Source organism: Salibacterium halotolerans, assembly GCF_900115625.1.
Classification (GTDB): domain Bacteria; phylum Bacillota; class Bacilli; order Bacillales; family Marinococcaceae; genus Salibacterium; species Salibacterium halotolerans.
The window spans coordinates 1-45,765 of the sequence record NZ_FOXD01000026.1; the positions used below are offsets into that span (position 1 = coordinate 1).

Consider the following 45,765-nt stretch of genomic DNA (forward strand, 5'->3'; position numbering starts at 1 on the left):
AAGTCTATCCCTCTACAATAGGAGATTTTTTTAGGCTTGTAAATGAAAAATAACCCATAAATGATACTATAAGGAAGTTGTTTGCAAGACTAGTGTGTGCTTCCCCCTCTTTCCGTCCGTATGACGAAAAGTGCAAAACCGCCGCTGGACAGACCTGAATCACGAAAATATCGACATGTTATAAAAAATGCCTATGCCTGTCACACATTCCTTCTCTATTTTGTCTTTATAGGTGAACGCCTATCATTTTGAAGGAGGAATTGTTAATGAAAGCACGAGTGAATTATGCCAAAACAAACCCGGGGATACTGAAGGCGATGAAGCAGATGGAGGATTACAAAGACACAACCGGATTTGATCAAACGTTGATTGAATTGATCAAAATACGAACCTCGCAGATCAATGGCTGCGCCTTCTGTCTCGACATGCACACCAAAGATGCCCGGGCTGCCGGGGAAACGGAACAGAGAATCTACTGCCTGAACGCCTGGAGGGAATCCCCTTTTTACAGTGAAGCAGAAAGAGCCGTGTTAGCACTCACCGAAGCCGTAACACTCATTTCTGAAGACGGGGTACCGGATGCAGTGTATGAAGAAGTACTACAACATTACAGCGAAACAGCATATATAGACCTGGTCTTTCTCATCATCACTATCAACAGCTGGAACCGCCTGGCGATCTCAAATAACAATGTTCCCGGAGCGTATAAACCAAAAGCTGCAGAATAAATGACACAAGCTTCTGTCATTGCCGAAAATACTCCACACTTTCCGCCTGCTGAAAGAACTCGAATGGCGCAGCCTCCCTCCGTCCATCCGCATTGCCTTAAAAAGGGCATTATGAACAAATCATAATGCCCTTTCTGCTTATTTGAAGTCTATTGTATATTCGTCTGCGGCCGATTGGAATGATGGAGTCGGCCTGGGTACTTCTTTTCTGCTGTCAAAACTCCTGAATAGTATCATTTTCTGCTCCTAGTTACGTTTAGCCAGTTCGCATGTACGATAAACGTCGTTATGAAGTGTTGTAAGTTGCGTTTGACTGAGGACGCAGCCGGCCAAACTGTCCTATGAACCATTCATACTTACGTTTACAGTGTTTTTGCTCCTTAATTTGGCCGCATGGGACGAAGAGCGCGCAAAGCAGCCTCCTTTTGCGCGTTCTACCTAAAGGATATATTGTTTTGTAAGGCAAAATCCAAAAAAGACGCCTGCATTAGTAACGAAGCAGACGTCTTTTTACACTTTCGTTGTGCTTGCATTTCATCTTCCTCGAACAGTACAACGACTCCACGAAACAGATCGTACTTTGGACCTATGCCCGCTGATATGCACCTGTTCGTTTCAAAACTTTTTCAGTGGTCTGATTCAATGCCTCTTTGCTTGGCTTTAAAATTTCCATAGGATTATATAATTCTCTTTCTTCCATGAGTTTATGACGCAATGCGTTGGACCATGCAATATTCAACTCGGTATTATAATTAATTTTGGCGTGTCCGTAAGAAATTGTTTGCTCCAGTTCATCATTCGAAATACCAGATGCACCGTGAAGCACAAAAGGAATATCAATTGCTTTTCTTAACTCTTCCATTTGGAGAAATCCCAAATTCGGTTCACCCTGATACTTACCATGTACAGATCCGAGGGCTGGAGCCAAACTGTCGACACCTGTTTCATCTGCAAGCCGAATACATTCATTCGGATCTGCGTAAAGAAGTTCACTCGATATTCCATCTTCACTACCGCCGACACTTCCTACTTCCGCCTCGACGGTTACATCATTTGCATGAGCGTATTCTACTACTTTCTGTGTATACGCTATATTGTCTTCGATTGGCATCTTTGAACCATCAAACATGACAGAGTCATAACCTGCATCGATTGCTGCATAACACCGCTCTACTGCCTGACCATGGTCCAGATGCAAAACAGCAGGTACTGTTATTCCGAGCTCCTCTTTCATAACATGAAAAGTGTGAGCAAGCAGACGAAAGCCTCCCAGCTGGTCGACAATTTTATCGGTGGTGCCTACAATAACCGGGGCACGGCATTTTTCTGCAGTTTTCAGTATTGCTTCCATCCATATTAAACCATTCATATTGAATTGTGGGACGGCGTATCTTTTTTCAAACGCTTCATCAAGTATATTATACATTTTATCACCCAATTTCCCGATTAACTTTTACCGGTCTTTGTGTATCCAAAGATTCCTGGCAGGCTTGCGCGATGCGTTGCGCCATGATGCCATCCTTAAATGAAACACTTGCTTCTCTGCCTCCCAGAATACAATCAATGAACTGATTGGTTTCAACAATAAAAGAGTCATTGTATCGTTCCAGAAAGAAATGCAGAGGCAGATCCGCTTCTACGGTTTGATTATGGTAGTATTTCAAGTTTGTCGAAGTTTCATTATCAGCTACCAGAGCTCCGCTGTTACCGAATACCTCTATACGCTGGTCATAACCGTACACAGCTTCTCTGCTGTTATCGATGACTCCCAATGCTCCATTTTCAAACGTCAGTGTTATTACTGCTGTATCGATGTCACCCTTCTCTCCAATAGCTGGATCGACCAAATTCGCACCGCGGGCAGATACTTCCACTATTTCAGAACCGGATAGATACCTGGACATATCAAAATCGTGTATGGACATATCCATAAATAATCCGCCGGAAGACTGTATATAGTCTGGATGGGGGGGATTGGGATCTCTTGAAGTAATTTTCAGAATATGCATATCCCCGATTTTCTGGTCCGACACTCTACTTCTCATTTCAGAAAAGTTTTTATCAAAACGCCGGTTGAAACCTATCTGAAAAATAACGCCCGCCTGCTTCACTCTTTCATAGGCCTCAAGTGTTTCGTCCTCACTGAAACTAATTGGCTTTTCACAAAAAATATGCTTTTTCTTATCGGCGGCTTTTTTTATCAAATCTGCATGTGTGCTCGTTGGCGAGCATATAAATATCGTATTGATCTCCTCATCTTCCAAAATGTCTTCATAATTGGTTGTGATTTCTTCCACTCCGCTCGTTTGAAACCATTCGTGAAGATGATCAGCGTACAGATCCGAAACCATTTTCAATCTCACATCAGGATTCCTTTTCAGATTGTTCATATGGAGTTTACCAATGCGGCCGGCCCCAATAACCCCTACTACTGCTTTATCCATCTTTCATTTCTCCTTTATTTTGCTAATACAAGTGGTGAGAATACCGTATACATAACAACAACAGTTAGTAAAATCAAAGCACCAATCCATTTAGAATGCTTCCATGGCGTTAAATCGGTTTTGCTGGTATATTTATCAAATTCGAAATCCAGTTTTTCAGGCCTGGCCACACTAAAGATGTAGATAATAGCCAAGTCAACAAAAAACAGCACACTCCAAACGTACAGATAATGTATTTCCGGGATAAGTACTTTCGATAACGAATACGTGATAACATGAAACACAAACGCTGCTTTTGCTCCAAAAGCTGAGGTTTTCTTAGAGTAAAACCCTATCAGAATAATCGCAAGAAGCGGCATGCTGTACAAGCCGTTAAATTCCTGAATAACAGCAAACAGTCCTTGCGGGAACAATGAAATAAAAGGAGCAATCGCAGTTACCATAACACCGATTACTATGGTTAAAGTACGTCCCATCCTCGCTGTTTCACGGTTGTCAGCCCGTTTATTTATGATAGGTTTATAGAAATCAAGACTGAACAATGTAACGGTAGCGTTCAGCGATCCTATAAAAGAGCTCATAATCGCTCCAAATACAACAGCTCCAAAAATTCCGTAGGACCAGGTGGGAAGCACTTCATTCACCAATGCCGGATAGGCCAGGTCCATTTCCATACCGCTGCCGAACAAGTTATAAGCAATAATCCCGGGCAGCACTAAGAAAAAGGCTCCACATACTTTAAAAAATCCAACCAACATTGTTCCTTTCTGCGCTTCCTTTAAATCCTTCGCAGCAAGGGCTTTTTGCACAATCATTTGGTTTGTGCACCAGAAGTACAAGTTATTGAAAAGCATCCCAAAGAAAAGCGTCGGCCATGGAACAATATCTGAAGTTATATCTCCCCATGCATTCAATTTATTGGAGGATTCTGTAACAAATCGGTCAACACCATTAAGAAAGTTATTATCTCCGATGGTGATAAACCCTAACACCGTAATAGCCAGTCCTCCTACGATAAGCCCTACTCCATAAATAGCATCGCTGTGAGCAATCAACGATAGACCGCCGGCAAACAGGTATATAACACCAATCAAACCGATGCAGGAAGAAATTATAACAGTGGAAGTCATAGAACTTACACCAAGATATTCTTCTATATTAAAAATATTATTAAAGATCAGTGATCCTGAATAAAGTACTACCGGCATGAAACTTACCACATAAGTAAACATAAACAGTATGGACACAATGCGTTTTGTCGTTGTATCGTAACGAACTTCAATAAAATCAGATATGGTGTTCACACCATATTTAAAATACTTAGGAAGAAAAACCCAGGCACATAAAACAATAGCTATTGCTGCCGTTACTTCCCACGCCATAACCTCCATACCAGCGACATAACTTTGTCCATTCTGCCCAACAAGTTGTTCCGTTGAAAGATTGGTCATGATAATGGACATACCAACTGTCGTCCCTACAAGAGATCTTCCACCGAGAAAATATCCTTCTGTATCTTTTTTGTCCACGTTTTTACTTTTAGTGTAAGAATAAAAGTAAATAGCCAGTAAAATGAGGACAAAGCTTAAGATCGAAAACCAATTCAATTATAGTCCTCCCTTCACTTCCAAATTATCAATATAGTTCTTAGCTTTTAGTGCATATTCATACGCATTATACTTCGCTGGATCCTGCTCAGCTTCCACTATCACCCATCCGTAATAATCATGTTCACGCAAGTAATCCATAATCGGATGAAAATCAATATATCCGTCACCAGGAACCGTGAAGACTCCTTTTTTAACAGCGGAGAGAAAGCAGTCATTTTTTTTAATGATTTCATTTGCTACATCACGTCTGACATCTTTGAAGTGAACGTGCTTAATCCGTTTAAAATATCGTTTCAATATATATAGCGGATCTTCTCCAGAAAGCGCCAGATGCCCGGTATCATAAAGTAGACTTACTTTAGATGGATCTGTTTCCTCCATAAGTTGAATGATTTCCTCTGTTGTTTGGATACCAGTCCCCATATGGTGGTGATAAACAATGGACATATTTTTTTCTCCAGCTAATTCTCCTAAATGCTGCAGCCCATCTATTAAGCGCTTCCATTCTTCTATAGAAAAAACTGGTTTATATTCAAACAACGGAAGGTCCTCCTTTTGGATACTTTGTCCCTGCTCAGAAACAACAATTACTTTAGCTCCCAGCGCATGGAGGAAATTCCTATGTTTAATAAATTCTGTTTTGACTTCCTCAAACGGCTTTGTAGTTAGAAACGAGCTGAACCATGCACTTGCTGTCCGAAGATTTCTTAAATCCAGATACTCCTTCAACATATCTGCATTTTCAGGATATTTGTTTCCTATTTCTGTCCCTTCATATCCTGCCAGTGCCATTTCACTGATGCATTGTTCAAACGTGTTTTCTTTTCCCAGTTCAGGTATATCATCATTAGTCCATGCTATTGGTGCACATCCCAGCTGAATGGATCCCATCTCAGCATCACCTTTCATATTGGATTTCAACAAGTCTCTCTTCTTCCAATGACGTTTGGCAGGCTGCTGCAACCTCTGTACTCCGCAGTCCGTCCCAGGCATTGACTTCCGGTTTATCGTTGTTCCGGATACATCGAACAAATTCTTCTATCTCTTTCACATACGATTCTCTAAATCGTTCGGCAAAGTTTTGTGAAGTCGGGCGGATCACACCATTATTATCAAAAACTGTTACCTTGTTTTTATCCGGCGTAGCAGCAATACGCAGCATTCCCTCTGTCCCTATCACTTCCGTTTCGACATGATATCCATGATTAGCCGTACGACCCGCGGCTACAAAAGCTATAGCTCCATTTTCAAGCTTCATTGTGGCGGTTCCAATATCTACTTCGTTAAGTTCTGATAATGACGGTGCCGCCTTATTGTTCCCCATCGCCCACACTTGTTTTATTTCAGAACCAGTGTACCAGCGGATAATATCTATATCATGAATGCTCATATCTGAAAAAATACCCCCGCTGGTATTTTTTGCAGCGTACTTTACAAAGGAATCCAGCCCTTCTATGGGATCAAGCCCATATGATCGGATAATAGATATTTCACCGATGTCTCCTCTATCAATCATATCCTTGGCGTACATATAATCAGCATCATATCTTCTCATAAACCCTAAGTGAAATACCTTATTACTTTGCTCTATGACCGGTATCATATTTCTTACTTCATTGATATCCAACCCAATAGGTTTTTCACAGAAAACATGGAGATTTTTCCTTAATGCTTTATAGATATGATCAGGATGAAAACCCGAAGGAGTGACGATGCATACCGCATCCAGTTCCTCGTTTTGAATCATATCCTCATACGCTGTATAAGTATAAGAAATATCATATTTTTCCTTAGTCTGTTGATTTACGGTATTATCCAAATTTGAAACAGCCGTTAATTCGACACCCTTCATACCGGCAATGTTGTGAGCATGGATCAGGCCGAGCCGGCCTAACCCCGCTACACCTATTTTGATTGTGTCCACACGTGATCCCTCTTTAAGTTATTAGTATTGTCTGGCACGGCTTCTCATCTCTTTTACTTCTTCAAGTTTTTGCATTACATTTGGATTGTTTGAATGTTCTGCAATACCTACATTCCAAAAATCTTCATACCCATCGGTCATTGTTTTAGGAAGTACCTTGATTTGGATGAGCGTGGATTTTTCACTGCTTTCCGCCTGTTTCAACGCCTGCTCAAGCTCTGCATTGTTTTTGGCTGTGAATGTATTCATTCCGTATCCTGCCGCGACTGCAGCGTAGTCAATATTCAGTACTGCTCCGTCTTCCCCGGTGAATTCCGTGCAGAAGCTGTCACTGCCATGCCCCATTTGAAGGTTGTTGATGCAGCCATACCCAGCATTATCAAATAAGACAATATTTAGTTTTACATTATATTGAAGAGCAGTAACAAGTTCAGAGTGAAGCATTAAAAAGCTTCCATCCCCGACCATGCTGTATACTTCTTTATCGGGGTGTGCTAATTTCACTCCCAGACCTCCGGCAATTTCATATCCCATAGCAGAGTATCCATACTCAACGTGGTACGTGTTCTTAACAGTTGGGTTCCAAATGCGGTGCATATCACCCGGAAGTGAACCAGCAGATGTTACGACGTAGCTTGACGGATCGACAGTTTTGTTTACTTTGATTAACGCGGTTGACTGAGCGTAAGAGGTCTCCAACGTTTCTGCATATTTTTTTAACTGCTCACGACTCAATGAATCAGAGACTTCAGGTTGATAATGATCATCATCCAGATTCACTTGAATGCCGGCTAACCGCTTTCTTTCCGTATCCCATTCGTTTTTGTATTCCATCAATTCATCACTGAAAGCACTCTCATAGTCACCCAGCATATTGTGCAGCTTTTGAATCGATACTTTCGCATCACCAACAATTTGTACGGCATCCATCTTATATGTTTGCATCCGGCTCACATTAATATTAATAAACGACGCTTCCTCAAAGTTAAATGCCGTCTTGGAGGATGTAACAAAGTCTGTATAGCGCGTCCCAATTCCTATAATGACATCTGCCTGCTGTGCCGCTTTATTCGCTGCCAGGGTTCCGGTTACTCCAACCCCGCCCAGATTATATGGATGACTGCTGGACACCGTGGATTTTCCAGCCTGTGTTTCGACAATTCCTATACCACGCTCATGTGAAAAGGCAGCAATCTCCTCACCTGCCAATGAGTATTTCGCCCCTCCCCCAATAACTATTAAAGGTTTTTCAGCCTTTTTCAAAGTCGAAGCAGCGCGAAGTACGGCATCGTCAGAGGGGACAACACGATCTATATAGTGCACACGTTTGTTGAAAAACGTAGCATCAAACTCAAATGCTTCTCCCTCCACATCCTGCGCGATAGACAATGTCACAGGTCCTGCCGTTTCAGGGTTTGTCAGTACTTCAAATGCTCTAAGAAGAGCGCTCATTAACTGTTCAGGACGCTCAATTCTATCCCAGTAACGGGATACAGGTTTTAAGGCATCATTCGTTGTAATTTTCTGACTGTGGTGCTGTTCAATCTGCTGAAGCACGGGGTCAGGTTGACGGTTGGCAAATGTATCTGCAGGCAGAAACAGTACAGGTAAATTGTTCGCTAGTGCCGTTGCACCTGCTGTTACTAAGTTTGCAGATCCCGGGCCTATGGATGTAGTAACCGCAAAAATCTTTCTACGGAAATTTTCTTTTGCAAATGCTGCCGCTGCCTGCGCCATTCCCTGTTCATTTTTTCCCTGAATGACTTTAAGATCTCCGGCTTCTTCCTGCATGGCCTGACCTATCCCGAGTACATTTCCGTGTCCAAAAATATTGAATATTCCTTCGACAAATGGCATTTCTTCACCGTCAAAATTAATATATTGGTTCCTTAAAAATTTGACGAGTGCCTGGGAAGTGGTTAACTTTATGGTTTTTGACATACCGCCTCACTCCTCATGCTTTTGAATCAATGTTTCAATATCTTCAACCGTTGGCATTGCATCAGACGAACTATGTCTGGATACTACAATAGAGGCAGCAGCGCTTCCATATTTAAGCGCTTCCTGAATACTTTTATTTTTCTTCAAGGCGTAAATGAAGCCTGATGCAAAGGAATCTCCTGCACCAAAAGTTTTTAACACCTTAGTTTTATAAACATCGCCTTCTATAACTTCTCCTTCTTTTGTGAACGCCTTGGACCCTTTCACTCCATGTTTTACGACAATCAGCTTAGGATCATATTGGAACAAATTTTTAACCGATTCTTCATCAGACTGATTATCTTTATTCTCCAAAACATCAAATTCATCTCTCGTGCCAATCACTACATCTGCCCGTCTGGCTGCCATGGTCATGTAAATAGACGTTTCTACATCGCTTTTCCATGTATAGGGGCGGTAGTCCAGTTCAACTATTACTTCTACATTATTCTGTTTGGCGGTTTCTATAGCGTGTAAAGCTGCTTCCCGGGAAGGGGACCGGCTTAACGATGTTCCGGAAACAAGCAGAGTTTCCGCTGATTGAATATATTCATCATCAAAATCATTCACATCCAAGTAAAGATCTGCCACATTGTCACGGTACATCAAGATGCTGCTTTCCTGCGGACTTTTAATCTCTGTGAATGTTAAGCCGATTTTCCGGCCCTCCGTATCCCTTGTGATATATTGTGTGTCCACACCAGCTTTGACCATATAATCTAATACAAAATTTCCATGTTGATCATCCGAAACTTTTGCAATCATACCTACATTTAAACCTAACTTGGCAGTACCAATAGCGACATTGGCCGGGGAACCACCTACATACTTTGAAAATGTCATGGTTTCTTCCATCGTTTGGTTATATTCTGTTGCATTAAGGTCTACAGCTGCTCTGCCAAATGTAATCAAATTTTTTTTCATCATTTCTAGTCCCTTTCCAAGATCCATTCATGATCTTTATCATTATGAAACTTCCACTTTCTCTTCGGGCCTGCCATTACATTAAGATAGTAAAGATCATATCCATCCGGTACTCCCACTGGATGATACCCTTTTGGAACTGCTACGCTGTTTTGGTGCTCGACTGCCATCGTTTCATCCAATGATCGGTCGTCCGTGTATACGCGTTGGAAAACAAAGCCCTGCTGTGGGTTAATCTCATGATAATACGTTTCTTCCAGCAGCGACTCTTCAGGTAGATTATCCTGGTCGTGCTTATGCGGTGGATAACTTGAAAAATTACCGCTGTCTGTATATACTTCCACTACCAGCAGCTTCTCTGGTATGTCCACATTATCCGGAAGGATGTTGTGTACATGACGCTTATTTGAATATTTTCCTCTGTGCTCTTTTTCAATCGTATCCGCACTGATGACGGCAGGTTCACCTCCAGCGTTGGAAACAGCATAGCACAGTGCTACTCTAACGTTTTTACCAGCCCGGATTTGATATTCTTTAGAAGATGGTATATAAATACTGTCTGTTGGTTTTTTCTCAAATACAGATTGTCTTGTTCCGAGATTGCTGTAGGTTTGTCCGTCTATAACAACATCTACGTTTCCTGTAAGAATAACTGCGCATAATTCCGTGTTACTCAAGCTCTCCTGAAAGCTCGACCCTTCTTCCATTTCAATAAGCTTAAATTGTACATACTCCAAGTCGGAGTTAGATGGATTGAGATCCTGAACCAACGTTACACCATCAGCGATGATACTATTTTGCTTTTTATACAATAACTCTGCCATGTTTATTCCTCCTCGGAAAAAGTAGGTTCAAGGTGTCTGGCTGTAACAACTTTTTTGCGGGTGTAAAACTCCACACCATCTTTTCCATTCGTATGCAGCGACCCAAAGAAAGAAGATTTCCAACCGGAAAACGGGAAAATCGCCATTGGGGCTGGTACACCAAGGTTAATACCCAGCATGCCGGCGTCAATATTTTCACGAAAATAACGAACACTCGATGCGCTGTCCGTAAACAAGCATGCACCGTTTGCAAATTCCGACTCATTTGCTGTCTTTATTCCTTCTTTTAAGTCTTTTACTCTTACAATAGATAAAAGAGGTGCAAAGATTTCATCTTTCCAAATCGTCATATTTGTTTTCACATCTTCAAAAATAGTAGGGCCGATGAAGTAACCGTCGTCTGACTGATTTTCTCTGCCATCCAACAACAAGCTGGCTCCTTCTTCTTCACCTTTTTCAATATAGTGGATTGTTTTCTCTTTATTCTGCTCTCTGATCACCGGACCTAGAAAAACACCTTCATCCAGTCCATGTCCCATTTTAATATTTTCAGATTCCGTTTTAAGTTTTTGTACAAACTCATCATAAATTCCGTCTTCTACTGCTACAACCGCCGCTGCCATGCATCTTTCCCCGGCAGATCCAAACGCAGCTCCTATTACTTCTTTGACAGCTTGATTTACATCCGCATCATTTAGGATGATGGTATGGTTTTTCGCGCCGGTCAGTGCCTGTACTCTCTTTAAGTTATCTGTGCCTTTCTTATAAACATGCTCACCAACCGGTTTCGAGCCCACAAATGAAACAGCTTTGATATTTTCATTCTCCAGAATACCGTCCACCACATCATGCGCTCCGTTCACAACGTTAAACACTCCGTTTGGAAGACCGGAAGCCTCAAGCAGTTCCACCAACTTTTCCATTAATAATGGCGTTTTTTCAGAAGGCTTCATTACAAACGTATTTCCTGTCGCCAGTGCCATCGGAAACATCCAGCAGGGAACCATCATCGGAAAGTTGAAAGGCGTGATTCCACCAACCACTCCTACCGGGTAACGATAATTGGTTCCCTCAATGTTCGAAGCAATGGATGAAAGAGAGTCCCCCATCATTAACGTCGGCGCACCGGCAGCGAATTCAACATTTTCTATCCCCCGCTGCACTTCACCCAGCGATTCATTTACACTTTTCCCATTCTCTTTTGTAATAATTTCTGCTAACTCCTGCTTATGTTCCATCAGAAGTTGTTGAAATTTAAACAAAATTCGTGCACGCTTAGGTACAGCTGTGTTTTTCCAATCTTCAAAGGCATTCTGTGCTGCCTCAGCTGCTTGATTTAATTCATCTTTCGAAGAAAGCGGGACCTCAGCCATTACTTCTTTCGTGGCTGGATCATAAACATTTTCTGTTTCCTTACTGCTGCTTTCCACCCACTCTCCGTTCACATAATTTCTCAATACTTTTATTTTTTCCATTAAACAGCCTCCTTTTAAGCAATCGCTTACAATTTTATGATTAATTTGTGAGTATATATTATAAAAAATATAATAAAAAGTCAACTGTTTATTATATTTTGGGTAACTTTTGATTAACTTTTTAGATTAATTATGTATAAGCTATCATTCTATGGTAGAATACTATATATATGAACATTAATAACGCGTTAGATAAGGGGGATGTTTGTATCAAAGTAAGACGTCTAAATCAAATTGAAGATTATTTGGAAGAAAATCATCAGGCCTCTTTAGAAGAACTAAAAAATCATTTTAATGTTTCGATTAATACGATAAGACGTGACATTAATGAACTGGCAAAATTGGATATTGTAAAAAAAGTTTATGGTGGAGTCGTTTATAATAATAACACCTCTGTCACAACTTCATATGAAAAAAGAAATATCAGCCATTACGCGGAGAAAAAGAAAATCGGTCAATATTGTACAGACTTTATCGAAGAATATGATATTATCTACATCGACTCAGGCACCACAACCCATTCCATTCTGGACTCGCTGCCACAGGAGATTGAATTTACGTTAATCACTAACAGCCTGGAGGTTATTAATAAAGCCATTGCATATCCTAATATCCACTTGATGGTCATAGGAGAAACGTACAAAAGATCGACAAAGTCTTTTACAGGCATAACTGATGATGAAACCATTACGAAATTCAATATCAATAAAGCATTTATGTCCGCCACTGCCTTTTCTGCCCACAATGGCGCCTCCAACTCAGACTTTATGGAAAATCGTATCAAAAAAATCGTTTGTGAACGGGCAAATGAGGTGTATTTATTGATCGATTCGTCTAAATTCGGAAAAAACTCTTTGTTCACTTATTGTTATTTGGAACACATTTCAGCTATTATTACAGATGCTGATATTGAACAGGGATTTGCCGATTATATTGTGAATGCAGACAAAACACTAATCACAGTCTGAAGCATGGTTAAATTGATTTTGTAAGGAGCGAGGTGTAAATATAATGCCATTGTTAAAATTTCACTTGTATGAAGGAAGATCGCCTGAAGATATAAGAAATATTTTAGACGTGACCCACAGTGTCATGATCGATGCTTTCCAGGTACCCGAACGGGACCGCTACCAAATTGTACATGAACACAAAACAAGTCATATGATTATGCAGGATACAGGTTTGGACCTGGATAGAACGGAAGATTTCGTACTTATTCACGTTTTCACCAGAAAACGCACTGAACATGAAATCACTTCCTTTTACCGCCATTTAGTTTCAGCTCTTGAGAACCACTGTGCTATTCTGCCAAACGATGTGATGGTCTCTATCACAACCAATGAAGATGAACATTGGAGCTTCGGAGAGGGAAAAGCCCACTTTTTAACGGGGGATTTACATTAGATATTCAAAAAAATAAATCCATGCACTGTGCAGCAGAGCATGGATTTATTTTTTCAAATGAATATCTGCCAGTTCCTGAATCAAATCATAGATCATTTGTGCATTAGATACATGATCCATAGCGTGAACAAGATACACATCAACTTCTGTTGCTGTTTCGCGCGCATTTAAACTCAAAATATCTGTCTGATTCTTATGTGCATTAATCAGATGCTGCTGAGCATTTTTCAAATGTTCATGGTATCCGGATTCATCGTCATTTTTGGCATATGTCAACGCTTGGAATGCACAGCTTTTGGATTGGGCAGATTCTGTTATTAAGGGCATAAATAAAGCTGTATCCATGATAATTACGATAAAGCTTTCGTCAATTGATTGAAGATACTGTAAACGTCCATATTATTATAATCCTGGACTGATATTGTGAGAACTTGAGCATTCGTCGCATTTCTGTATTCATCTATTTTGTGATGAACCTGCGGACCGAGCAGTACAGCATCTACCTGTTCACCTTTAACATAATTCTGACTTTCTTCTGTGCTTTTTGAGCGGATGCTGAAATCTTTTTGATTTTCTTCCACCAGCTCATTTAATTTTTTAACCATTAAACTTGTTGTGATGCCTGCCTCACATACAACAATAATATCCTTCAATCTAATTCCTCCTTGAGCTAGTTTATCACCTTCAAATGTATAGTTTGTTTTGTATCATGTCAATTAAAGCGGCAAAATCAATTAGAAATGCAGTTATACGCTATTTTTTGCCGGAAGACAGACGAAATCTAAAATGGAACGGCTGTGTGTATAACTGATATTTTTCAAGTACATCTGGTCCACAACTAGCGGATCCTAATCCATGCTTTCTATGGTCTATATTAACGATAAAGTGGTCCTGTTTTATCAACTCGTACTGATGCTTAGCCTGCTCTATATTTTTCTGGGTATACTCCTGTATGGTGAAGTCAAAGTTTTCCTCCAGTGCCTGAACAGTTAAAGAGTACAAATCAAATTGCATTACCATTTGTCTTACTTGATGACGATTTCCGTTCTCCTGTGGATAAACGTAAGGTGTTGACAGGTCAGAAGGAATCGCAGTCCACGCACCTCTTCGAACAGACTCACGGCTGTCTGGGTAAGCTTCCCCTGGTCCCAGACCAAGCCAGGTTATCTGTTGGAGTGCTTTAGGTACAATGAATTCAACACCGACCCTCGGGATTGTTTTAGGATAATTCCCCCGTGGTTCAATCGTAATGTCTACATCAATAATTCCTATCGCATTTATGTAATATTTCCATAATACGTCCATAGCCCAATCCAATCCCGGGGCAGCGACAGTTTCTTTTACTGTCATTTGTACTGCTGCATCAATCCTGGTCAGCTCTACGCTTTTACAGCGGGTATGCAAATAATTTAACCCTTGTGTCCCCCAGTTATTCTGCGCCAAGTAATCATTATCTGTCAGCGCCCTCCATAAGTTTAGTTTAAGACCCCGCTCCATTAATATCTCGTCATTTTGTTTCCAGTGAATCATCATTCCTGTCTGTTTACAAAATTTAAAATGTACAACGTGATTACTTATCTCCCATTCTGAGGATGTTTCAGTCACTTCAAGCTTCTCATTCCCTGCAGGTGTTACCCCTGTTTCTTCAGGTATAGATGCTTCCTGCAGCACATGTTCACTCCACGCCACAATATGACCTTCTTCAGCCCATGATGTACCTTCTTTCAGCATACATTCCACTATCATCACTACCTCTTGTGCTGCAGCTGCTTCTTTCGTTTTGAAAGGTATGCTGATCAACTGCGATGAATGAGGAGGAACGTACACATTTTTTATGTCACCGGATTCGACAATCATTCCATTAATGTTAACCTGCCATCGAAATATTAAATGACCCGTACCAAGAAAATCATACTCGTTCACAAACCAAAACTGTTCATCTTTATCCTTCTCAACCCGTACCGGCTCAATATTTTTTTTATATTCCCGAAGGGCTGGTGAAGGCGTACGGTCCGGGAATATCAGGCCATCAATAATAAAGTTTCCGTCATGTGGATACTCCCCGAAATCACCGCCGTAAGCAAAATAATCACTACCGTCACCGGCATCGCTTAAAATCCCCTGATCTATCCATTCCCACACGAATCCTCCCTGCAGTCTATCGTATCTTTGAATCGTATCCCAGTATTCTCTAAGTCCCCCTGGTCCATTACCCATTGCATGAGCATATTCACATAAAATATGAGGTTTGTTGTAATCCTTTTGTGAACCGATTAATGCCAAATCTTCAACATTTGTATACATGGTGGTGAACACATCAGAAACAGTTGGTTCAATGGTTGCTTTTTCCTCAGCAGATGCTTCATCCATCAATTTTCTGATCTCACCTTCGTAGTGAAGGAGACGGTCCGGATCGCGCTTTTTGGCCCATTCTGCCATAGCCTTATGATTCGAACCAAAACCGGACTCATTTCCAAGTGACCACATGATAATAGATGGGTGGTTCTTATCACGTTCAATCATGCGTTCTATCCGATCAATAAAAGCAGGTTCCCATTGGTGCTCCTGACTCAGCTTACCCCAATTACTAATTATATTAAATCCGTGGCATTCTAAATCCGCTTCGTCTATCACGTACAGCCCATAGCGATTACATAAATCGTAAAATGCCGGAGAGTTTGGATAATGCGCAGTACGCACGGCATTAATATTATACTGTTTCATCAAACGTACATCTTCTTCCATGCGCGCTTCACTTACTGCGCGCCCAGTTTCAGGGTCGTGATCATGACGATTCACCCCTTTTAAAGTGATTGCAGCACCATTAACGAGAAAAAGTCCATCTTTTAATTCTACAGAACGGAAACCAACATACTGCACAACCCTGTCCACTTCTGTATTATTCCTATTCTTAATGACTATAACCAATTGATATAGATAAGGAATTTCAGCTGACCATTTCCGGGGATTTTTCACTTCAATTTCTGCATCTTCTCCTGTTTGACTGACTGGAAGTTTTGTAAAACCTATTTCGCTGTGACCATCATATAAATAGAGTTCAACGTCATGCTCTTGATCTTTGTCATTGGTTTGTACATTTATTTTACAAACAGCATCTTTATATTCATCATCAAGAAAAGTGCGTACAAAGAAATCGTTTATATAAATTGAAGGCTTTACTTGAATATAAACATCACGAAAAATACCACTGAGCCACCACATATCCTGGTCTTCAATATAACTTCCGTCTGACCACTGATAAACCTGTACTGCTAAGCAATTTTCACCTTCCTTCACGAAAGATGTAATATCAAATTCACTTGGCATTCTACTGCCCTGGCTGTACCCGACTTCTTCTCCATTCATCCAGATGTGAAAAGCACTGTCCACGCCCTCAAACGTTAAAAATACATGGTGGTCTCCAGGAACACGTTCCATAGTAAACGTTAGCCGATAACACCCAGTTGGATTATTGGACGGGATGTGCGGGGGATCAATTGGAAACGGATAAACAATATTTGTGTAATGTGGTGTACCGTAACCATGGAGCTGCCAATGTGAAGGTACCATAAGTGTATCCCAGTCTATATCGGTGAAGTCAGGTTGAAAAAAATGTTCCGGTGCCTGCTCCGGTGATAACGCATAATAAAATTTCCACTCTCCATTCAACGACTTGATATTCTTTCTATCACCGGCATTATCTTTGGACACAAATGAAGCACGCGACGGTCGACGGTTTCGCTGCAACGTTGTCATGCTTTCCCAATCTCTCAGCATAGTCAATCTCCTTCACTTAACAATATGTTATGCTGCTTGGTTGAGACTAATCTTTTAAACCTGAGGTCGCTTGACTATCCATAATGTAACGTTGAAACACAAAGAATAAAATAACCATTGGCAGGATGGAAATAACAGATGCAGATAACAGCAGTGGCCAATCAATACTGTTGGCACCGACTATATTTCTCAATGCTATCTGCAGTGTATATTTCTCAGGACTGCTTATCACTATAAGTGGCCATATATAATCATTCCAACGCCACTGGAAGGAGAAAATTGCTAATGTGATGATTATAGGTTTTGAGATGGGGAGCATTAATCGGAAAAATGTTTTACCTTCACTTGCTCCGTCTATCCTGGCAGATTCAAGTAAATCATCCGGCACGGTCAAGAAGAATTGGCGAAACATAAATATTCCAGTTGCTGTACTAATCGATGGAACAATTAATCCAGCTAGGCTGTCATACAACCCCAAAGTTTGAATAACAGTAAAGGTCGGATTCATAATCACTTCTGTTGGAAGCATAGTTGTAGCCAATATGCATATAAAAAACACACTCAACCATTTGTACTTATATTTTGCAAGTGCAAATCCACATGACGCACTCGCTAAAATAGTGAGTACTGTCGTCACGACAGTCACAATAGCGGTATTCACAAAGTAACGGACAAAATTCATAGTTGTCCAGGCATATTCATAGTTCTCAACAGTAGGATTTTCCGGCAGAAAACTTAAAGGATAATCAAATAATTCCCCGCCGGGTTTAAAGGAACTTAACAAAAGCCATAGTATCGGAAATATAAAAAGAAAAACCATGACATACATCAAAACGGTGAGAAAAATGGAAGATTGATTTTCTTTAAATTTCAACATTAGTTTTGCCACCTTTTTTCACTTCGAAGTTGCAGTAGAGAAAACACCAATAATAGTACAAATAAAATCATAGAAGCCGCACTGGCGTATCCTATATCCAATTTGTTGAAACCCGTTTCATAAATATATTGAACCAACAGTGTTGTATCGGAGCCTGGTCCGCCGTTAGTAAGGGATTGAACCAGGGGAAACTCCTTCATTAAATTAAAGACAGAGAGCAAAATCACCATAAATGAAGTAGGTCTTAAAGCCGGCAGTGTAATATGCCAAAACTTTTGTATAGTATTTGCACCATCGATTTTCGCAGCATCATAATATGTGCCAGGAATATTAACCAACGCACTCATAAACAAAAGCATATTAAAAGCTGTACCAATCCAAACCGATGCAAAAAACAAAACGGCAAAAGCCATAATTCCATTCGAAAACCATGACACTGTGCTCAAACCCAAATTTTCTAAAATGAAATTCACGAAGCCAAAGCTTTCACCAAATAACCAACGCCATATTACACCTGCAATAATAGGAGAAATCAGCCATGGAAAGAAAAAAGCAATTTTGGCCAATCCTTTTCCCCTTGTTTTATAACTTGTCAGCAACAAAGAAACTCCTAGTGATACACAGTAAATCAGTGGAACACCTATACCGGCATAAACTATAGTTCTGAACAATGCACCATAGAAGCTTCCATCCTGGAATAATTGAATATAATTATTCAGTCCGATAAATGATGCGCTGATACCTGAATAATCAGTGAAAGAATAATATAACCCTAAAAGGGCAGGACCTAAAAAGAAAATGATAAATAAAATTAAGTTAGTGCCTATAAAGGCTAAGGCCCATAGAGCTTTTTGATTTTTAATCAACTTTTTCACCCCCTTCACTGTCTATGTTTAACTTTTTGTATTCAACATCTTGATTTGAAGAATACTTTTTTAATAGTCTATTGATATAAAGCTCATTTTCTTCACTTAACTTCAGATCACCATACTGGAAGTCTTCGATGGAGAATTCGTTTGAATTGTGTTTGATTCTGCTGTTTGAAAGTTTCTCCATAAAATCTTTGAAAGCCCCTGCTTCTTTATGTGACGAGCATTTAATTACATAATGCTGCTCTGAACCATAAGATCGTACTTCACGACAACTAGTGGCTTTTTCCTTTACAGGCACAAATCCTGTCTCTGAATACATGCCGACATAAGCATCTCCTTTACGCACAAATAACCAATTTTCAGATAAATTCGCTTCGTCCATATCCCATGCAGGTAAATATACGTGGGTGAATTTATAATCATCATCTTGAAATTTGTACTTCATTATCATTATATTTTTATGTTGTCTAATGATTGGGCAACGCCCGTTACCAGCCCAGAAACTTGGGCGATTCTTCCCACTGAATGCTGTTTCTCCAGGATTATTAATCCACATCGTAGTGTTTTCATTTTCAAGGGAGACGTTCATTACATGCTGCTGATGACCTTTCTCATTCGGCGAAATATTCATGGCTCCAGCTAATGAATATTCTTTAGTTTTGTATACATATGAATATATCTGCTTTATACCCTGTGTATATTCGGCAAGCATTGCTTGATTGTCTTCCATTCGGACAATGTCCTGATATTCCGGCGGGGTATACTCTGACAGGCAGAACCAAACCGGCGCGCGCAAAGAGTGATTGAAATAACCTTCTCCCCAAAGGATGCAGGAAATGTTAGAAATTTCACTATTTTCCATTGCTTTTAAGTCATGCTCATAGACTCTCCCATAAGTAGACGCCATCGTTTTTCCGTGCATATTAATAGCTATCACTTTGAACGTTTTATCCAAAGCTTTTTTTGCTAATTCCTGAATATCCTTATCAGGGGCAGATTCGTAAAGGCTGTAAAAACCAATTAAATCAATTGGAAGATACGTAGTTGAATTCCACTCTGCGAAACCGTATTCAAAAAAGTTATCGAACCAATGCAGCAAGCGTGTTCTTCCAAGCACGCGCTGTTCCCATCCCATTCTCTTACTTACTTGAAACACATCTTCAGCAAATAAGTGTCCAGCTAAATATTGAGAAACGTGAAATAAAAATGCGTGATTTTCGCTGAAATACCACATGACATCATTACCGGGCTCATCTATCCAATATCTGAAATTTAAAGATAAACGCTTGATATCCTCTTGTAACTGCTTAGGAAAAAGAGAGTTTTTCATTTGAAAAACAGCTAGTAACGGAGCTAATCTAAAATCTGCACAATCTTCTTTCTGCTCAACTTCTTCAAAACAGCTTCGTAAAGCTTGTTCTGTACTGTTATCCAAATAGTTAAAATACATTAATTTTGCTATTCCAACATTTAAATCCTTTTGGTCTAAATTTGCAAAGTATTTAAGAGCTTTTCTTTTCCTTGTGTCCAACTTCCAATGTGGTTCCATCACCATTTCTCTTTCCATAAACAACGATACAGCGAGAGTTCTATACACATATAAATTATCTGAAACTCGAATTCCGAAAGTGAATTCATTCAAACCTGACAAATTATAATCTTGACTTTTCCCCATATTTATTACTTTGTTATCGTCCAACTTAATGCCGAATTTAGGAGAAGATTGGTTTGTTGTGAACACTGGATTAATCAGTTTGTTTTTATTTATTTCCACTACCATATTGGAATCCAGAGATGCATCCGGAGAAGAGGGAGATATTAATGTTAATTCTTCGTTTATATATATGTCCTTTTCAAAATGCAGCTGGTCCAAATACTCTTCTGCCATTCTTATTTTAATTGGATCTTCATTCACCAATAAGTAATTTTCTAATTCTCTATGATCCTTATATATTAGTTCAAAGTAATAATTTACATCGCGCTCTGCTAAATCTTCCAGCAATACAACGATTTCGTTTTCTCCTGCTTGAAGGGATAAGTTTATATTTTCGGTTGAAGGAATATTTCTTGTGAAGGGAGAGAATTTCACTTGATGCTTCTTATTCACCCATATATCGACACTCCCACAGGTAATTACTCTAAATGAAAGGGTTTGTTCTTCATTCGTTTTAATAAATGTTTTAGCGTAAGTTTTTAAAACATGAGGAGTTGTAATAAAAGAGGAAAAATCAAACCTCGAACTCTCAAATGGAAAATAAACATTTTCAAATCCCTCCGTTTCAGGATATTCTTTTTCCTTTCTCTGTTGAAGATACTGACTTCGCAATGGATATTCGACTTGTCTATATTCTTCCGTTAGATTTACTGGTTCATAAAAAACGGCAGGATCAGAATCAAAAGGAATATTGTATGGACCCGAGTACATCCACCTGTTTAACTTGTCCCCGTTATTAATATTAAAATGGTAATAATTCAACATAATAATTCCTCCAAATAAATCCACGAACCAACTTCAAACATCTATTATTATGTTACAGTTGGTTCGTGGAGACTTAGGTCAGTTCAATCCAAATTAATTGTTACCATATGCTTCTGTATAGGCATCAGTCGTATTATTAAGAGCTTCTTCTATTGATTTATCGTTATTTAAGACACCAATCACTTCTTCACGTAATACGTTATTAGTACTTTCTTCAGCTATTAATTGCTTTGCAACAATTTCTGTCTGCATATATGAGGATACTTCCGCCGATGCATCAATTTCATTTTGATATATTTCAAAACTCTCCTGTGCAAACTGATAATTCACTTCAGCATTCTCAACAACAGGTAAGTACCCACCAATTCGAGACATTTGTTCATGATTTTCTTTCTTGTAAAGCCAGCTGATGAAATTATTGGTTGCTTTTTCGTTCCCTGTACCATCAAAAGCTACAATATAGTTTCCACCTAAATTAGTCGCTCTGGTGTCTTCTTTGGGCATATAAACAGAAGCCCATTCAAAATTGGTTATATTTTCAGAAAAATCTTGAAGTTGCCAATTGCCTGACATATATGCTGCTACTCTTCCGCTTTTGAACAATGAAGCTGCATTAGCTCCTGAAGTCCATACGTTTTTAGGCATTACACCTTCGTTATTAAGCTGCGTGAAAAATTCTATTCCTTCGTTGGTTTCTTGATTCACTTGATATTCACCATTACCATTAGGTCTTATGCCTTCGCTTCCGAATTGATACAACATGGTTAATAAACGGTGCTCTGATTGGTCCATTACAAAGCCATATTCCGCGTTGGTGTTTTCTGTTACTTTTTTAACGGAAGAAGTGAATTTTTCCCAGGTCCATATATCATCTTCACTTGTTGGATATTCAACTCCAGCTTCTTCAAACAAGTCTTTATTCACAAACATTCCAACGGCTGTAAGATCTAATGGTAACGCTTTCACTTCATTTTCTACTTTTATAAAAAGACTTTCATCTACGTTTCTCTCTTTTCCTATTTCCCCTAAATTCAACAATTGATCCTGCCATAGCGGTGAAAATTTTGTAGTTCTGATTAATTCAGGCGGGTTCCCGTCTCTGACCATATTTGTAACCCTGGTTGCCATGTCTTCATAAGGCACATCAACGACTTTGACATTAGCATCATTTTCTTCATTGTATTTCTTCGCCATTGTTGATATCGCATTTCCTTCCACGCTGTCTCCAGAAACTAAAAATTCAATGGAATTATCTGAGCTACTTCCAGAATTGCCACATGCCGTAAGAAAAACAATCAATAGTAATGCCGCAAGCCCTATACCTTTCTTCATTAAACGCTCCTCCTTTTTAGTAAAAGCTTACTGTCACCTCATAATAAACCGCTTTCATATTATTGTCAACTGTTGATGTTATAGTGAAATTAAAAATCATAATTAATCAAAACTTAATCAATTAATATGCAAATAAATGCATCACTTATTATTTCTCGTTCACTCCGTATTTCACCCGTTTACTTCAAAGATAAATGGCCCGTCTTTAAATATTCGACACTATTTCCCGGGAAATAGTTTTTTGATGCCGGCTGCTGAAAGAACTCGAATGATGCAGTTTCTCCTCCATCCAGCGGTATAACATAACCTTAAAAAGGGCATTATGATCAAATCATAATGCCCTTTCTGTTTACTTGATAGGTATTGTATATTCTCCTGCGCTTGTGCTTTGCTTCTCGCCGTTCAGTGTGATCTCCCCACTTATATAACCCGGGAAATACAGTGTGACGTCACGGTACGACAGGTTGTAGGAGCCATTTGAGTGCAGCTTCACTTCGACGTCCGCACCACTCGTCTGTACATTCACCTCATTGATGGTATACACATCTTCTTTATAGTCATTCGACGCGCCATCGTCTTCATAATGCCGTAGCTGCACAGCACCGCTTTCCTGAAGCGGAAAGCAGAGGTAGCCGCGCTGCTCGCCCTCCTGCATTTTATCTTCTTTCGAATCGACCGGGATAATGGAACCGGCCTGGGCGAACAACGGAACACGATCCATCGGAGCGTCTACGGTTATCGTCTGTCCACCGTTGTAATACGCTCCTGTATGCCAGTCGTACCAGCCTTTCCCGTTGACGGGCAGGTACACACCAATCGTCTCCATTCCTTTTTCAACAACAGGTGCCACGAGCACGTCTTTTCCCAGCATAAACTGATACGATTCCTCGAATGTCTTTTCATCGTGACTGAATGAATAAAACATCGGACGGATCATCGGCTTATAGTGATCGTGCGCCTCTTTCATAAGCTGATACAAATAAGGAATGAGGGTTTCGCGGAAGTCCATCAAACGTTTGATTGGTTCAATGTACTCCGGATACATCCATGGGACGTTGACCGAGCCGTCGTCATTCCAGGAGTGAATGGTAAATCTCGGATGAACGATGCCGTTTTGAATCCAGCGGATAAACAGTTCCGGTTCCGGAGCACCGCCGGCAAACCCTCCGACATCATGACCAAAATTGTACACACCGGAAAGACTCAGGCCGACACCGGTCAGCACGTTGTATTTCAGTGAATCCCAGCTCGTGTAGTTATCACCCGACCACGTCTGGGCGTAGCGCTGCAGACCGGGGCCGCCGGATCTTGTGATCGCATACGGACGCGCGGACGGGGTGTATTCTTTCTGCGCATCGAGGGATGTTTTCGTCATGAGAAGTGACAGAACCGGACGCGCATCTTTCATCTTCATCCCGTTTCCGAACCCGTGGAGTTTTGATTCACCGTCCCATATCTCGAATTCATTGTTGTCGTTCCATGTGGACTCGATCCCGTAGGAAAGCAGCTGCTCTTTCACTTTTTCTTTCCACCACGCTGCCGCGTCCGGGTTCGTAAAATCGATGTAAGCGCCGAGATCGTCCCAGAACTGAACGAGTTCTTCTTCACCGCCTTCGCGGTTTTTCACGAAGTAACCCTTTTCGCGCAGCTCTTCATAAAGCGGATGGTCCTGCAGCAGAGCCGGTTTAATGTTGGCACAGAGATTCACGCCGTGTTCCTTGTAATGCGACGCAAACGCAGCAGGATCTGGAAATTTGGATGTATTCCAGTTGAAGACGTATCGTTTGCCGTCGATCGATGTATAACCGGACGAAAGTTGAAAGGATTGGCACGGAATTTCATAAGCTTCCGCGTCCCGGATAAACTGGTTCATCTGCACCTGCGCATCAGGAGCATCGGTGTAAGTCATCGTCGACCCGGAATAGCCAAGACTCCATTTCGGGAAAAAGGCGGTCTGCCCTGTCAGCCAGGAGTATGTTTCGACCACTTCTGCCGCGTCGCGTCCACTGATCATGTAATAATCGAGCGGTCCGGACTCTGCATGATAATAACGGTAATATCCGTGATAGTTATCGAGTTCTTTCCCCATGTCAAAAACGCTGGTGGATAGATTGTCGTAAAATATGCCGTACCACTGTCTGTCTTTTGTTCTTGTCATAAAGAAGGGAATGTGTTTATACAGCGGATCCGTTAAATAAGGGTCATACCCCATCGGATCCATATTCTGCATGCGGTACCGGTGTCCGTGGCGGTTTAACGGACCGGCCTTTTCTCCGAGTCCGAAAAACATGTCCTCCGATTTGCGTTTCATGTAGTGGAACCTGCCGCTGCCAAGGGTTTCATCCAGATTATAGCTTTGGGTGTCCCGGTCGCGCGCGATTTCACTCCAAACGCCATTCTGTTTTTCATACCAGATGAACTGCAGGGAATCCAGTTTCATATTCAGTTTCAGACGGGACGTCAGCACTTCATATTCGTCATCATTCACCTGATTGATGGAATACACCGGATTAGTGAACGGCGAGACGTCCAGACGTCTACGCCCTTCATAAGGAACATCTTCCATACCTGGAGCCACACTCCACGTTGGCAGCGGTTCTTCATTCAGGTCTTTGATGTATATTCGAAAGATATTTTCTTCCAGGATCCAGATCAGGATTTCTGTATCTTCTGCTGCGTTCATCAGACGGAGAGAGGAAGTCTCCTCTCCCAACTGCCAATGGAAACGATGCGCCTTCTTATTCATGCTCTCCTACTCCTTTACAATAGATTCAACAGCTGCGGCAGGAATAGACTGATCTGCGGAATGTAGACCACCAGCAGCAGCGCGATAATAAGGGCAATAAAGAATTTCACGAGCGTCGGAATGACTTCCTCTATAGAAACTTTTCCAACACTGCTTCCTATGAACAAGGCACTTCCAACAGGCGGTGTCATAATCCCGATTGCCAGGTTGAAGATGAGGATAATACCGAAGTGAACAGGATCTACTCCCATCTGTGTGGCAATAGGCATGAAAATCGGCGTGAAGATCAGAACCGCCGGCGTAATATCCATAAATGTTCCAATAATCAGCAGAATAACCATCATCATAAACAGAACAATAAATTTATTTTCTGAAATACTCAGCATGGCATTACTGATTTCGGCCGGTATGCCGGTAATCGTCATCGCCCACGACATAATGGAGGACGCTCCGACAAGAAATAGAACAATACCGGTCATCGAGACGGTTTCTGTCAATATTTTAGGAATGTCCCTCCAGCTTATGGAGCGGTAAACAAGCGCCAGCAAAGCAGCGTAGATAACAGCAATTGCCGCCCCTTCCGTCGCGGTGAAAATGCCGCCTACGATTCCTCCGATAACCACGACAATCATTAATAGACTAGGGATGGCATCCAGTACTACTTTGATTTTTTCTCTAAAAGGAATCGGATCCGCTACCGGATACTGTTCTTTTTTCGCAATAATGTAAGCGACAATCATGATGGACAGTCCCATCAGAATACCGGGAAGATAACCGGCAATAAAGAGGGCTGAAATCGATGTACCCCCGCTCACAAGAGAGAAAATAATCAATGCGCTGCTTGGAGGAATCAAAAAGCCGGTAGGTGAAGAAGCAATATTGACTGCTGCGGAATAACTTCGTTTATACCCTTCCTGGGCCTGAAGTGGAGACATAACACTGCCAATCGCAGCAGCTGCTGCCACCGCCGACCCTGATATGGAACCAAACAGCATATTTCCGACGACGTTGGTATGGGCAAGCGAACCCGGCAGCCGTCCAGCAATCAGTTTTGCCAGATTGATAAGACGGATCGCAATGCCTCCGTTATTCATAATACTTCCGGCTAAAATAAAGAATAAAATGGCAAGAAGTGCGAAACTGTTCATGCCACCTATTAGATTCTGAGCTGCTGTAAACAATACAATATCAGCAGGCACTGCAATCAAGCCCGCAGCCAGAGAGGCGATACCGATACTGACCGAAATCGGCACCCCGATTCCCAATAATACAAAAAACGTTGCAAATAGTGCTATCGCAGCTTGTAAGGCCATTCTTCCTTCACCTACTCTCTAATGACTTCTCCGTCTGATTCGCTGCTATCCTGCTGTTCTGCCATTTCCTTTTTCCGCTCGCTGATATTGATAAGCTGAAAAAAGATAATGAGTGTTCCTGACAAAGGTAGTATCATATATACCCACCCCATAGGAATGTTAAGAATTGGTGTGCGCTGCCCCATCGTCGAAGTGGCCAAATCCCAGCCCCCGATAATAAGAACAGCTAACGTAAACGCGATAACCAATCCATCTATCAGCCATTGCAGAGTAACGGCCTTATTATTTTTGAGCTTATTTTTTAAGAATACGATCGCCAGGTGTTCATTTTTGCTGAATGCATAGGCAGCACCAAGCATCGCCACCCACATCAGCATAAATTTCAGCAGTTCTGTTGTATAGGTGCTTGGATCTCCCAGCACGTAGCGGGTAAATACCTGCCAAAATGCGCCGGCGACCATGACTACGGTTAAAGCCGCAGCAACAATCATGACGATACGGGCCACGAATTTCTTTATGTTGGTCAGCATAAAGAACCTCCTTCATTCTTACTGTTTCATCGCTGTTTTAAAAAATGAGGCACTTGCCGGTTTTCGTTTTAATATACCATTTTCGTTCTCCTTAACACGTACCATGCCTTCTTTTGTCATGATGCCTTCAGCATTTTAAACATGTTCTCCGATCAGCCGGCCGGATTCCTCCAATGTTTGATAACAGGTTTTTACGGCATGCGACCTGACATTTTCGACGAACATGACAGGAGGCTGTTTATGCAGAGCTTTTCAAAAATTGCAGGAAGACCGGTTTTCACCTTTGACTTCTGATATGTCTGTTTTCAAGCCTAACGTAACTTTTTTGTTAACCAATGGAGAATTCACTGCCCCCGGAAGCGGGGACAATGAATTCGGGAAACGTCCTATTCACGCAGTGCTTCAAACTCATCGAGAAGGTTTGCAACGGCTTCATCCTGACGGTATTCTTCAATCATCGGCTGAACCGCTTTACGGAAAGGCTCTTTGTCCACTTCATAGAACTCTACACCCATTTCTTTCGCTTGGGCCTTTGCCTCTTCTACGGTTTCAGCCCAAATTTCCTTCTGGGTTTCCGTAGATTGTTCCGCTGCGGTTTTGATAATGTCCTGCTGTTCGGAGGAAAGACCGTTCCACGTATCTGCGCTCATTACGACAATGTCCGGAATACGAGTGTGCTGATCGTAGGAGAACGTTTTTGCCACTTCTCCGTGGTTTCCGTTCGTCAATGCTGTCGGGTTACTTTCCGCTCCGTCAATGACTCCCTGCTGCAGGCCGGTGTAGATATCTCCGTACGGCATTGGTGTCGGAGAACCTCCCATCTGCTCCACCATATCAATCTGGGTTTGGCTGTCCATCACGCGGATTTTGAGCCCTTGGAGGTCGTCCGGATGTTTAATAGGCGTATCTTTCGTATAGAAGCTGCGGGCGCCGGAATCATAATACGTCAGACCGACAAATCCCTGATCTTCTGTACTTTGATACAACTCCTGTACCGCATCGGACTCCATGCTTTTATAGAAATGTTCCTGGTCTTCGAAGATATAAGGAAGACTGAACACAGCATATTCCGAAGCGAAGTTTTCAAGAGCTCCGGCTGATACTTTCGTCATATCAATACCGCCGTTCTGCACCTGTTCCAGCACTTCATTTTCAGAACCAAGGGTGCCGTTCGGGAAGATCTGAACGCTCATATTGTCCGAATTCTCTTCCACCCGCTCTTTGAAATCCACCAGGCCTTTGTGCACCGGATGATCTTCGCCAAGATTGTGAGCCAGACGCAGGTTCTGTTCGCTGCCTGACGATGATCCGCTTCCGCTGCTTTCTCCTGAACTGCCTGACGTCTCTCCGCCGCTGTTTCCACATGCTGCGCCAAATAGAAGCAGACTGCCCATACCAATTGCTTTGATATACTTTTTCATGTTTACTCTCCCCTTTTTGAAATCCTTTTCATAAGATTGATTTGATTCTCTTAAACGCCGGAGTAAGCGGAGAATCCGCCGTCCACCGGTACGACAATGCCATTTACAAATCCGGATGCGCGTTCGTCCACCAGCCACAGCAGTGTGCCGACGAGGTCCTGGGGCGTCCCGAACCGTTCCATCGGTGTCTGAGACAGGATTTTACCGGCACGCTCGCTTGGGCGTCCGTCTTTATCAAATAATAAGTCCCGGTTCTGTTCTGTCTGGAAGAATCCCGGTGCCATCGCGTTCACCCGTACACCAGCTGCAGAGAAGTGAACCGCAAGCCACTGGGTGAAATTACTAATCGCCGATTTTGCCCCGCTGTATGCCGGTATTTTAGTTAACGGCTGTACAGCATTCATGGACGAAATATTGATGATAGCGGATTCCTCATCCAGAACAGCCATGTCGCGTGCAAAAACCTGTGTTGGAACCAGTGTGCCGAGGTAATTCAGCTGAAACAATTCATTCACTGCCTGCGGGTCCAGATCAAAAAAGGTCTGGTTGTTTTCATCCTGCAGATCTTCCGGTGCAAACCTCTCCCCTGTTGTTGTTGCCTTCGGATGGTTGCCGCCTGCTCCATTGATTAAGATATTACAGGGGCCGAACGTTTCCTTGACCTCTTCGTATACCTTTTCCATTGCCTTTTTATCCAGTACGTCTACACTGTATCCGAGACATTCACCTCCTTGATTCCTGATGCGGGCTGTCACGTTATCCACTTTTTCCTGGTTTCTTGCAAGAACCACAACGTTTGCGCCTGCGGCAGCGAGTGCTTCACTGAATACAGAACCAAGTACGCCGCTGCCCCCTGTCACTACTGCTGTTTTGTTTGTTAAATCTACGTGAAAAGGTAATTCCATGTGTCATTCTCCTGTCTGTTCATGAAGTGTATCGATAATGCCGTTTAGATAGGCAGCGCCGAGTGCTCTGTCGTAAAGACCGTAACCGGGCCGTCCGGTTTCTCCCCATATCATTCTCCCGTGATCGGGGCGGATGGGTCCGGAAAATCCGGCTTCATGCAGTTTCTGCAGCAGCGCCGTCATATCGAGCGATCCATCTTTGATAGAATGAGAAGTTTCCTGGAACGACCGTGAGCCTGTCCACTTCACATTCCGGGCATGGACGAAATGAATCCGTCCTTTTGCTGCTTCAATAATGCCGTTTAAGTCATTGTCAGGATTGGCGCCGTAAGAGCCGGTGCAGAAAGTAATGCCGTTACTTGGGCTGTCGACCCGGCGCAGCATGTATTCCACATTTTCTTTGTTCGTTACGACACGGGGAAGTCCGAAAATGGACCACGGCGGATCGTCCGGATGAATCGCAAGCAGTACGCCTTCTTCCTCCGCTGTCGGAACAACCTGTTCCAGAAAATAAATCAGGTTTTCCATGAGCTGCTCTTCGGAAATCGACTGGTAGGCATCCATGATTTTTCTCAAATCCTCTGTTTGATAGGACAAGTCCCACCCGGGGAGAGTCAATTCCCCGCTGAGCGGATCTAGATGCTCGACTGTCTTTTCATCGTACTTCAGGGAGTTCGATCCGTCCGGCAGCGATGCACCGAGTTCCGACCGGGTCCAGTCAAATACCGGCATAAAATTGTAACAGACGGTGCGGATGCCGGCCCGGGAAAGGTTGCGCAGTGTCTCTTTATAGTTCTCAATCCATTTGTCCCGGGAAGGCGCTCCCATTTTAATGTCCTCATGAACAGGGACACTTTCAATGACGTTCAGTTTTAATTCGTGGGCTTCCACCGTCTGCTTTAGTTGTTCGATTTTCTCCAAAGGCCAGATTTCGCCTGGCGGGATGTCATACACCGCGGAGACAATCCCGCGCGTATCCGGAATCTGCCGGATCTGTTCAAGGGTGACCGGGTCGTCTTCCCCGTACCACCGGAAACTCATTTCCATACGTTTCTCCCTCCTTCCCGTTTACAGGTTGAAATAGCGTTTCGCATTGTAATAGCAGATGTCCTGCACGTACGTTTTTAACAGTTCCATATCTTTCGGCGCCCGGCCGCGGTCCACCCAGCTGCCGATCAGATTGCACAGAATACGGCGGAAGTATTCATGCCGCGAGAAAGAAAGAAAACTTCTCGAGTCTGTGAGCATTCCGATAAATTGGCTGATCAGGCCGGTATTGGCGAGAATCTTCATTTGGTTTTCCATGCCGTCGATATGGTCATTAAACCACCAGGCTGTGCCGAACTGGACTTTGCCGGGAATTTCAGCATTCTGGTAGTTACCTGCAGCGGTTGCCAGAATGTAATTATCACGGGCATCCAGGCTGTAGAGCACGGTTTTCGGCAGGACATCTTTTGCTTCCAATGCATCCAGGAAGAGAGAAAGCGGTCTGGCAAGCAGATCATCGCCGATGGAATCAAAACCGCTGTCGCCCCCCAGCTTTTCAAACATTTTCGAGTTGTTGTTACGCTGAGCGCCGATGTGAAGCTGCATCACCCAGTTTTTCGCCGCATACATCTCAGCCAGACTGAGCAGGGTGTATGTCTTATACTGCTGTATTTCTTTTTCATCAATCGGCCTGCCCTCGCGTTTCTTTTGAAACACCGCTTCTGCATCCGTTTTCACGGAAGGTTCAAAAAACATGGCGGTAATACCGTGGTCTGCGCTGCGGCAGCCGAGAGAATCAAAGTAGTCGATCCGGTCCGAGAAAGCCTGAAGCAGATCATCCATTGTCTTGATCCGGAAACCGGCAGCGGATTCCATCGATGTCAGCCAGTCTTCAAACTCATCTTTTTCAATCTGTAATCCTTTATCCGGACGGAACGAGGGCGAGACTGTGACATCAAAATGTTCGTCATGAAGCTTTTTATGCGACGCCAGATCATCGGCTGGATCGTCTGTTGTACCGACGAACACCACATTGTTGCGCTTTAAGAGAGACCGTGCAGAAAACTCAGGCTGCTGCAGCTTTTCATTGGCTTCTTTCCAGATTTCCGGCGCTGTCGTTTCATCAAGAAGCTGATCTATTCCGAAGTAGCGCTGCAGCTCCAGATGGGTCCAGTGATAAAGCGGATTCCCAAGAAGCTTGGGAACGGTGGCCGCCCATGCCTGAAACTTTTCATAGCTGCTTTTATTTCCTGTGATATACGCTTCGTCGATGCCGTTTGCTCTCATCGCCCGCCATTTATAGTGATCACCGGCGAGCCAGATTTCAGCGATGTCGTTATAATGTTTATTTTCCAGAATTTCTTCCGGTACTAAATGGTTATGGTAATCAATAATCGGCATCTGTTTGGCGTAGTTGTGATACAATTCCTTTGCCGTTTCACCTTCCAGCAGAAAATCGTCGGATATAAACGTTTTCATAAATACAGACACTCTCCGATCACGAGCTCAAAAATTATTTGTTTACTAAACAAATTATTAATTTTATACTATATGTAAGCGGTACATTTTTCAAGACATTTTTAAAAATTTTTTCGAAAACCTTCACATCCATTTTTTGTTATAATAGTACTGTAGGAATAGATTAGGAGGAACCGATTTGGATACAGGTGATGCAACGTACATTAAACAGCTGAACAGGAGAATTCTAATCGAAGAAATCATTAAGAATATCTCGTTATCGAGAAGTGATCTATCACGGAAGACCGGACTCAATAAAGCAACGATCTCGGCCCAGGTCAGTGAGTTGATCAATGAACAAATTGTCGTCGAAAAGACAGAAGGTGAGTCAGTAACACGCGGACGCAAACCGATTCTTCTGGAAATTAACGGCGGCGCTGGTTACAGTGTTGGTATAGATATTGACGAACATAACCTTCACTTTGTTTTCTGTAATTTAAAAGGTGAATTGTTTCATAAAGAAGGCATTTCTTTGAAAACAGTTGATTTTGATGAGGTAATGAAGCAGTTACTGGATTACCTGTCCCCTGCCGTCTCGACGTTTAATGGACAATTTGAACCTATCGGACTGGTAGGCATAGGAGTGGGAATTCACGGTATCGTAAGCAACGAAAATCAAATTGTCTATACGCCGAAACAGCAGTGGTCCCATTATCATATTACAAACCTGCTGAAAGAACATTTTGACACACCGGTCTATGTAGACAATAACGCCAATTTAAGTGTGTTCGCTGAACAAGTGTACTATGAACATATCCCCGACCTTTTCTGTATCACGTTTTATTCAGGAATCGGCCTTGGTATCATGAACAACTATCAGATCTACCGCGGATATCAGGGGTTCGCCGGGGAAATCGGTCATATGATTGTCGAACCGGGAGGCCTCCCCTGTCCGTGCGGAAACCACGGATGCTGGGAACGGTATGCGTCAGAAAAAGCGTTACAGCAGCACCTCAAGGAATGGTATCCTGATGACGCGCCGCTTGAAACCGTGCAGCATCTACTCCAAACCAATCCGGATCATGAAGTGATGGAACAATACCTGGATTATTTCGCTGTCGGTCTGAACAATATCATCAACATCTTCAACCCGGAAAAAATCGTTTTAAACGGCACTATCATTAACGGAAACACGGCGTTCATTGAAAACCTGGAACAAAAACTTGTGTCCAAGTTCAATAACTACCTCGAAATCCGCGCTTCGTATCTTGGGGAAGATGCCTGCGCTCTCGGGGGTGCTTCCGTAGCGCTCAAAAATTTCTTCGGTGTAAATATGCTGAATCACGTAAATTATCATTACTTTAAATCAGATATGCTGAAACCGAAACGTTCCACCTCGTCTTGAAAAAGGCATAAAACAGAAAAACCCGGACAATCCATGCGCGGATTGTCCGGGTATCATATGTCCAAACTTCATGTATCTTTTAACGCTGTGGCAGGCGTTTTTATCCGCGCCACTGCCATTGTTCTTTCAGCACTTCTGCACGCGCACCGATGCCTTCTTCCATTTCCACCGGATACCGGCGGTGCCACTCCATAAATGTTCCGTTGTGTTCCAATATAGTAATTCGGTACGTGCCACCCTGCTCGTTCTCAAAACGAAGCTCGTATTCCCCGAAATCAGGATTATCGTTTTCATCCACGAGCTGCAGATTTACGCCCTCCTGGTCTGCGTAATCGCGGACACTTTGAATCATGTCTTCCAGTGATGTTCCTTCTTTTTTACCATAAGAAGAAGAGATGAAACGCCAAACCGGTTCGTTTGTCGGTTCCGCCTCTTCTGTAAATGCAGCCGAAACAACTACACCGTCTGCAGCACCAGAGGAGGTGTTTTCTACATCAAAGTACTGCGGCACGTACGTTGTAAACGGCATACCGGCTTCATCCATCAACGTAAACATTTCTTCTTCCTGCATACCTTCGATGTCGAAAGAGAACATCTGGGTTTCAGGGCGGGCCGTGCTGTTTTCACCACCTGTTCCGAAGTTTTCCCAGGGGACCGTGTATGTCGGGATGCCAGCAGCGTAAGGCCCTATTTCATAAGGCTGAAAATATACAGCCGGACCTTCTTCTGTCACATAAAATTGATCCGTGGCAGGGTCAACGCCTTCAAAATCGACAATCAATTCGAAGGATTCTCCGTTATCCGGCGCCCCGGAGCGTATTCTTTCGTTGAATACAACAGCGTAGTTTGTTTCTGCATCAAAGAGATCCTGCAGCTGCACGCGTTCCCCTGTCCCGGGATCAAAGGTGTAGGCTGTCTGATGACTCATTCCATGTGCGCCTCCGGTGAATTCATACGATTCAAACACGACACTCAGATAGTCACCGCTGTTATTCTCCACCCGGTAGTCCTGCCGGTATTCATAGGCTTCTGCCAGGTGTTTATCCGGCTCCTGTTCTGAAAGCCTCACTACTTCCCGGCGGCGCTCGGCAGCCTGCTCTGCCTGCTCTTCAAACGTTTGATTTATGGTTTCTTCCACGTCAACACTCAAGCCGTTAACCTTTGGATAATACACACCATCTGCTTCTTTCTGCGGCAGCACAGCATAAGGCGCGCGGAATGACTCGTCTTCCGCCCTGGCGAGGAACACTCCGAACTGGGCACGCGTAACGGTCTCGGACGGCCGGAATGTCAGATCGTCGTATCCTGTGGTGAGGCGGTGTGCGGCGATGGCGCTGATCTGCCCTTCTGCCCAGTATCCTTGAGGCACATCTCTATAATCCACCGATTTCATTCCCTGCAGATCATATGACCGGGTCAAAATGGCGGCCATCTGCGCGCGTGTGAGCGGTTCATTCGGATGAAACGCCTCCGTGTCCGCGAAATAGCCTGCTTCCACCGCCGCGGCAATGGCCGGGTACGCGCTGTCCGACTTTTCTACGTCGCTGAATGAAACAGACTCCGGATCAGCTGTATCCAGACTATGAATCCGAGCCAGCGTGCGGGCAGCCTGGGAACGGGTGATGGCATCGTTCACTCCGAACGCCCCGTTCTGGTAGCCGTTCATTACATTTTCACCCGCCAGATAGCTGATTTCCTCCTGGGCCCAGAATCCTTCGGAAACATCGGAAAAAGAAGCAGCTTCTGCGACAGCGGGAATGGAGAATGCCACAGTAGTCGTCAGTACGGCTGCCCCTGCCATTTTTTTCGTTTTCATATGAGTCCCTTCTTTCTTACGTATTACCCCGTCGCTTCCGCAATCAACTGGAAGGACTGTTTTCGTTTCTCCCAAGATGGAATGGACGAAAATAACATGATTTCGTCTGCTCCGTATTTCTGCCGGCAATCCTCCAGCTGTTCCTTAACCGTGCCGGGGTCTCCAATGATCATGTCTGCCTTCATGGCTTCCATCTGTCTCTCTTCCTCTTTCGTCACCGGAGCGGCATTATCCTTCTTCACATTCCAGCGGCACGTTTCATCGGCCGTCCGTTCCGCCTGTTCCGCATCCGGCGCACATACCGCCGATACCGCCGTAATCACGTCCGGCCTCTCCACCAGGCGTCCGGGAGTGAAGTGCTCCCGGTACTTGAGAATAATCTCTCGAGCATCATTGTCGCTCATAAAGGCGGCAAAGGCGTAAGCCGTACCGAGTTCAGCTGCAAGTACCGCACTCTTTTTACTCGTACCGAGCATCCACGGCACCGGAGCTGTGTCCGGCACCGGAGAAGCGGACAGGGGCGCATAAGGATTCGGTGAAGGATAATCGTCTTCCAGGAACTGGAGCAGCTCCTGCGTCAACTCATGCATCCTGCCAACATTCTGTAAAAAGTTGTCGGATAACGCACCCGCGGCTTCCGCGGATCCGCCGGGAGCCCGTCCAATGCCGATATCCACCCGTTCTGGAAAAAGCGTCGCCAGCATATTATGTATTTCGGCAACTTTAAATGGTTTATAATGCGGCAGCAGCAAAGCTCCTGTGCCGATTCGGATGGTGCTTGTCCGGGATCCGATGAGAGGAAGCAGCACTTCCGGAACGGATCCTGCAATGCCGGTGATATCGTGATGTTCGGTTATCCAAAAGCGGGCAAACCCCCACTGATCAGCCATCCGTGCCAGCTCTACCGTATCCTCGAGCGCCTGTTTTGACGTTCTGCCCGGCAGGACCGGAGACTGGTCCAGAATACTTAATCTCATGATTGTCCTTCTTTCCGTCATGATTCTATCACCCGCTATTATACACCAATTTCATTCCCGCCGCATCACTGCAGAGGTCTATCTCGAAACGACACGGAGCAGATGATATGATACAGGTATATCATCAATGAACTGGGAGGAATGACGATTGAAACATAGAAAACCGGAAAAAATTCTTACGATCTGCGGCATCGTCTTATTTGTCATAGGGTCGGGGCTTGTTTTTCTATTTGGGACAGTTATTACCAATACCGATTTCGAAACGTTTCTCAATCAATCCATGCAGCAAAACCCGGCACAGGATATTCCGGAGCAGCAATTTCAAACGTTCTTTGAACAGGCTCAGTCCATTAACTACGGGATGCACACCGGGTTGATGCTGCTCGTTGCCGCTGTTGGGGTGATTGCCCTGCTCAGGCGTACGGGTGACATCATGTCCGGCATTTTTCTTCTCGCAGGTACAGGGCTCACCGTGCTCATTTTCTGGTGGCTGATTGTGCCGTTTCTGCCCGCCCTGCTCTATTTTGTCGCAGGATTGATGTTTCTGCTGCGGAAACCGAAGACGGCCTGAGCCGCGTTCGCTCGTTTTCGACTGGTTTCCGCTTGTATTTAATGCTGTTTCGCCCGTAATCGACAAATTTCCGCCCGCTTTCGACACAAGTCCGCCCGAAAAAACAATTCGCAGTTTATTGCAGAAGACCGTCTTATTACGATGGTGAACGGGATTGGACTGCACGGGCTTGAAAAAGCGGCACGCATGAGTGCGGCTCTCGATGCTTCGAGCGATCACATCGTTTTGGGTGCCGAGCAGGTGGGATGGCAGGATCCCGGCGATGTCGTCGACACGATGTACTACGCCTTACCTCCTTCGGTCGATCTGCACAATGTGAATACCGCGCTAAGCAGAAAGCACGCCATTCAGACCTGTATGGACCTATCACAGCCCGGTGACACGACGATACTTTTGACCGGTATCAACAAACCGAAGCACATCCAGGGAAAAGTGGTGCCGCATGACGACAAAGAAGAAATCCATTACTATTTCTCCTGCTCTTCTTCCCGGTCCATGTAGGTTTAGGGGCCGCTTCCGTCGGGTATTAAAAAGTTGTTGACGTCGGTGCGAGGAGAAGGTATAATTTAATACTGTTCCTCATACCTACTCTACAAAAAATGTAGATTCCCTCATCTACACACCCTCTCCTCATTCATTTCAACATGCTGATAACCCAATGATGAATGAAACGAAAACAGAAGATACAGCAGTAGATCAATTCACACTGGAGCGGTTTAAGGACCGCAAGGACGAAAGAGAAGGAAGGGCTTTTGTCGTTTTATGTATCACTCTATATTGGACGTTATGCCGGCATAGGTGGCGTATGCCGGCTTTTTGCATGCAAAAAAGGAGCTGCATCCTTCAGGACACAGCTCCTCCCTTATTATAGATTCTCAAAAAACAGGCGCAGGACGTCGGCGCCGCCGATCATGGTTCCGATGGTGCTGCCGACATTGGCCAGTACGACGATGAGCAGAATCCGGGTTACTTTGTTGCTCCAGAATCCTTTGGCGCTGTGCACATCGTCGGAAAGTCGTTCAAAGTCCGCCACGTTCGGCCGGCGGATGTAGGCCTGCATCAGCCCCGCGAACCATCCTGCTGCGATAAGCGGGTTGAGCGACGTGAGCGGCGCTGCAATAAAGGCGGTGAGAATCGTAAGCGGATGGCCTAAAGCCGCAATCGCACCAAGAGCCGAAAACAATCCGTTCCAAACAAGCCAGCTTACCGTCTGCTGGAGCCCCGCTGATGGGTTGGCATAGAACGTGTAGGCAATAACGGCAATAACGAGAAGCGGGATGGCCCAGGCAATGATTTTCGGCGCCTTGCTGACAGGGCGGTGCTCGAGTTCCCCGAGGTCCTGCTCATTATATATCTCTTCTTTTATCCCCGGGACATGGGCGGCGCCGAGCACCGCGACCACTTTCTCCCCCGGTGCGTTTTTTATTCTGTGGGATAAATATTGATCCCGTTCATCAATTAACGGTTTTTTCAGCCTTGGAAAACTACGCGTGAGTTCCTGCAGCATCGACTGCAGCATGTCCTGATTTTTCATTTTTTCCAGTTCTTCTTCGGTTATGCTCTCGTTGTTGAATATACTGAAGATAATCATCATTAAGAGCTTCGCTTTGCCAAAGAAACCAACTTTCTGCCAGATTCTTGCGAACGTAATCTGAATGTCACGGTCGGCAAGCACAAGGTCCGCTCCGCTTTCCCGGGCGGATTCAATGCCCTGCTTCATTTCCTGTCCGGACTGGATGCCGAACTGCTTGGCGGTACGCTTCTGAAAAGAGGAGATGGCGAGGTTCATAAGAAGAAGCGAAGATCTTTTTTCCTTGATTACTTTAAAGATGTCCATGTTCTTCCATTCATCCCGGTTGGACATTGACTCGTACCGTTTCTCATCCAGCTCTACACAAACCGAATCCGGCTGTTCTTCCTCGATGACTTCTTTCACCTGCTCAGCGCTCTGTCTTGATACGTGGGCGGTACCAACAAGCACCACTTCTTTATTATCTACGTGAATCCGTGTCACGTTTTCTCGTTCTGCCGTCATAATGTACCTGCTTTCTGCAAAATGGATACTATTATCTTATCATATCTGAGGGGCATAAAGCCTGCCCTGTTTTTTTCAGAGACCGTTTCCATTAGAATGAAGACAGAGGGCAAATACATAACGATAGGAGCAGGCGGCGTATGTACCAGAATATGAAAGAATGTGTGGAAGATCTTGAAAAACACGGTCATTTGATACGGATTACCGAAGAAGTCGACCCATACCTTGAGATGGCGGCGGTTCACCTGCATGTGTACGAACAAGGCGGCCCTGCCCTTCTTTTTGAAAATGTAAAAGGGTCCTCCTACCAGGCGCTGTCGAATCTGTTCGGATCGGTGGAACGGAGCCGGTTCATTTTCCGAAAAACCTGGGACCGGGCGCAGAATGTCGTCGCTCTCCGCAATGATCCGATGAAAGCGCTGAAGCATCCGCTGCGGAACATACAGAGCGGACTGGCAGCGGTAAATGCGCTTCCGTCCAAAAAGAGGCAGAACCCCGGGTTCGAAGAAATTCAGCTGACGGATCTCCCGTTTATCCAGCACTGGCCGGGAGACGGCGGAGCGTTCATTACGCTGCCCCAGGTGTACACCGAAGATCCGGACAACCCGGGCATTATGAACTCCAATCTCGGCATGTACCGGATTCAACTGGACGGCAACGACTACCGCGTCAACGAAGAAGCCGGTCTGCATTACCAGATTCACCGCGGCATCGGCATCCATCAGGATAAAGCGGTCCGGCGCGGCGAACCGCTCAAAGTCAGCATCTTCATCGGCGGACCGCCGGCGCACACCTTGTCCGCCGTCATGCCGCTTCCGGAAGAACTGCCGGAGATGACGTTCGCGGGGCTGCTTTCGGGGCGGCGTTTTCAATACAGCTACATCGACGGGTACTGCATCAGCCATGACGCTGATTTTGTCATCACCGGTGATGTGTACCCCGGGGAGACAAAACCGGAAGGGCCGTTTGGAGACCACCTCGGCTACTACAGCCTCACGCATGAGTTCCCGGTCCTTCACGTTCACAAAGTTTACGCGAAACAGGACGCCATCCTGCCGTTCACCGTCGTCGGCCGGCCGCCGCAGGAAGATACGACGTTCGGCGACATTATTCACCAGATCACGGGAGACGCGGTCAAACAGGAAATCCCGGGCGTGAAGGAAGTACACGCCGTCGATGCGGCCGGCGTGCATCCTCTGTTGTTTGCGATAGGGAGTGAACGGTATCTGCCGTTTGAAGACGTGCAGCAGCCGACTGAACTGCTCACCATCGCGAACCGCATCTTAGGCACCGGGCAGCTGAGCCTCGCGAAATACCTGTTCATTACAGCAGAACTGGAACGGGAACTGGATACCCATGACGAGGTCGACTTTCTCACCTATATTCTGGAGCGGATCGACCTGCACCGGGATCTTCATTTTCAAACGAAAACCACCATCGACACGCTCGATTATTCCGGCGAAGGGCTGAACCGCGGAAGCAAAGTCGTTATCGCGGCGTACGGCGATAAAAAACGGGACCTCTGCACCCAGGTCCCTGCTGTTGCCGCGGAAGCGGAAGGTTTTATGAGTCCTGCGCTGATCATGCCGGGGGCTGTCGCGGTAGAAGGTCCTGCCTACAGGGATGAAGAAACCGCCGCGGCGGAGTGCCGAAGACTGGCGGAGGCGGTGGAAGCAGAAGGCGGACTGCCATCGTGCCCGATGATTGTTATCTGTGACGACAGTGACTTTCTCACCGCATCGCTTCGGAATTTTCTCTGGGCAGCCTTCACCCGCAGCAACCCGTCCCACGACATCCACGGGGTGAACAGTTTTTATGAAAACAAGCACTGGGGCTGCGACACGATGATTATCGACGCCCGCATCAAACCGCACCACGCCCCGCCGCTCATTCCGGATTCCGAGGTCGAAAAACACATCGAGCGGTTCTTCGATAAATATGGGAATCTGAAAAGATAAAACCACGGCGTGCCCTTACTTCCGAGAATAAAAGGAAGGACACTACGCTTTTGCTTCGGCTGCGAGCAGCAGACAACCTGTCACAGCGGCGTCATCGCCGAGCGCGGGGGCTGTGATCATGGTTTCGGGGTCCGGTGTGTCTACGTAGCTGTTCAAAAGGCGCTTATACTCCTGGCGGATGAGCGGGAACAGCTGAGTCTGCTTCATGACACCGCCGCCGAGAATAAACACTTCCGGGCGCAGAATGAGGGTGTACTGAACGAGGGCCTGCGCGAGATAATAAGCTTCAATCTCCCACACTTTCTCGTCGGCGGCGAGCCTGTCCCCTGTCTGCCCGTGCCGTTTTTCAATGGCCGGGCCGGCTGCCATTCCTTCGAGACAGTCGGCGTGGTACGGGCAGTTTCCTTCGTATTTATCGTCCGGATGCCGCCGCACGAGAATATGCCCCATCTCGGGATGTCCGAAGCCTTCCAGCACTTTCCCGTCCACGACCGCACCGCCGCCGATACCGGTCCCGACTGTCAGGTACACACAACTTCCCGACTTTTCCGCTTCCCCTGCTCTAAATTCCCCGTATGCCGAGGCATTTACGTCGGTCGTCCAGGCGGTCGGGACGTTGTATCTGTCCTTTATTTCTCCGAGAAAGTCAAAAAATCCCCAGCCCGGTTTCGGCGTACTGGTGATAGAGCCATATGTATCGGAATCCGTGTTCACATCGATCGGACCGAATGAACCGATCCCCATGGAAGTCAGAGTGTAAGAATCAAAAAAAGCAAAGACATGCTTCAGTGTTTCCTCCGGGGTCGTTGTCGGAATACTCGTGCGGGCTTCAATTCCGGCACCGCCTCTGCTGACCGCGCAGACGAACTTTGTTCCACCGGCCTCTATAGCTCCATAATACATAGAAGTTTCCTCCCTGCTGTTGTTTTCTGTACCCTTTCTTTTTCTACGAACGCCCTTTCACCTCCTCCCTATTATTTTGTACATAATACCGCCTTTTGTCGGTAACAATATCCCTAACTAATCCAAAGCAGGTGATACGCATGTCCGTTTTTGAATCAGCCGTACCAGGCGATATTGTTTATGTCATGATCCGCAACCCCCACGTTCAGGGAGTCGCCAATGTGCAGGAAGCAGCGGTGGTGGAGAACCCGGAAGCGCCGGGGGAGCTTGCGCTTTTTCTATATGAGACGTATTATCCGCTGACGGAGGACATTGCGGTGTATGGAACAATGGAAGAAGCGCAGCAGGATTACATGGAAGCATTCGGAACGCCGGAAGATACGACGTATTATGGTTAAACCTTTTGTACCGGAACTCGTTTATGTCGAACCGCGTGCCCTGGAGTATCCTCTCGGAAAAGAGCTCAAGCAAAAGTTTGAGAATATGGGAATTGAAATCAGGCATACGACATCCCACAATCAGGTCCGCAACCTTCCGGGCGACAATCATTTTCAGCGGTACCGTACAGCCAAATCGACACTCGTTATAGGCATCCGGAAAACGTTGAAATTCGATACATCGAAACCATCTGCAGAATACGCGATTCCTTTCGTCACAGGCTGTATGGGCCATTGCCACTACTGTTACCTCCAGACGACGATGGGAGATAAGCCGTATATTCGGACGTACGTGAACGTGGATGAAATTCTTGAATCCGCCGAAGAGTATATGCAGCAGCGTGCCCCCGAGCCGACGAGATTCGAAGCGTCCTGCACCTCGGATGTCGTCGGGGTGGATCACCTGACACACACACTGAAACAGGCGATTGAGTACTTTGGAAAAACCGAGCACGGGCAGCTCCGGTTTGTGACGAAATTTGCCCACATCGACCATCTTCTCGATGCCGAGCATAACGGCCGAACCCGGTTTCGCTTCAGCATCAACAGCGATTATGTCATTAAATACTTTGAACCCGGAACGTCGCGGCTGCATGAGAGAATCGAAGCTGCTGTGAAAGCCGCCCGGGCGGGTTATCCCCTCGGCTTCATCATCGCTCCCATCTACTTGCACGAGGGATGGAAAGAAGGATACCGGGAGATGATGGAGAAACTAAACAAGGCCCTCCCCGCTGACGCGAGAAAGGACCTTACGTTTGAAATGATTCAGCACCGGTTCACGAAACCGGCTAAGCGGGTTATCCAGAAAAACTATCCTATGACAAAACTCGAGCTCGATGAATCGAAGCGGAAATGGAAATGGGGCCGCTACGGCATAGGGAAATACGTGTATACGAATGAGGAGCAGGAAGACATGAAAGACACCATCGGTTCTTATATTGCGTCTTATTTTCCAGAAGCCTCACTGGACTACTTTACGTAATCCCAGAATGGAATATACTGGATCGTACTAGTTTTCATTTACTTTCTGCTTCATCCGCTCCACCCACTGCTTTAATAAGTGATAGTAGGTTTCTATATCAGCATAGATTTTTTCTGCCACGCTTTCATTATACGTGTGCGTGGTTAAATTGCGGTCGTTAACCATATTCAGAGCGGTGACTGTTTCTTTATCATTGAATAGTTTGACATCGCGGCAGCCGCGGATAACACCTTTGGGGGAGCCGATATCTAGTCCTTCTATATCGTATAAATATTGTTTGGCCGTTTTCCAGCAGGCTTCAAAAGAATACTCAAAGCGCTGTATCGCCGCGTCCCTTTCAATGTCGGATGGTTCCTTTAACCCAGCAATTTGTCCGAAAGAAGAAACCGCTTTTTCCGCTGATATCAGACGTTGGTGAAATCTTTCCATACCAAACCCTCCCTTTTCACCTGCCGGGTGAACGCCGGATCGGCAGATTGTAAATCAACGACATCCACATGATAAGGAACTGTAGACTCCTCGATCGCCTCAAGCAGACGATTCCATGCTGAAGCATCCAGATCTTTTTCTGTTTCAACCGCCAAGTCTATATCCGAGCTCTGTTTCTCTGTTCCTTTCGCCCATGAACCGAAAAGATAAACACGGACATGACGGGAGTCCAACTCTTGTGTAACAACCTTTTTTAAAGAAGAAAGAATGGCATCACGGCCGGCAGAATAATGCTCCATCGAATATCTTCCTTTCCTTTTTGTTCATTATACCATAACACCCACAGGTTTAACTGCTGCGGACGGAAGCGCTCAGAAGTGGTACGGGGCAGGCTCGATTCCTCTTCTTTCCCGTTTTTCAGACTGTACCGGAACCAATAAGTTACGTTAATTTAAAAACAAGAGGGTGAACGCAAATAGTAGATAGGGACTTAAGAACATTAAAACACTTAATACGATGAGAAGTTTGTTTTTAAGAGCGGCTGCAGCAACGAGAACAGCCCATATACCAGTAAAAAAAGTGATAATTATTGTATATACAATACCATAATCCATCGTAAAAACATAATACCAGGAACCCGAGCCGATTATAAACGCGATCCAATACATGGTTTGAAAAACTACCTGTTTGTTCATTAAGAGGGTCTCCTTTGACAGTTTATGAAACGTCCGTTCACCTACATTATAATAAGAAGTAAAAACGGGCTTAGAAACAGCAGAGCACTCAACAGAACGAGACGTTTGTTTTTGATTGCGGTGACAGCAATGACAACAGCACCAGCACTGTTCACCGTCGTGTAAACTATGGCGGTGCTGAAGTTAGAACCCAGCCCCGCGATCATTATGTAGGGAACAAGACCAAGAAAAAACAACATCCAATAGACAATAAAAAAAGCCGACGGTTCCCGCATTTGGATAACCTCCGATGCTGATAAGGTATCTTACCAATACATGCTGTACCATATACGAATACCGGGCTGTTCACTAGTGAACAGCCCGATGAACAGCTTGCAGAGAAACCCCTTGCACAACCTGCCAAAGGGTCAGGAACTCTGCGGGGTGAGCTCGATTTTTTCTTCTTCGCCGCTTTCCAGATGATAATGGTAAAGTTCATAACGCTGCTGCTGGGTCTGCCGGTCTTTCTCTTTAATATAATACATGCCGCTTTCTCCCTGATTCAGCTGCGCATGCTGCACGGATTCGTTGATGCCGAGACGCTCCCCTTTTTCTCCGGCGGCGCGGTCAAAGGTTACCATGTCGTACTGGAACAACGGGTCCCCTTCGCCGTAGTTCATAATCGTTTGGACGAGCAGTTTGTTTTCTTTCTCCAGCTGCACGACTTCACTGACCGGTATATCATTGTGCTTAAGCGGAACAAGGCTTAACTGTCCGGGTTCGGCGATGTTCATTTCGTAAATCCGCTGGACGGACTCAAACATCGACTCCGGGGTGGCGTTTTTGTAATCGTCCGGCAATATCATGAGCATCTTGCTGCCATCGCTTGATATACTCAGCGAACCCGGGCTGTACGTATCAAACGTTCGTATTTCTTCAAAGGCGCCGTCCGGTTTCAGCGTATATAACCCGGACTCCATTGGCTTGAAGCCTTCTTCGGGCTTCCCCTGCGTGCTGACGTGAATACCTTTGACGATCAAGCGCTCATGGGCGGGGTCTTTCTTGAGGACTGTAAGAACCCCCCTCGCCTGGAGCACAGTTTCTTTCTTTCCGCCTTCCGCAGAAACCCTGAGAACATCGCTGTGTGCAAGTTGAAATTCCTGTTCACCCGGCCCTCCTTCCGGATACCCGGTCGTTTCAATCACAGACACATCCCCGTTTTCATTGAACGCCGGACTCCACAGCTTCTTTGATTCTTCCGCCGTGTAAATGCCTGAACGTTCCGCTCCGCGTTCTTTGACATACAGCGTCTGTGTGCCGCTTGATTCCATCACATACGCGATGCGTCCGTCCGACGCCACGCTGTATTCGCCAGTGAAAGATGGCTTCGCTTCTTCCTGGGACTCCACCATTCCTCCAGCCGCGGCCAGCCCCGCCGTTACAACAGCGATCAGACTAAACACAACAGCCATTCCTCCCTCTTTGTAATTAATTATTCTTCCACATGCTCTTGTTTTCTCCGAATTTCTATCCTATCAATGATAACCAGATACGCGTGTTCCCACCTC

At 44.6% G+C, this 45,765-nt stretch carries 41 protein-coding genes; 9 read left to right on the forward strand and 32 right to left on the reverse strand.

Annotated features, from left to right (window positions below; translation table 11 throughout):
- Window positions 1–266 precede the first annotated feature (266 nt).
- Window positions 267–728, forward strand: a complete 462-nt coding sequence (locus tag BM124_RS15975) for a carboxymuconolactone decarboxylase family protein (RefSeq protein ID WP_093339022.1) — start codon at window positions 267–269, stop codon at window positions 726–728.
- A 586-nt stretch (window positions 729–1,314) separates the two neighbouring features.
- On the opposite strand, the gene BM124_RS15980 is transcribed toward BM124_RS15975, so the two are convergent.
- Genes BM124_RS15980 through BM124_RS16020 form a run of 9 tightly spaced genes read right to left on the reverse strand, consistent with a single transcriptional unit; the run spans window position 1,315 to window position 11,909 of the window.
- Complete coding sequence (locus BM124_RS15980) at window positions 1,315–2,154, reverse strand: class II fructose-bisphosphate aldolase (RefSeq protein ID WP_093339024.1); 840 nt, start codon at window positions 2,152–2,154, stop codon at window positions 1,315–1,317.
- 4 nt (window positions 2,155–2,158) lie between these two features.
- Window positions 2,159–3,172, reverse strand: a complete 1,014-nt coding sequence (gene iolG, locus BM124_RS15985) for an inositol 2-dehydrogenase (RefSeq protein ID WP_093339025.1) — start codon at window positions 3,170–3,172, stop codon at window positions 2,159–2,161.
- A gap of 14 nt (window positions 3,173–3,186) precedes the next feature.
- Window positions 3,187–4,779 (reverse strand): solute:sodium symporter family transporter, encoded by a 1,593-nt coding sequence (locus tag BM124_RS15990; RefSeq protein WP_093339027.1) that lies wholly within the window; start codon window positions 4,777–4,779, stop codon window positions 3,187–3,189.
- A complete protein-coding gene (gene iolE, locus BM124_RS15995; RefSeq protein WP_093339080.1) occupies window positions 4,780–5,673 on the reverse strand; it encodes a myo-inosose-2 dehydratase in 894 nt (297 codons plus the stop codon).
- 7 nt (window positions 5,674–5,680) lie between these two features.
- Window positions 5,681–6,706 carry a Gfo/Idh/MocA family protein gene (locus tag BM124_RS16000; protein ID WP_093339028.1) on the reverse strand — a complete coding sequence of 342 codons (1,026 nt, stop codon included), beginning with the start codon at window positions 6,704–6,706 and terminating at the stop codon, window positions 5,681–5,683.
- A 21-nt stretch (window positions 6,707–6,727) separates the two neighbouring features.
- Window positions 6,728–8,647, reverse strand: coding sequence for a 3D-(3,5/4)-trihydroxycyclohexane-1,2-dione acylhydrolase (decyclizing) (iolD, locus tag BM124_RS16005; RefSeq protein ID WP_093339030.1), 1,920 nt, complete (start codon window positions 8,645–8,647; stop codon window positions 6,728–6,730).
- A 6-nt stretch (window positions 8,648–8,653) separates the two neighbouring features.
- On the reverse strand, window positions 8,654–9,637 hold the full coding sequence (gene iolC, locus BM124_RS16010; RefSeq protein WP_093339031.1) for a 5-dehydro-2-deoxygluconokinase: 984 nt from the start codon (window positions 9,635–9,637) through the stop codon (window positions 8,654–8,656).
- Window positions 9,616–10,434, reverse strand: coding sequence for a 5-deoxy-glucuronate isomerase (gene iolB / locus BM124_RS16015; RefSeq protein WP_093339033.1), 819 nt, complete (start codon window positions 10,432–10,434; stop codon window positions 9,616–9,618). Before iolB ends, iolC begins: the two co-directional genes overlap by 22 nt.
- 2 nt (window positions 10,435–10,436) lie before the next feature.
- Entirely contained in the window at window positions 10,437–11,909 is a 1,473-nt protein-coding gene (locus BM124_RS16020) for a CoA-acylating methylmalonate-semialdehyde dehydrogenase (protein ID WP_093339034.1), read from the reverse strand.
- Between the two features lie 170 nt (window positions 11,910–12,079).
- On the opposite strand from BM124_RS16020, the gene BM124_RS16025 reads away from it, so the two are divergent.
- Window positions 12,080–12,877, forward strand: a complete 798-nt coding sequence (locus tag BM124_RS16025; RefSeq protein ID WP_212634975.1) for a DeoR/GlpR family DNA-binding transcription regulator — start codon at window positions 12,080–12,082, stop codon at window positions 12,875–12,877.
- A 43-nt stretch (window positions 12,878–12,920) separates the two neighbouring features.
- Window positions 12,921–13,313 (forward strand): tautomerase family protein, encoded by a 393-nt coding sequence (locus BM124_RS16030; protein WP_093339036.1) that lies wholly within the window; start codon window positions 12,921–12,923, stop codon window positions 13,311–13,313.
- A 45-nt stretch (window positions 13,314–13,358) separates the two neighbouring features.
- Here the strand turns inward: BM124_RS16030 and BM124_RS16035 are convergent, their stop codons facing one another.
- From BM124_RS16035 to uxaC, 14 genes are all read right to left on the reverse strand, one after another.
- Entirely contained in the window at window positions 13,359–13,658 is a 300-nt protein-coding gene (locus tag BM124_RS16035) for a PTS sugar transporter subunit IIA (RefSeq protein WP_093339037.1), read from the reverse strand.
- Between the two features lie 5 nt (window positions 13,659–13,663).
- A complete protein-coding gene (locus BM124_RS16040) occupies window positions 13,664–13,966 on the reverse strand; it encodes a PTS sugar transporter subunit IIB (RefSeq protein WP_093339038.1) in 303 nt (100 codons plus the stop codon).
- Window positions 13,967–14,066: 100 nt separating this feature from the next.
- Entirely contained in the window at window positions 14,067–17,090 is a 3,024-nt protein-coding gene (locus BM124_RS16045) for a glycoside hydrolase family 2 TIM barrel-domain containing protein (RefSeq protein ID WP_093339040.1), read from the reverse strand.
- A 46-nt stretch (window positions 17,091–17,136) separates the two neighbouring features.
- Complete coding sequence (locus tag BM124_RS16050) at window positions 17,137–17,967, reverse strand: carbohydrate ABC transporter permease (protein ID WP_093339041.1); 831 nt, start codon at window positions 17,965–17,967, stop codon at window positions 17,137–17,139.
- Complete coding sequence (locus tag BM124_RS16055) at window positions 17,967–18,833, reverse strand: carbohydrate ABC transporter permease (protein WP_170841185.1); 867 nt, start codon at window positions 18,831–18,833, stop codon at window positions 17,967–17,969. Before BM124_RS16055 ends, BM124_RS16050 begins: the two co-directional genes overlap by 1 nt.
- The gene (locus BM124_RS16060) at window positions 18,826–21,318 is read right to left on the reverse strand and encodes a hypothetical protein (protein WP_093339044.1); all 2,493 of its coding nucleotides are present in this window, start codon (window positions 21,316–21,318) and stop codon (window positions 18,826–18,828) included. Before BM124_RS16060 ends, BM124_RS16055 begins: the two co-directional genes overlap by 8 nt.
- A gap of 93 nt (window positions 21,319–21,411) precedes the next feature.
- Complete coding sequence (locus BM124_RS16065; protein ID WP_093339045.1) at window positions 21,412–22,650, reverse strand: ABC transporter substrate-binding protein; 1,239 nt, start codon at window positions 22,648–22,650, stop codon at window positions 21,412–21,414.
- 349 nt (window positions 22,651–22,999) lie between these two features.
- Window positions 23,000–25,396 (reverse strand): glycoside hydrolase family 31 protein, encoded by a 2,397-nt coding sequence (locus BM124_RS16070; protein ID WP_244504376.1) that lies wholly within the window; start codon window positions 25,394–25,396, stop codon window positions 23,000–23,002.
- Between the two features lie 14 nt (window positions 25,397–25,410).
- Window positions 25,411–26,709 carry a TRAP transporter large permease gene (locus BM124_RS16075; protein WP_093339047.1) on the reverse strand — a complete coding sequence of 433 codons (1,299 nt, stop codon included), beginning with the start codon at window positions 26,707–26,709 and terminating at the stop codon, window positions 25,411–25,413.
- 11 nt (window positions 26,710–26,720) lie between these two features.
- Entirely contained in the window at window positions 26,721–27,239 is a 519-nt protein-coding gene (locus BM124_RS16080; protein ID WP_093339048.1) for a TRAP transporter small permease, read from the reverse strand.
- 386 nt (window positions 27,240–27,625) lie between these two features.
- Entirely contained in the window at window positions 27,626–28,660 is a 1,035-nt protein-coding gene (locus BM124_RS16085) for a TRAP transporter substrate-binding protein (protein WP_093339050.1), read from the reverse strand.
- 50 nt (window positions 28,661–28,710) lie between these two features.
- Entirely contained in the window at window positions 28,711–29,565 is an 855-nt protein-coding gene (locus BM124_RS16090) for an SDR family oxidoreductase (RefSeq protein WP_093339051.1), read from the reverse strand.
- 3 nt (window positions 29,566–29,568) lie between these two features.
- A complete protein-coding gene (gene uxuA, locus BM124_RS16095; protein ID WP_093339053.1) occupies window positions 29,569–30,612 on the reverse strand; it encodes a mannonate dehydratase in 1,044 nt (347 codons plus the stop codon).
- Between the two features lie 21 nt (window positions 30,613–30,633).
- Window positions 30,634–32,031: a glucuronate isomerase gene (gene uxaC, locus BM124_RS16100; RefSeq protein WP_093339055.1), complete on the reverse strand. Its 1,398-nt coding sequence runs from the start codon at window positions 32,029–32,031 to the stop codon at window positions 30,634–30,636.
- A 178-nt stretch (window positions 32,032–32,209) separates the two neighbouring features.
- Between uxaC and BM124_RS16105 the strand changes: the two genes are divergently transcribed.
- Window positions 32,210–33,415, forward strand: a complete 1,206-nt coding sequence (locus BM124_RS16105) for an ROK family protein (RefSeq protein WP_093339056.1) — start codon at window positions 32,210–32,212, stop codon at window positions 33,413–33,415.
- Window positions 33,416–33,515: 100 nt separating this feature from the next.
- Here BM124_RS16105 and BM124_RS16110 read toward each other — a convergent pair whose 3' ends face one another.
- On the reverse strand, window positions 33,516–35,231 hold the full coding sequence (locus BM124_RS16110) for an S-layer homology domain-containing protein (protein ID WP_093339058.1): 1,716 nt from the start codon (window positions 35,229–35,231) through the stop codon (window positions 33,516–33,518).
- Between the two features lie 23 nt (window positions 35,232–35,254).
- Window positions 35,255–36,208 (reverse strand): LLM class flavin-dependent oxidoreductase, encoded by a 954-nt coding sequence (locus BM124_RS16115; RefSeq protein ID WP_093339059.1) that lies wholly within the window; start codon window positions 36,206–36,208, stop codon window positions 35,255–35,257.
- A 148-nt stretch (window positions 36,209–36,356) separates the two neighbouring features.
- On the opposite strand from BM124_RS16115, the gene BM124_RS16120 reads away from it, so the two are divergent.
- The gene (locus BM124_RS16120; RefSeq protein WP_093339061.1) at window positions 36,357–36,779 is read left to right on the forward strand and encodes a DUF4064 domain-containing protein; all 423 of its coding nucleotides are present in this window, start codon (window positions 36,357–36,359) and stop codon (window positions 36,777–36,779) included.
- 141 nt (window positions 36,780–36,920) lie between these two features.
- Window positions 36,921–37,280, forward strand: coding sequence for a hypothetical protein (locus BM124_RS16125; protein WP_093339062.1), 360 nt, complete (start codon window positions 36,921–36,923; stop codon window positions 37,278–37,280).
- Window positions 37,281–37,644: 364 nt separating this feature from the next.
- Here the strand turns inward: BM124_RS16125 and BM124_RS16130 are convergent, their stop codons facing one another.
- Window positions 37,645–38,814, reverse strand: coding sequence for a TraB/GumN family protein (locus BM124_RS16130; RefSeq protein ID WP_093339064.1), 1,170 nt, complete (start codon window positions 38,812–38,814; stop codon window positions 37,645–37,647).
- A 140-nt stretch (window positions 38,815–38,954) separates the two neighbouring features.
- On the opposite strand from BM124_RS16130, the gene BM124_RS16135 reads away from it, so the two are divergent.
- Window positions 38,955–40,772, forward strand: coding sequence for a UbiD family decarboxylase (locus tag BM124_RS16135; RefSeq protein ID WP_093339065.1), 1,818 nt, complete (start codon window positions 38,955–38,957; stop codon window positions 40,770–40,772).
- Between the two features lie 42 nt (window positions 40,773–40,814).
- Here BM124_RS16135 and BM124_RS16140 read toward each other — a convergent pair whose 3' ends face one another.
- Complete coding sequence (locus tag BM124_RS16140; protein WP_093339067.1) at window positions 40,815–41,675, reverse strand: ROK family protein; 861 nt, start codon at window positions 41,673–41,675, stop codon at window positions 40,815–40,817.
- A 140-nt stretch (window positions 41,676–41,815) separates the two neighbouring features.
- On the opposite strand from BM124_RS16140, the gene BM124_RS16145 reads away from it, so the two are divergent.
- On the forward strand, window positions 41,816–42,073 hold the full coding sequence (locus tag BM124_RS16145) for a transcriptional regulator SplA domain-containing protein (RefSeq protein ID WP_093339068.1): 258 nt from the start codon (window positions 41,816–41,818) through the stop codon (window positions 42,071–42,073).
- Window positions 42,066–43,094 carry a spore photoproduct lyase gene (gene splB, locus BM124_RS16150; RefSeq protein ID WP_093339070.1) on the forward strand — a complete coding sequence of 343 codons (1,029 nt, stop codon included), beginning with the start codon at window positions 42,066–42,068 and terminating at the stop codon, window positions 43,092–43,094. The genes BM124_RS16145 and splB overlap by 8 nt, the downstream gene beginning before the upstream one ends.
- A gap of 27 nt (window positions 43,095–43,121) precedes the next feature.
- Here the strand turns inward: splB and BM124_RS16155 are convergent, their stop codons facing one another.
- The 5 genes from BM124_RS16155 to BM124_RS16175 all read right to left on the reverse strand — a co-directional run bounded on the left by BM124_RS16155 (window position 43,122) and on the right by BM124_RS16175 (window position 45,669).
- On the reverse strand, window positions 43,122–43,523 hold the full coding sequence (locus BM124_RS16155) for an HI0074 family nucleotidyltransferase substrate-binding subunit (RefSeq protein ID WP_093339072.1): 402 nt from the start codon (window positions 43,521–43,523) through the stop codon (window positions 43,122–43,124).
- Window positions 43,499–43,822: a type VII toxin-antitoxin system MntA family adenylyltransferase antitoxin gene (gene mntA / locus BM124_RS16160; protein WP_093339074.1), complete on the reverse strand. Its 324-nt coding sequence runs from the start codon at window positions 43,820–43,822 to the stop codon at window positions 43,499–43,501. The genes BM124_RS16155 and mntA overlap by 25 nt, the downstream gene beginning before the upstream one ends.
- 147 nt (window positions 43,823–43,969) lie before the next feature.
- Entirely contained in the window at window positions 43,970–44,218 is a 249-nt protein-coding gene (locus BM124_RS16165) for a hypothetical protein (protein ID WP_093339075.1), read from the reverse strand.
- Between the two features lie 41 nt (window positions 44,219–44,259).
- Window positions 44,260–44,493 (reverse strand): hypothetical protein, encoded by a 234-nt coding sequence (locus BM124_RS16170; RefSeq protein ID WP_093339077.1) that lies wholly within the window; start codon window positions 44,491–44,493, stop codon window positions 44,260–44,262.
- A 132-nt stretch (window positions 44,494–44,625) separates the two neighbouring features.
- Entirely contained in the window at window positions 44,626–45,669 is a 1,044-nt protein-coding gene (locus BM124_RS16175) for a hypothetical protein (protein WP_093339079.1), read from the reverse strand.
- Between the last annotated feature and the right edge of the window lie 96 nt (window positions 45,670–45,765).

What these genes read in the sequence shown, in the direction of transcription:
- uxuA (WP_093339053.1), bottom strand. Translation starts at nt 30,612, where the DNA reads ATGGAAATGAGTTTCCGGTGGTACGGGGAAGACGACCCGGTCACCCTT.
- BM124_RS16155 (WP_093339072.1), bottom strand. Translation starts at nt 43,523, where the DNA reads ATGGAAAGATTTCACCAACGTCTGATATCAGCGGAAAAAGCGGTTTCT.
- BM124_RS16125 (WP_093339062.1), top strand. Translation starts at nt 36,921, where the DNA reads ATGGTGAACGGGATTGGACTGCACGGGCTTGAAAAAGCGGCACGCATG.
- BM124_RS16075 (WP_093339047.1), bottom strand. Translation starts at nt 26,709, where the DNA reads ATGGCCTTACAAGCTGCGATAGCACTATTTGCAACGTTTTTTGTATTA.
- mntA (WP_093339074.1), bottom strand. Translation starts at nt 43,822, where the DNA reads ATGGAGCATTATTCTGCCGGCCGTGATGCCATTCTTTCTTCTTTAAAA.
- iolG (WP_093339025.1), bottom strand. Translation starts at nt 3,172, where the DNA reads ATGGATAAAGCAGTAGTAGGGGTTATTGGGGCCGGCCGCATTGGTAAA.
- BM124_RS16145 (WP_093339068.1), top strand. Translation starts at nt 41,816, where the DNA reads ATGTCCGTTTTTGAATCAGCCGTACCAGGCGATATTGTTTATGTCATG.
- iolD (WP_093339030.1), bottom strand. Translation starts at nt 8,647, where the DNA reads ATGTCAAAAACCATAAAGTTAACCACTTCCCAGGCACTCGTCAAATTT.
- BM124_RS16025 (WP_212634975.1), top strand. Translation starts at nt 12,080, where the DNA reads ATGAACATTAATAACGCGTTAGATAAGGGGGATGTTTGTATCAAAGTA.
- BM124_RS16165 (WP_093339075.1), bottom strand. Translation starts at nt 44,218, where the DNA reads ATGAACAAACAGGTAGTTTTTCAAACCATGTATTGGATCGCGTTTATA.
- iolE (WP_093339080.1), bottom strand. Translation starts at nt 5,673, where the DNA reads ATGGGATCCATTCAGCTGGGATGTGCACCAATAGCATGGACTAATGAT.
- BM124_RS16070 (WP_244504376.1), bottom strand. Translation starts at nt 25,396, where the DNA reads ATGAATAAGAAGGCGCATCGTTTCCATTGGCAGTTGGGAGAGGAGACT.
- BM124_RS16065 (WP_093339045.1), bottom strand. Translation starts at nt 22,650, where the DNA reads ATGAAGAAAGGTATAGGGCTTGCGGCATTACTATTGATTGTTTTTCTT.
- BM124_RS16045 (WP_093339040.1), bottom strand. Translation starts at nt 17,090, where the DNA reads ATGCTGAGAGATTGGGAAAGCATGACAACGTTGCAGCGAAACCGTCGA.
- splB (WP_093339070.1), top strand. Translation starts at nt 42,066, where the DNA reads ATGGTTAAACCTTTTGTACCGGAACTCGTTTATGTCGAACCGCGTGCC.
- uxaC (WP_093339055.1), bottom strand. Translation starts at nt 32,031, where the DNA reads ATGAAAACGTTTATATCCGACGATTTTCTGCTGGAAGGTGAAACGGCA.
- BM124_RS16130 (WP_093339064.1), bottom strand. Translation starts at nt 38,814, where the DNA reads ATGACGGCAGAACGAGAAAACGTGACACGGATTCACGTAGATAATAAA.
- BM124_RS16135 (WP_093339065.1), top strand. Translation starts at nt 38,955, where the DNA reads ATGTACCAGAATATGAAAGAATGTGTGGAAGATCTTGAAAAACACGGT.
- BM124_RS16020 (WP_093339034.1), bottom strand. Translation starts at nt 11,909, where the DNA reads ATGGAAAAAATAAAAGTATTGAGAAATTATGTGAACGGAGAGTGGGTG.
- BM124_RS16175 (WP_093339079.1), bottom strand. Translation starts at nt 45,669, where the DNA reads ATGGCTGTTGTGTTTAGTCTGATCGCTGTTGTAACGGCGGGGCTGGCC.
- BM124_RS16170 (WP_093339077.1), bottom strand. Translation starts at nt 44,493, where the DNA reads ATGCGGGAACCGTCGGCTTTTTTTATTGTCTATTGGATGTTGTTTTTT.
- BM124_RS16110 (WP_093339058.1), bottom strand. Translation starts at nt 35,231, where the DNA reads ATGAAAACGAAAAAAATGGCAGGGGCAGCCGTACTGACGACTACTGTG.
- BM124_RS15980 (WP_093339024.1), bottom strand. Translation starts at nt 2,154, where the DNA reads ATGTATAATATACTTGATGAAGCGTTTGAAAAAAGATACGCCGTCCCA.
- BM124_RS15975 (WP_093339022.1), top strand. Translation starts at nt 267, where the DNA reads ATGAAAGCACGAGTGAATTATGCCAAAACAAACCCGGGGATACTGAAG.
- BM124_RS16140 (WP_093339067.1), bottom strand. Translation starts at nt 41,675, where the DNA reads ATGTATTATGGAGCTATAGAGGCCGGTGGAACAAAGTTCGTCTGCGCG.
- BM124_RS16060 (WP_093339044.1), bottom strand. Translation starts at nt 21,318, where the DNA reads ATGTTGAATTATTACCATTTTAATATTAATAACGGGGACAAGTTAAAC.
- BM124_RS16115 (WP_093339059.1), bottom strand. Translation starts at nt 36,208, where the DNA reads ATGAGATTAAGTATTCTGGACCAGTCTCCGGTCCTGCCGGGCAGAACG.
- BM124_RS16090 (WP_093339051.1), bottom strand. Translation starts at nt 29,565, where the DNA reads ATGGAATTACCTTTTCACGTAGATTTAACAAACAAAACAGCAGTAGTG.
- BM124_RS16035 (WP_093339037.1), bottom strand. Translation starts at nt 13,658, where the DNA reads ATGGATACAGCTTTATTTATGCCCTTAATAACAGAATCTGCCCAATCC.
- iolC (WP_093339031.1), bottom strand. Translation starts at nt 9,637, where the DNA reads ATGGATCTTGGAAAGGGACTAGAAATGATGAAAAAAAATTTGATTACA.
- BM124_RS16080 (WP_093339048.1), bottom strand. Translation starts at nt 27,239, where the DNA reads ATGCTGACCAACATAAAGAAATTCGTGGCCCGTATCGTCATGATTGTT.
- iolB (WP_093339033.1), bottom strand. Translation starts at nt 10,434, where the DNA reads ATGGCAGAGTTATTGTATAAAAAGCAAAATAGTATCATCGCTGATGGT.
- BM124_RS16050 (WP_093339041.1), bottom strand. Translation starts at nt 17,967, where the DNA reads ATGTTGAAATTTAAAGAAAATCAATCTTCCATTTTTCTCACCGTTTTG.
- BM124_RS16030 (WP_093339036.1), top strand. Translation starts at nt 12,921, where the DNA reads ATGCCATTGTTAAAATTTCACTTGTATGAAGGAAGATCGCCTGAAGAT.
- BM124_RS16085 (WP_093339050.1), bottom strand. Translation starts at nt 28,660, where the DNA reads ATGAAAAAGTATATCAAAGCAATTGGTATGGGCAGTCTGCTTCTATTT.